Below are 56,068 nucleotides of genomic sequence, written 5' to 3'. Positions count from 1 at the left end.
TCCACTCGAAGCCGGCGACCGCGGCCAGGAACGGCCGGGCGCTGAGATCGGTGAGCGAGAAACGGCCGGCAAGTTCGGGCACCTGCTGCGAGCCGTCGAGCACCAGGAGGCCGTTGCCCTGCCCGCCATAGAGCGACATTTCGGCCAGTTCCGCCGACAGCCGCCCGCCTTCCAGCGTCAGCTCCAGCCGGCTCGGCCCGATCTCCAGCTTGTCGCGCACGATCTGCTTGGCCGACAGCGACAGCTGCGCATCGACGGCGCGCAGGCCCGTGAGATCGATCGGCACCCGGCTCCACGAGCCGCGTTCCGCCCCCGGCACGCGCGCCTCGCTGCGTCCGTCATTGGCCCGGTCGGTCTCCACCACGTAAGGATCGAGGCCCAGCCGGTCGAGCTCCAGCCGCGCCGTCACCTTGGGCCTTGCGCCAAGGCGCAATTCGCCCTCGCCGCGTCCGGTCGTGTCGTCGAGGCGGATTTCCGCCCCGGTGAAGCGCACCGCGTCCTCGCCCGCCGCCAGCCGGCCGGAGAAGGAGAAGGGTCCGAGCCCGCCGCCCTCGGCCAGCGGCACGCCGAGCCAGCTCGCCAGCGCCCGCAGGTTCTGCGTTTCCAGCACGACGGCACCGTCGACCGCGCCGGCCGGCGACACGCTGCCGTCATAGCCGACCTCGACCCGAGAGCCGGCAACCCTCAGCCGCAAGGGCGTCGGCATGCCGGCCATCGCCAGCGCCGGCGTCGCCGAACCCTTGATGCGGAAGGAATCGCCGCGCCATTTCAATCCGCCGCTCACCGAGACGGGGGCATCCAGCCCCGCAAAGTCGATGGCGACCGCCAGATCCTCGATCCGCCGCGCCGACGCGTCGTCGCCGATGGGCGAAGGCACCGGCAGGCCGGAAATCCCGCCGCCGGCCAGCGACAGGCGGCCCGAGGCGTCGAGCGATCCCATCAGGGTCGCCGCATCCGCGCCGCGCGCCGAAAAGCGCAGCGAGCCGCCCAGCGTTCCCTGCGCCTCCTCGCTGCGCCCGGCCAGCGACAGCAGCGTTTCCAGCCGCGCATCGGCCAGTTCGAGCTGGCCCGTCACCTGCGGCTCGCCCGCCAGCGCCACCGTGGCGCTGGAGCGCAGGCTCGCTCCGGCCAGCTGCGCTTCCAGTCCGTGGATTTCCACCGCGCGCTCGCCTGCCGTCACATCGCCCGTCACCCGGAAGGGGCCCGGCTCGCGCGGCAGGCTGCTGCCCAGCGCCGCCAACGTCGCGCCCAGTTCCTCGCCTTCCACGGCGATGCGCAGGCGGCTTGCCTGCTGCGGCGCCAGTTCGCCGGAGATCTTGGCGCTCGCCCCGGCGCCGCCCAGCGTCAGGTCGACCGCCGAGCTGCCGCCGCCGGCAAGGCGCATCGGCGCGTCCACCGTGCCGGCCAGCGTCACCGCGATGCCGCGATATCCGAGCCCGCCGTCCAGCGCCAGCGCCCCGGAAAGCGAGGGCAGGCTGAGCACCACATTGACATTGTCCGCCTCGTGGCGCGTGCCGTCGCGGCGGTCGGAATAGATCAGGCGGCCATTGGTGATTTCCAGCCGGTCGACGCCGATGCGCGCCAGCGCCATGCCGTCAGCGGCAACGCTCGCCGCCGTGGCGCCGGTGTCGGTGCTTTCCGCCGGCACCCGCGCCTGGTCGCCCGCTTCGGCCGCAGGCTGGACCGGAGCCTCGCCGTTGCTGTCGGCGATCGCCTGCGTCGCCGCGCTCCAGCGGTCGGCCGGGAAGCCGGCTGCCGCCACATCCGTGCTGTCGTTGGTTGCCACGGCCGCGCCTGTCGACAGGCCGGCGGTCCAGTTGGGTCGGCCGTTCTCGTCGATTTCCACGCTGACCACCGGCGCGTCGAGCCGCAGATGCGTCAGGCGGATGTCGCCGCCGAACAGCCCGCTCCAGGCAAGGCCGAAATCCACGGTTTCGGCGCGCAGGATCTCGCCCGCCTCGCCGGCCGAGACGCCGACATTTTCCGCGCTCATCCGGAATCCGGGCAGCAGCGACAGCCCGACCGGCCCGTCCAGGCGCAGCCGCCAGCCGGTCCGCTCCTCGATCTGACTGATCAGCTCGGCGCGGATCGCGTCCTTCGGCAGGAGCAGCGGCACCACGAAGGCAGCCGCCATGAGGAGGAAGAGCAGGCTGGCAAGGCCCGCGAGTGCGCGTTTCAAACCGTGTCTCCAGAAGGACGAATCAGCGCCAGTCTACGCCAAAGCTTGTCGACAGGATGGCGCGGGACGGGTCTTTGCGATACCCGGCCACATGTTCTTTCCGCACAGCAGCATAGACAAGCGCGCCCGGATTGCGGATGCTGCCGCGGTTGCGGACGGCACCGGAGGGGATATGTTTTCAGCGTTGAAGCGGTTCTTGCGCACCGCGGTCACGGGCGAGAGCGGCGAACTGACCTTCGCCGAGGACGACCACCGCCTCGCGGCGGCGGCCTTGCTCGTGCACATCATTTCCGTCGACGGCGTGGTCGACGACGTGGAACGGGCGGCGCTGACCGAGGTCCTGCGGGCCAATTACAAGCTGACGCCCGAGATGACCGAGGACCTGATCCGCGAGGCGACGCGCCGCGACAACGAGGCGGTCGATCTCTACGGCTTCACCTCGGTGCTCAAGCGCAGCCTGGAGCTGGAAGAGCGGCTCAAGGTCATCGAGATGATGTGGGAGCTCGTCTATGCGGACGGCACCGTTCACGAATTCGAGGACAACACGATCTGGCGCGTCGCCGAGCTGCTCGGCATTTCCTCGCGCGACCGGCTGGCCCTGCGCCGCAAGGTCGCCGGCGAGGCGTCGACCGGCCCCGCCGATCCCGCGGACGATGCCTGACCGTAGCAGCCTCTCGACGTCGTATCGCCTTGCAATATAATCTGGTGCCATGATCCTGGATCCAAAAGAGCTCGCCGACAGGCCCAAGGTTCTCATCGTCCTGCATCAGGAAACCTCGACGCCCGGCCGCGTCGGGCAGGAACTGGTGCGCCGGGGCTTTGCCCTCGACATCCGCCGGCCGCGCTTCGGCGAGTTGCTGCCCGAGACGCTGGAACACCATGCCGGCGTGGTCGTGTTCGGCGGCCCGATGAGCGCCAACGACACCGATGCCTTCATTGCCCGCGAGACCGACTGGCTCGACGTGCCGCTGCGCGAGGAAAAGCCGTTCCTCGGCATCTGCCTCGGCGCGCAGATGCTGGCGCGCAATCTCGGCGCGCGCGTCTACGGCCATGACGACGGTCTGGTCGAGATCGGCTATTACGACCTTGCGCCGACCGATGTCGGCCGCGAGCTGATGCCGAAATGGCCCGGCAAGGTCTATCAGTGGCACCGCGAGGGCTTCGACCTGCCGCGCGGCGCCGAGCTGCTGGCCACCGGCGAGACCTATCCCAACCAGGCGATCCGCGTCGGCCCCTGCGCCTATGGCATCCAGTTCCATCCCGAGCTGACCTACCAGATGATGGTCCGCTGGACGACGCGCGGCGCCCCGCGCATGGAGCTGCCCGGCGCCCGCGACCGGCGCGACCATTTCGCCGGACGCTTCGCCTTCGACCCGGCGGTGAAGGCCTGGCTCGACGCGTTCCTCGACCGCTGGATCGGCCGCGCCGACCTTGCCGCCTCCGCCGCTGCGGTGGCAGCCGAGTAGCGCGCAAGCCGTCCCCTTCTCGCGACCCTTTCGCGTTTCTCGCTGGAGCGCCTTCCGATGTGCGGAATTGCCGGCATCTATGCCCCTCTCGGCTCGCCCGCCCTCGAGCCTTCCGCGCTTGCCGCCATGGGCGAGGCGATCCGCCATCGCGGTCCCGACGCCGGCGACATCTGGCGCGACGTCGAGGCCGGCATCGGCCTCGTCCATCGCCGCCTTGCGATCATCGACCTCAGCCCCGCCGGCGTGCAGCCGATGCATTCGCCCTGCGGGCGCTACGTCGTCTCCTACAATGGCGAGATCTACAATTACCTCGAGTTGCGCCGCGAGCTGGAGGAGGCCGGCCTTGCCCCCGAATGGCGCGGCCATTCCGACACCGAGGTGCTCCTCGCCGGCATCCGCGCCTGGGGCATGGCCGAGACCCTGACGCGCACCGCCGGCATGTTCGCCATCGCCCTGTGGGACCGGGAGCGCCGGGTGCTGTCGCTCGCCCGCGACCGTTTCGGCGAAAAGCCTCTGCATGTCGGCCTGTTCGGCGGCGAGATCGCCTTCGCCTCCGAGATCAAGGCGCTGCGCACCCACCCCGCATGGACCGGCGAGATCGACCGCCAGGCCATCGCCCTGTGCCTGCGCCACGGCTACATCCCCGCCCCGCGCACCGCCTTCACCCAGGCGGTGAAGATCGCACCGGGCACCATCGTCGAGATCGACGAGGGCGCGCTCACCCCCGAGACCTGGCGCGTCACCCCCTGGTGGGACACGCTGGAAGAGGCCCGCATCGCCCGCCGCAACCGCTTTACGGGCAGCGACCAGGAGGCCGTCGACCAACTCGACGAGCTGCTGCGCGGCTCCGTCGCCCGGCAGATGATCTCCGACGTGCCGCTCGGCGCCTTCCTGTCGGGCGGCATCGATTCCTCCACCATCGCCGCGATGATGCAGTCGCTGAGCGCCGTGCCGATCGAGACCTTCTCCCTCGGCTTCCACGACAAGGCGACCAACGAGGCGGAGTTCGCCCGCGCCGTCGCGGGTCACCTCGGCACCCGCCACAACGAGATCTTCCTCTCCGGCGAGGAGGCGCGCGACCTGGTCGACGAGATGCCGGACGTCTACGACGAGCCCTTCACCGACCAGTCGCAGCTGCCGACCTACATGGTCGCCCGCTTCGCCCGCACGCGCGTCACCGTCAGCCTGTCGGGCGATGCTGCCGACGAATTGTTTGCCGGCTACGGACGGTATCATTCCATCGACCGGCAATGGCAGGGCACCTTGTCCGCGCGCATCGGCCGCGCCGCCCGCCGCGCCTATGTCTCGGCCCAGCTTGCCGGCATCGTCGCCCCGGCCGAGCGGCTCGGCCTGTCGCGGATCGGGCGCAAGAGCCCGGCCGGCCTGCGCCTGCGGCTGGAGGAGAAGCTCGCCAGCCTCACCGCCCGCTCGGCGGTCGCCGCCTATGAGCGCAAGTTCACGCTGATGGACACCGCCCACCGGCTGGTGCCGGGCAGTGCGCGCGAGACCCATCCGCTCGCCGATACGGTGGCGAAGGAAACCGGCTGGAGCGTGCTGGAACAGGCGAGCCTGCTCGACCTCGTCCACTACCTGCCCGACGACATCCTGGTGAAGGTCGACCGCGCCGCCATGGCGCATGCGCTGGAAACCCGCGTGCCCTTCCTCGATCCGGCCGTCGTGCGCTTTGCCCTCGCCCTGCCCGACCGGGTGCGGCTGATGGGCGGCCAGCGCAAGGGCGTGGTCAAGCAGGTGCTCGACCGCTACGTCCCCGCCTCCCTGTGGGACCGGCCCAAGCGCGGCTTCGGCATTCCCTGCGCCGACTGGCTCAAGGGCCCGCTGCGCCCGCTCGCCGAGGACATGTTCTCATCCGCGCAGATCGCCCGCCTCGGCCTGCTGGACGAGGAGCTTGTGCGCCTGTTCTGGGACGACTTCCTGGCCGGCGACCGCCGCCGCGCCAACATGGTCTGGGCGATGTTCGTGGTGCAGCTCACCCTCTCGCGCCACACGCGCTGAAGGAGCGCGACAACACGCCGGCGGGAAACACGCACTCCGCTGTCGTCCCGAACGGCTCGCGTGAGGCCCGGCGCTGCCGCGAGTCTCGCTCGCCCGTCCTCGCACGACCCTCGCGGTTCGTCATCCCGGGCAAGCGCAGCGCGACCCGGGACCGGCGAGCCGAGGGCCTTTCGGCAACGCTCCCGACCGACACCACCACCGTGCCTCCCCGGTCCCGGATCGTCGGCCTTCGGCCTCGTCCGGGATGACGCACGGAGAGGGTGGAGCGACAGACACCTGCTGAGGGCACCAATGGTTCCCGGTTCGCGCGTGCGCGCGTCCGGGATGACCTCCGTGGAGGAGGCACGACCTCGCATCCCCTCTGCCGTCACCCCGGGCAAGGCGCAGCCGCGACCCGGGGCCCATTCATTCCCAGAGCGGCAGCGAGGGCACGCCGACGCGCCAATGCTCAGCCTGTCATCCCGGTTTCGGCACAGCCGAAGACCGGGATCCAGTAGCCCCGAGCGGTTCGCGTGAGGCCCCGGCGTTGCCGCCGGACCGCCGGTGGCTGCTGCTCTCGCGCAAACATCCAGCCCGGCGGATACTGGATACCTGCCTTCGCAGGTATGACAGGCGAGAGTAGGGTCAGCGCCTTCCACCTCGCGCCCGCTGAGGGCACCAATGGTTCCCGGATCTTCGGCCTTCGGCCTCGTCCGGGATGACCTCCGGGGAGGAGGCACGACCTCGCATCCCCTCAATCGTCACCCCGGGCAAGCGCAAGCGCGACCCGGGGGCCATTCGTTTCCAGAGCGGCAGCGAGGGCACGCCGACGCGCGCCAATGCTCAGCCTGTCATCCCGGTTTCGGCACAGCCGAAGACCGGGATCCAGTAGCCCCGAACGGCTCAGACCGAGCCTCGGCGCTGCCGCGAGTGCCCCTCGCCCGTCCTAGCCCCCTCAGGCGAGGCGGCCGAACAGCCGCAGCCGGCTGACGCCGCCGTCGGGATGGATGTTGAGGCGCACATGGGTGACCGGGCCGAGCGGCTTCACAGCCTCCTTGCCGATGTCGTGGATCGCGTCGGCGGAAAGTTTCGTGCGCCCGACCAGTTCCTCCCAGAACATCGACGACGTGACGATGGCCCGGTCGAGATCGCCGGTCATGCCGGCAAGATCGGCTGCCTGCATCGAGCAGCTTTCCGGGAAATTGCCCTTGTAGAAGGCCGTGTCGACGCTGGCCCACTCGATGATACCGCGCGCGCCCAGCTCGACGATGATCCAGTCGTGCCCCGGCTCGCGGCGCCGGCGGGTCTCCCACCCATCGCCCATGTTGAGCCCGCGCCCCGGCGCCAGCATCCGGTGATAGGCGCCGTAATGCGCGTCGGAGAAGGCGACGATGCGCGCCCCGTTCAGCGCCGAGGCAAGGTCCAGCTCCGCCGATCCCGTCGCCTGCCGGTCGAGCTCCGGGCGGCCATAGACGCGAAGGCGCGCAACGCCGCCATCGGGATGGATGTGCAGCCGCACATGGGTCCACACGCCGGCATCGAGACAAGCGAAATAGTGATGGGCGCTCGGCCCCAGCGGCGACATCGGCAGCAGCTCGGTCCACTCGGTCGCAGCGTCCGGATCGCCGGCACAGGCAGCTGCCTCGATGCGGCAGGCCGGCGGGTAGTTTCCGGTGAAATGCGAGGTGTCGACGTCGAAGCCGGTGATGCGGCCGCGCACGGCCAGGCGCACCACCGCAATGTCGTGGCCCGGCCCCCGGCGGCGGCGCGATTCCCAGCCGTCCATCCACTTGCCGTTGTCGTCGTAGCGATCCGGATAGAATACCGCCGCATCGTCCGCGAGCATCCGCGAGACCTCGGCGAAGAAGTCGTCGGTGACCGACACCGCTGCGGCACCGAGGCCGGCGGAGGCGAGGTTGATGTCCTTGCGGGCGAAATCCGGACGGCTGTCCGGCTGATGAGACGTCATGACAGGATCCTTCAGGCTAAGGCACACAAACAGCGCGCCGAAAAGGGCGACAGAAACCGGGCTCAGCCGGCAACAAGGTCCTTCAGGCGCAAAAGGGCGATCCGCTCCACCTGGGCGCAGGCGGTCGAAAACTCGGCCCGCCGGTCGTTGGCGATACGGGCCTCGAAATTCTCCAGGATCTCGGCCTTGCTGCGGCCCTTCACCGCCAGGATGAAGGGAAAGCCGAAGCGGGAGGTATAGGTCTCGTTGAGAGCGGTGAAGCGGGCGCGCTCCTCATCGGTTAGCGCGTCGAGCCCGGCGGAGGCCTGCTCGCCGGCGGACTCCGCCGTCAGGCGCTTGGCCGCCGCCAGCTTGCCGGCAAGATCGGGATGCGCCCGCAACACGCCGAGCCGCTCGTCCTCGCTCGCCGCGCGGAACTCCGCAACCAGCCGCGCATGCAGCCCCTCCGCCGTGTCGGCATCGGGTCCGAGCCCTTTCGCCAAGGCCCGCTCGGCGATCCACGGCGAATGTTCGAAGACCCCGCCGAACCGGGCAAGAAAGGCGGTGTGGTCCATCACTGAGGGACGCGTCGCGGAAGACGGATCGGAATGCTCGCTTGCGGTCACGGATGGGTCTCCGAAGGGGTTCGTCTATTGGTAATGCAAAACAATGACCCTCTCTTTCAAATTTTTCTTGAAAGAGATGTCCGTTCCGCACCGGCTTGCGGACCTGCGCGAAACGCTCCCAGAAGCGCCCTGCGCTTGTCCCCGTTTGCGCGAAGGTGATCGGGATTTGCGACGGATTTTGCGCAGCTTTCTCGAAATCTCGCAAAATCCTCGTCAAGTTCGCGCAAAATCCGCCGATCTCCGCATGATTTTCAACCGGATTCCGGTTCTTTCCGGGGCGAACGGGGATAGATTCTGCCCCGCTTTACCCTCTTCCCGGCAGAACAGCGGCCCGCGCAGCGGATTTGTGCCCGCACCGCCCCCGACCCGGCATGCAGCCAATCCCCCCTCAGTCCCCTCCTCAGTTTCCGGCAAGGGCGGCATCGACCGCCGCCTTGCAGCGCGCGGTCACGAAGTCGATGAACAGGCGGATCTTCGGGTCCTGGTAGCGCTTGTGCGGGTAAAGGCAGGCGAGTTGCACGGGCAGCGGCGGCGTCGCCCGGCAGACCTCGACCAACCGCCCGGCCCGCAGGTGATGCGCCACCTCGAACAGCGGCTTGTTGACGATGCCGCAGCCGGAAAGCGCCCAGTCGGTCAGCACGTCGCCGTCGTCCGATTCGAACGGCCCCGACACCTCGTACCGCTCCGGCCCGCCCGGCTCCTTGAGCGTCCAGTTGAATTCGCTGGTGCCGGGAAAGCGCAGCAGCAGGCAGGAATGGCGGCCGCGCACCAGCTCCTCGCCGCTCTCCGGCGTGCCGTGGGCGGCCAGATATTCGGGCGCGGCGCACAGCACCCGCGCGCAGTCGACGACGGGGCGCATCTTCAGGGCCGAATCGGCCGGCTGACCCAGCACGAAGGCGATATCCAGCCCCTCGCCCAGCACGTCGACCTTGCGGTCGGACAGGCGCAGCCGCACGTCGATATCCGGATATTCCGCCTTGAACGCCGGGATCAGCGGCGCCACCAGCCGCCGCCCGAGGCCGAGCGGGGCGGCCACGAAGATCGAGCCGCGCGGATGGCGGGCGACATCGGCCACCGCCGCCTCCGCCTCCTCGATGGCATCAAGGATCTTCACCGCGCCCTTGTAGAAGATCGACCCGTGCTCGGTCGGCGTCAGCTTGCGCGTCGTGCGGTTGAACAGGCGCACGCCCAGGTGCTTTTCCAGCATCGCCGATGCGGCTGGAGACCACCGCCGGCGAGACCCGCTGGTCGCGCGCCGCCGCCGACATCGAACCGAGGTCGACAGCCCGCACGAAAACCCGGAGATTGTTCACGTAGGACATGGACGGCTCTTATCATTTTCAAGAAATTCTTGATAGTGATCGAAGCGCCTCGCGACTTTTTTGCAAATGACGGATCTGTCAATCTCGCGCGAAATCCGGCAGCGCGGCCCGCGGACGGTTGGCACGTTTCGTGATTGGACTTTGCGCCGGGCGGGCGCGGACCCGTCGGGCGTCCGCCGCACCTTGAGTGCCCCAAGGAGGGAGAGAGTGATGGAAGTGGCTATCGCCTGGGACTGGCTGGCCTTCGCCTTGCGCTGGCTGCATGTGGTGACGGCCATCGCCTGGATCGGCTCGTCCTTCTACTTCATCGCCCTCGATCTGGGCTTGCGCAAGGCGCCCGACCTGCCCGCCGGCGCCCATGGCGAGGAATGGCAGGTCCATGGCGGCGGCTTCTACCATATCCGCAAGTATCTGGTGGCACCCGCCACCCTTCCCGAGCACCTGACCTGGTTCAAGTGGGAGAGCTACGCCACCTGGCTTTCGGGCTTCGCGCTGATGTGCGTCGTCTACTATGCCGGCGCCGATCTCTACATGATCGACCCGTCCGTCATGGAGCTGTCGCGGCTGGGCGCCATTGCGCTGTCCATCGCTTCCATCGCCTTCGGCTGGATCGTCTACGACCTCCTGTGCCGCTCGCCGCTGGGGCGCAGCACCACCGGGCTGATGCTGCTGCTCTACGTGGTGCTGGTCGCCATGGCCTGGGGCTACACCCAGGTCTTCACGGGCCGCGCCGCCTTCCTCCATCTGGGCGCCTTCACCGCGACCATCATGTCGGCCAACGTCTTCATGATCATCATCCCCAACCAGAAGAAGGTGGTCGCCGCACTTCTGGCCGGGAAGACGCCGGACCCTTCGCTCGGGGCCCAGGCCAAGCAGCGCTCGCTGCACAACAATTACCTCACTCTCCCCGTCGTCTTTTTGATGCTGTCCAATCATTATCCCCTGGCCTTCGCGACGCAGTACAATTGGGCGATCGCCTCGCTGGTTTTCCTGATGGGCGTCACGATCCGGCACTTCTTCAACAGCACCCACGCCCGCAAGGATGCGCCGTGGTGGACCTGGTTCGTCACCGCCGCTCTCTTCCTCGCCGTCGTGTGGCTGTCGACCCTGCGTCCCGGCGAGGAAGCGAGCGAAACCGCGCAGAGCTATCGCCGGCTGCCGCCGCAGATCGCCCGCTTCGTCAATGACGAGCATTTCGAGGCGGCCCGCGACACGGTGCTGACGCGTTGCTCGATGTGCCATGCGGCCGAGCCGCTGTGGGAGGGAATGGCGGCGGCGCCCAAGGGCGTGCGGCTGGAAAGCGACGCGGAGATCGCCGAGCACGCCCGCGAGATCTACCTGCAGGCCGGCATCACCCACGCCATGCCGCCGGCCAACGTGACCTATATCGAGCCGGACGAGCGCGCCGTTCTCGCCGCCTGGTATCGCAGCGCCACCCGCTGACCGGCCGCCTGCCGGCTGTGCACTTGCCCGAAAGACGAGCAATCTGTCCCCGCCCGGTGGATTGCCGGCCCGTTTCGTATTAAGAAGATCCCATCATCAACAGGGATCCGCTCTGGCCGAAACGTCATCGACGTTCTTCGGCGCACCGACGTATTTTTCATACGGAATATCGCGATGCGCGGGTCCCGAACCTGACGGGAGGGACGACAGCACGATGACGGTTCTGACAGAGGCCGAGGAAATCTCGGACATCGCCTTCGGCTACATGGGATCGAAGGCGCTGTTCGCCGCGCTCCACTTCGGGGTCTTCACCGAGCTGGACGAAGGCCCGGCCTCCGCCGACGATCTCGCCCCCAGGATCGGCCTGCCGCGAGAACGCTGCCGCACCCTGATGACCGCCCTCACCTCGCTCGGACTGACCGAGATCCGGGACGGGCGCTACGCCAATTCCCCCGCCGCCGAGCGGTTCCTGGTCAAGGGCGCCCGCTACGACTTCGGCGACTACCTGCGCCTTCAGGTCGGCCAGCAGATGTACCCGTTGATGGACCAGATCGAGCCCGCACTGGCCGGCGAACTGCCGGAGGAGGCAACCGCCTCCTATGACGACTGGTTCTCCGACCCGGAGGAAGCCCGCCTGTATTCCGAGAGCCAGCATGCCGGCTCGCTCGGCCCGGCGCGCGGCCTTGCCAAGCGGGTCGACCTTTCGGCGGCGCGCAGCCTGCTCGATATCGGCGGAGGCACCGGCGCCTTTGCCATCACCCTGTGCAAGGCCTTCCCGCAATTGTCCGCAACGCTCGTCGAGTTTCCCAATGTCGCGGATATCGGCGAAGGCTTCGTCGCCCGCGCGGGCCTTTCAGAGCGCATCACCTATCGGCGCGGAAACGCACTGGACGCCGACTGGCCGACGGGACAGGACGCGGTGCTGATGTCCTATCTCCTGTCCGGCGTGCCGGATCATGCTCATGAGGATCTGTTCGCCCGTGCCTTCGCGCATCTGGCGCCGGGCGGCCAGCTGATGATCCACGACTTCGTCGTCGATGCCGACCGCAAGGGCCCGCGCAACACCGCCCTGTGGCAGTTGCAGCACACCGCCTTCACGCCCGAAGCCCGCTCGATCGCCGACGACTGGCTGGCCAAGCGCCTTGCCGCCGCCGGCTTCACCGATGTCTCGGTCGAGCCGCTCATCCCCGGCATGACCAAGCTGGCACTGGGGCGGCGCCCCTGACCTGACCCGCTCAGCTCCGGCGCCACCCCAAGGGCGATGCAAGCCTGCAACAGGGTGGCGCAAGCCGGTCACATTGCCGCGAAATCGCTTCGCGGTAACGGATCCGTCAGTTAAACCGGAGTATAGAAGACTAGATACAGACCGATTTCCGGAGCCGGCTGGACCGTCATGCGCAAGAACACCTTCCTTTCCGCCCTCACCGCCACCGCCCTTGTGGCCGGTGCGAGCCTCGCTGCTCCGGCAGCCCTTGCCCAGGACGGCATGGCAGCGCCGCAGGACATGCCCCTGCCCTCCCGGCAGTACGTCATCGACCTCGGCGTCGGCGCGCTTGTCTCGCCGAAATACGAAGGCGCGGACAAGATGATGGTCTCGCCGCTGCCGATCATCTCGGTCGGCCGGTTCTACGTGCCGGGCCTCGGCCAGGTCAGTGACGGCGAGAAGACCACCCGCGGCGTCTTCTTCTTCCCCTCGTTCAACTTCGTGGGCGAGCGCAAGGCCTCCGACAGCGCCAAGCTGACCGGTACCAACAAGGTCGACTGGGCGCTGGAACTCGGCCTCGGCGCCGGCTTCCGCTACGACTGGTTCAGCGCCTTCGTCGAGCTGCGCCAGGGCATCAACGGCCACACGGGTCAGGTCGGCCAGATCGGTGCCGACATCATCCTGAACCCGATGGAACGGCTGGAAATCGCCTTCGGCCCGCGTGCCGACTTCGCCAGCGGCGACTACATGAGCACCTATTTCGGCGTCACCCCCGCCGAGGCGGCCGCCTCGCTGGGCAACCTGACCGCCTACAAGGCCAGCGGCGGCTTCAAGTCGGTCGGCCTGTCGGGGCGCGCCAGCTATGCGGTCACGGACCAGACCGCACTGCACCTGCAGGCCGGCTGGGACCACTATGTGGGCGATGCTCGCAACAGCCCGATCGTCCGCCGTGGCAACCAGAACAATTTCACCATCGGCACCGGCGTCACCTACCGCTTCTCCTTCGATCTGTTCTGATCCCTGCCCCGGTCGCAAGGACAGGCCGGCGGCATCGACATGACAGGCGAGCAGCGCATTCCCGTGCGGATCGACGACGAGGAGGACCTCGCCGCCGGTCTCGGTCAACTTCTGGCCATTGCGCCCGATCTCGGCCGCCTTGCCGCGGCCGGCGATCCCCTGCCGCTGCGCCGCCATCCCGCGACCTTTGCCGAGCTTGCCCGCATCGTCACCGCACAGCAGGTGTCTCTGGCGAGCGCCGCCGCGATCTACGGTCGGCTTGAAACGCTGATTTCCCCCTTCGACGCGCCGACCGTCCTGCGCCTGAGCGACGACGAGCTCGGCCAGGCAGGTCTGTCGCGCGCCAAGATCGCCGCTTTCCGGGCGGTGGCGCAGGCCGTCGACGACGGCCTCGACCTTGCGGACCTGACGCGCCTGCCGGCGGAGGACGCCCGCACCCGCCTCGTCTCCTTGCGCGGCATCGGCCCATGGACGGCGGATGTATTTCTGCTGTTCTGCGCCGGGCACCCGGATGTGTTTCCCGCGGGCGATGTCGCCCTGCAGGAAGCCCTGCGCGACGCCCTTGCGCTGGATGTGCGGCCGAGCCCGCGCGAGGCGGAACGGCTGGCCCGGCGCTGGTCGCCCTGGCGCGGTGTCGCGGCGCGGCTTCTATGGGCGCATTATCGCCGCCTCACCGGGCGCGGGACCGGCCTCCCGGTCTGATCAAACCGAACCGGGCTTGCCCGCCCTGCCGTCGTCGGCGGCCTCTGTCTTGCCCAGCGCGGCGCGCGCCGCCTCCCGGTGCTCCTCGCGCATATGGCTGCCGATCAGGGCCAGCACGCCGAGCAGGATACTGGCATCGTCCGTGAAACCGATGCCGAGAATGGCGTCGGGAATGATGTCGAAGGGCATGACGAAATAGGCAAGGCCGGCGAAGATCGTACCGCGCACGCGCACGGGCGTTGCCGGATCGACGGCGCAATAATAGGCGGCGATCACATCCTCCATGAAGGGGATCTGCCGCGCCGCCTTGCGCGCCACCTTGAAGAGGCGCGCGCCGACCCGCTCCTCGCGGCCCTTCTCGGGGCCGAGGATTTCCGGATCGATGCCGAGATCGTCGTAACTTGCCGCCATGCCTGCCGTCTCCTTGCCGGACCTTGCGAAGATCCCGCGGACAGCCCCCGGGCGGGCCGAAATGACCCGCTTTCTACCCCATATCTGGGCCGAAACGGCCCGCGCCCGCCCCTTATGTGGGGCGGGCGCGGTGGATTTTCAAAGAGGCGGGCGAAGGGGCCTGGGGCAGGCGCCCTTTGCAAACCGTCAGTGACGGAAGTGACGCATGCCGGTGAAGACCATGGCGAGCCCGGCCTCGTCGGCCGCCGCGATCACTTCCGCATCGCGCATCGAGCCGCCCGGCTGGATCACCGCCGTGGCGCCGGCGGCAGCCGCCGCCAGAAGGCCGTCTGCGAAGGGGAAGAAGGCATCGGACGCCACGACCGAGCCGATGGTGTTCGGCCGGGCGGCACCTGCCGCCTCCGCCGCGTCCTCGGCCTTGCGCGCGGCGATGCGGGCGCTGTCGATGCGGCTCATCTGGCCCGCACCGATGCCGGCGGTCGCGCCCTCGCGCACATAGACGATGGCGTTCGACTTGACGTGCTTGGCGACCCGGAAGGCGAACTTGAGGTCGGCCATTTCCTGCTCGGTCGGGGCGCGCTTCGTCACCACCTTGAGGTCGAGATCCTCGACCGTGCCGGTGTCGCGGTCCTGCACCAACAGGCCGCCGGCAACCGATTTGACGATACGTGCGCCGGCGCGCGGATCGGCGAGCCCACCGGTGATCAGCAGGCGCAGGTTCTTCTTCGCCGCCACGATCGCCAGCGCCTCGTCGCTGGCCTCCGGCGCGATGATCACCTCGGTGAAGATCTTGACGATCTCCTCGGCCGCGGCCGCGTCCAGCTTGCTGTTGAGCGCGACGATGCCGCCGAAGGCCGAGACCGGATCGCAGGCCAGCGCCTTCAGATAGGCGTCCTTGAGGCTCGCGCCCGTCGCCACGCCGCAGGGGTTGGCGTGCTTGATGATGGCGACCGCCGGCGACACGCCCGGATCGAACTCGCTGACCAGCTCGAACGCGGCATCGGTGTCGTTGATGTTGTTGTAGGACAGCTCCTTGCCCTGCACCTGGCGGGCGGTGGCAACGCCGAAGCGGCGCTCCGGCGTCAGGTAGAACGCCGCCTTCTGATGCGGGTTCTCGCCGTAGCGCATGACCGACGCGAGACGTCCGCCGAAGGCCACATGGGCCGGCGCGTCCTCGCCGATGGCGGCGGCGAACCAGTTGGAAACCGCCGCGTCATAGGCCGCGGTGCGGGCGAAGGCCTTCTGCGCCAGACGCTTGCGCAGCGCCAGCGGCACTTGCCCCTCGTGCTCGCCGAGCGCCTCGATCACCTCGGAATAGTCGGCCGGATCGCTGACCATCGTCACATAGGCGTGGTTCTTGGCCGCGGCGCGGGTCATTGCCGGGCCGCCGATGTCGATGTTCTCGATGGCGAGCGCGAAGTCGGCGCCGGAAGCGACCGTTTCCTCGAAGGGATAGAGATTGACGCAGACGAGGTCGATGCCGGTGATGCCGTGCTCCTTCATCGCCGCGGCGTGTTCGGCATCGTCGCGGATGGCGAGCAACCCGCCATGCACGGCCGGATGCAGCGTCTTGACGCGCCCGTCCATGATCTCGGGAAAGCCGGTGACCTCCGAAATGTCGAGCACCTTCAGCCCGGCGTCAGCCAGCGTCTTGCGCGTACCGCCGGTCGAGACCAGCTCGACGCCGAGCCCTGCAAGCGCGGTCGCGAACTCGATGAGGCCTGTCTTGTCGGAGACGGAGAGCAGGGCGCGCCTGACGGGAACGAGATCGGGAACGGGAATGCGTTTCGACACCACGGCCATTGCGGAGGGTCCTTCGGGTTTTCGGCGGGACAGTGATCTGCGTGCGCCTAGCACGAAGCGCGGAAAACCGGAAGCCGACGACGAAGAATTGGGTAAAAAATGCGCAGGGCGCGGCAGAACACCGCCCTAAAGGTCGAGTTCGCCGCTGCTCGCGTCGGAAACGCGCCGCCGCGTCGCCCGCCCGGCGGCAGTACGGCAGAACTGCCAGGCCGCCTCGCGGCGATGGACGAGCCGGCCGTACAGCACGATCTGCTCGCAGCGCCGGTGGCCGGACCTGTCGGAGAGATAGATCGATTCCTCGATGGCCATCTCGCAGCCCGGCGCCGTGAACTCCCACGCCTCGCCGTCCGGCGCCACCAGCAGGATGCCGGTGCCCGAGCGGATCGAGTTGGCCTTGATCGCCGGATGCAGGTGGAAGCGGATGGCGAACTCGTGGTCGCGCCCGGTGCGCGCGGTCGGGTGGAACCGGTCGATGCCGTCCAGCACGCTGCCGTCCTGCGACAGGGTGATGTCGCGCTCGTGGATCAGCCGCAGACTGTCCTGATAGCCGTTGTGGCTGGCGACGATGCGGGTGCCGGAAGGCCCCTCCTCGCGCTCCACCGGCACGCTGGTCGGCCCGGTGAGGATCGGCGCGCCGAGCCAGCCGCCGAAACGGGCTTCCGACAGGAAGCGGGCGGAGGACGTGTCGTCGATCGTCGCGGTGGAATGGGCGGCCGTTGCCCGCGAGACCGAGCGCCAGGCGCCGCGCTCGCTGTTGGACACCCCGCAATTGACGACGATGCGGTTGCGCCGCGACGACATCTCGAAGGACAGGCACCCGGCATGGGCGGTCAGGCTCAGCGCCGGCTCCGGCGGCACCCCCGTATCCATCAGCAGCAGGGTGTCGCCGCAGCTGACCCGTTGATAGCCCGAATGCGGGGCATTGCCCGGCGGGCCCCCGCGCGCATCGTCATAGGCAAGGATCGTCGCCACCAGATCCGCCGGCGTCGCGCCCATTCCGTTGAAATGCGCGAAGGTGCCGTCGCCGTGGCGGAAGAAGCGGATCATCGGCATCATCCGGTCGATCGCCTGCATCACCGTCGGCGAAGCAGGCATGCCCTGCACGGTCAGCGCCTGGCGCACCGGCAACAGGTCGACGAGGATATCCAGCAAGGCGGCCGGATTGCGCGAGATGTGGCCGCCATCGGCGAGGATCTGGCGGGCGAGTTCCTGGTCCAGCCGGCGCAGGCTCTGGCGCACGAAGCGGCCCTGGCCCGACATGGAGACGGTGGCCGCGGCAACGGCCATGGCCGCCTGCAGGCGCGGCACCCCGTCCGGCGTCTCGTTCATGGTGCGGCGCAGGTAGCGAACCTGCCGGGCGAGCGAGCGCAGGAAGCGGCGATAGAACTCGCGGTCGCAGCCCTCCAGGATCAACGGCGACTGCGACAGCCAGGCCAACACCCGGCGCGCCACCACCTGTTGCTCCCAGGCCGTGTCTTGCCAGTAGCCGCAGCTCCTTATCCAATCGTCGACCAGCGCCCGGGCGTTCTGCCGCGCCACCACGGTCTCCGCCGCCTTGAGGTGGCGCAGCCAGCCGAAGCCGTGCAGAGCGCGGGCCCAGTCGGCGGAAGGTGCGGGAACCTCGAAGGGGGACTGGCCGGATGTTTCGACCAACTGGCCGGCGAACAGGAAGCGCCCGGCATAGATGTCAGCGGCATTGGTGCCGTCGGCGGTGCGCAGATCCTGCGGGGCGATGATCAGGCGGGCGGGCGTGCTGGAGAACAGCCGCCAGCGGAACAGCGGCCCGCCATGCATCCATCTGAGCAGGGACTGCCAGGCGGCCTGCGCGAGGAGACGCCACACCCGTGCCCGTTCGGTCACCGACATTAGCGTCACCTGTGCCACCTTCCCTCCAGCCGCGCTGCCGTCGTGCCGAGCCCTTTCGCGAATCCGCTTCGCCTGCACATTTCAGTTTCCGGCAACAGGGTTAGCGATCCGTTACCGATTTCAGCACGATTCGAGGGATTCACAGCGCATGCAAGGTGTCTTGAGGGGGAGGATCAGCGACGAACGAGGCGGGCGGCGAAGAAGCCGTCCATGCCGCCGTTCTGGCTGGGTTCGCGCGGCAACGACACCGGCAGGGTCCGCAGATCGCCCTCGCCCGTCACCAGACCCGCAAAGCCCGTCTCCGCTTCCGTGATCGGCAGGCGCGCGAACTGGGGATTGGCGGCGAGGAACCGCGCGACGACAAGCTCTCCTTCCGCCGGCTCCAGCGAGCAGGTGCAATAGACGAGACGCCCACCGGGCTTGAGCCATCCGCTCACCCGCTCCAGCAGCAGCGCCTGCGTGGCGGCAAGGCTCGCCACGTCCTCGGCCCGCCGGTTCCAGGCGACCTCCGGATGGCGTCGGATCGTGCCGGTCGCCGAGCACGGCGCATCCAGCAGGATGGCGTCGAACGGTGCGGCGGGCTCGTAGTCGGCAAGATCGGCGGCCACCACCTCGGCGCTCAGGCTCAGCCTTGCAAGGTTCTGCGAGAGCCGCTCCAGGCGGCGGGCGGAAATGTCGATGGCGGTGACGTGGCCGCCGGCCGCGGCCAGCTGCGCGGTCTTGCCGCCGGGCGCCGCGCACAGGTCCGCAACCTGCAAGCCCGCGACATCGCCGAGCAGCCGCGCCGGGATCGCGGCGGCCGCGTCCTGGACCCACCAGGCGCCGGCGTCATACCCCTCCAGCGCCTCGATGCGCCCGCCCGGACGGGCGAGCCGCACCGTATTGCCGCCGATGGCCGTGCCGCCGAGCCGTTCGGCCCAGCCTTGCGGGTCATCCTTGACGGTGAGATCGAGATTGGGCTCCAGCAGGTGCATGCCGGCAAGGGCGAGCGCCGTGTCCTCGCCATAGGCCTTCTGCCAGCCGGCGAAGAGCCAGACCGGCGTGTTGCGCCAGGGCTGCGCGGTGGCAGCGAGCAGGTCCTCGCGCTCGGCCACCATTCGCCGCAGCACCGCGTTGACCAGGCCCTTGTAGCGCCGCGAGCGGTTGTCGGCACCCGCCAGCGCCACGGCGATGGCCACCGCAGCCCGGTCCGGCACTTCCATGAACAGCACTTGCGCGGCCGCGACATGCAGGATGTCGAGAACGAAGCCGGTCTTTTCCGGCACCGGGCGCTCGAGCAGCCTGTCCACAATGGCGGAGATCTGTCCGCGCCGGCGCAGCGCCGTGCCGAGCATCGCCCGCACCAGGGCCCGGTCGCGGGCGATCAGCGCGGAAAAACCGGGATGGCCGCCGCTCTCCTTGAGCTCGTCGTCGAGCGGCCGGCGACCGGTCACGACCCGCCCGAGGATTTCCACCGCGACGCGGCGGGCTGCCAGGCCCACCGTCGAATGGTCCGGCTGGTAGCGGGTGCGCACAGGGCTCCCGCCCTGCCCCTTGCGGGGTCGGGAGCTCTGCTTGCGGTTGTCGGTCTTGTCGCTCACCGGCTCGGATCGCCTCACGGGGCGGGTAGCGCGCGAAGCGCACGGCACCGCCGCATCAAAAGAAGGAGAGGCGGTATGCCCGCAAACGGCAGGCGATCACAACCCCTAAAGCACATGGGCCGGCGCATCGCGGACCGAATGCGGCCCGCCGGGCAGGCGGCCGGCGGCATCAGCCCCAGGGACCGCGACGGCCGGAGCTTCCCCCGTTGCCACCCTCGTCGCGGCGGCGCGAGCGCCCCCACGGACCCGGAGGATCGCTGCGCGAGGGACCCTCGCCGGCCGGGCCACGGCCCTGCGGAGCGCTGGATGCGTAGCCGGCCCCGCTGCTGCGGGAATAGCCGCCGCCCCCGCCGCCCATCGCCCCGGCCAGCTCCTGCAGCGCGCGAATGCGGTTCTCGGTGTTGGGGTGGGTGGAGAACAGATTGTCCATCCGCTCGCCCGACAGCGGGTTGATGATGAACATGTGCGCGGTCGCCGGGTTGCGCTCCGCGTCCGGATTGTGGACCCGCGCCGCGCCGCCGGCGATCTTTCCCAGCGCCGAGGCGAGCCAGATCGGGTTGCCGCAGATTTCCGCGCCCATGCGGTCGGCCGCATATTCGCGGGTGCGGCTGATCGCCATCTGCACCAGCATCGCCGCGAGCGGGGCGACGATCATCGCGATCAGCACGCCGATGAAGCCGAGCGGATTGTTGTTTTCCCGGTTGCCGCCGAAGAAGAAGGCGAAATTGGCCAGCATCGAGATCGCACCGGCAATCGTCGCCGTCATCGTCATGATCAGCGTGTCGCGGTTCTTCACATGGGCGAGCTCGTGCGCCATCACGCCGGCGACCTCTTCGGCCGACAGGCTTTCCAGCAGGCCGGTGGTGGCGGCAACCGCCGCATTCTGAGGATTGCGGCCCGTAGCGAAGGCGTTGGGTTGCGGATTGTTGATGAGGTAGACCTTCGGCATCGGCAGGTCGGCCCGCGCGGCCAGCTGCCGCACCATGTGGAACAGTTCCGGCGCCTGGCTCTCGTTGGCCTCCACCGCATGGTGCATGCGCAGCACCATCTTGTCGGAGTTCCAGTAGCTGAACAGGTTCATCGCCGCGGCGATGAGGAGCGCGATCATCATGCCGCCCTCGCCGCCGATCAGGAAGCCGACGCCCATGAACAGCGCCGTCATCGCGGCGAGGAGAAGTGCGGTGCGGAAGTAGTTCATCTCACCTGCCTGTGTCGTGGGGCCACTATGGCGACAGCTGCATCTTTGACCCTATATGTTGGCGGCAGCGCGATTTTCTGCAAGAGAGCAACGCGAGCCCACCGAAGGAAGACGGCCGAAAAGGCCGGCCCGGACCGGAGCACGACGACAATGACCGAGACCGAAGACACCGCCATGACCGCGCCCGACAACGCCGCAACCGAAGACGCAGCCCCGCAGCGCCGTTTCGAGGACCTGCCGCCGGCCGCCCAGCGGGCGCTTCTGGAAGCAGAGGCCCGCCGCCGCGAGATCGACGCCAAGGGCGAGGCCATGCCGCGCGAGATCGACGGCCGCGGCGGGCTGGAGCCGACCCGCTACGAAGACTGGGAAATCAAGGGACTGACCTGCGACTTCTGACGCCCGCCGGCGCCCAGACCCGTGCTACCCGCTCGCAAGGCGTGCGATCATGGCTTGGTTAATGAGGGATTTACCATCGGCGAATAGGCTTGGCGTCGCAGCCGGTCTTCCGTTCGCCGCGCCCTCCCGGGCCGCGGCACGGTCGGCCTGACGTCAACAGGCCGGGAGGTCCGCCGCAGGGCTGGCGGGATCCCGGTGAATGGTTCGAGCCGAATGTCTTCTGACGCCGCCCCCAAGGCCGCAAGGTCCGCTTCCCTGCCCTCCTCGAACCCGTTCGAGCGGCTGGCCGCGCTGATTGCCGATCTCGCACCGGGCATGGACCCGGTCGTGATGACCATCGGCGAGCCGCGCCATGCCGTGCCCGGCTTCGTCGCAGATGTCCTGGCCGGATCCATCGGCGACTTCAGCCGCTATCCGAACATTCGCGGCACCGATGCCTTCCGCGAATCGGTGGGACGCTGGCTCGACACCCGCTACGGCCTCGGCGGCACGCTGGACGTCGCCCGCGGCATCCTGCCGCTGAACGGCTCGCGCGAGGGCCTGACCTTCGCCGCACTCGGTGCCCGCGATTATCTCGCGAAAACCGGCGCCCGGCCGGCGGTGCTGATGCCCAATCCGTTCTACCAGACCTATGCCGCCGCGGCCCATGTCGCCGGCGCCGAGCTGGTCGCGCTCGATGCACGCGCAGAGACCGGCTTCCTGCCCGATCTCGATGCGCTGTCGCCCGAGCTGCTCGATCGCACCATCGCGTTCTACTATGCCTCGCCGGCCAACCCGCAGGGCGTCGCCGCGGACCTCGCCACCTGGCAACGGGTGATCGCGCTGGCCCGCCGCCACCGCTTCCTGGTGGTCGCCGACGAGTGCTATTCGGAAATCTACCGCGACGCCCCGCCCGCCGGCGTGCTGGAGGCCGCCCATGCCATGGGCGAGGGCTTCGCCAACGTGGTCAGCATCAACTCGCTGTCGAAGCGCTCGAACCTTGCCGGCCTGCGCGTCGGCCTTGCCGCCGGCGATCCGGACTTCCTGGAAGCCTGGGCCCGCTTCCGGGGCCTTGCCGCGCCGCAGGTCTCCATGCCGCTGCAGGCGGTGGCCGCCGCCGCCTTCGCGGACGAGGCGCATGTCGCCGAGAACCGGCGGCTCTACAACGCGAAATACGACGTGGCGCAGCGCCTGCTGGCGCCGCTGTTCGGCCCGGTCGTGCCGCAGGCCGGCTTCTTCCTGTGGCTCGACGTCGCCCGCTGGGGCGGCGGCATCGAGGTCACCAGGCGGCTTTGGGCCGAGGCCGGCGTCAAGGTGCTGCCGGGCGCCTATCTGGCGATGGACGGGGCTTCGGGCAATCCGGGCGCGGACTATATCCGCATTGCCCTCGTCGACGACGAGACGACCATCGAGCGGGCGCTGTCCCGCGTGGTCGCGGTACTGGGGGACTAGAGGATGCGTCGCGCCACTCCCGTGAGAAGCGGCCGGGCCGCAGCGCTCGGCCTCGAAGACACCGAGGCGCCGTTCAAGCGCTTCGTCAAACGCAACGTCATCGGCGCGGCCGGACTGGCGCTGATCGCCCTGTGCGCGGCGCTCGCCGCAGCGCTCGCCACCTGGTCGACGGGCGACCCGAGCCTCAGCCATGCCACCTCCGCGCCGGTGCGCAACGCGCTCGGCCAGCCCGGCGCGATCATCGCCGACATGTTCATGCAGGCGATCGGCCTCGCCTCGGCCGTGTTCCTCATCCCCGTGGTCCTGTGGGGCTGGCGGCTGGTCGCGGCCCGCGCCACCCGCATCGCCACCCGCCGCATCGTCTTCTGGGGCCTCGGCACCCTGCTCGCCGCCGGCGCGCTGGCCGCCCTTCCCGTTCCTTCCGGCTGGCCGCTGCCCACGGGCCTCGGCGGCTTCCTCGGCGATTTCGTCCATCGCCTTCCGGCCCTGCTGACCGGCGAACTGACCGACGGCATGGCGATGATCGTCGGCATGCTCGGCCTCGGCGTTCCGGCCGCGATCTGCATGCTGCGCGCCGCCGGCTGGCTCGGCCGCGATCCCGAGCCTGTGCTCGCGCCTCTGCCCGAACCCTCGCACCACGCCCGCTCGGTCGGCGCCGTTCCGAACCTCGACGAGGACGATGAGGATGACGACGCTGGCGAGGGCCGCTTCGGCGCGCTGATGGGTGCCGTCACCCATTGGGGCCTGGTGGCCCGCGCCAATGCCCGCCGCATGCTCGGTCGCCGCGGCGCCTCGCGCCGCGCGTCCGACCCGTATGACGATGCCTTCATCGACGAGGACGGCGAGGACTGGGACGAGGGACGCGGCGCCCGTGCGCAAGGTCCCGCGGAAGACGAGGACGAGGATCCGGTCGGCCGCCGCGGCGGGTTCTCTGCCCTGCGCCGCCGCCTCGCCAGCAAGCTTCTGCCCAGGGAAGACGACGGCCTCGACGCGTTCTACGACACCTCCGCTCCGGCAGAGCCCGCCTTTGCCGATGACTACGGCGACGACTATGCGGACGATGCGCGCGACCTCGACGAGGACTATGCCGAGGCCTCCGGCGCCACCATCGACGATCTGCCGGACCTCGACGAAGACGGCCCGCTCGACGAGCTGTCGACACCGCTGCCGCGCGCCATCGCCGGCCCGGTCAGCCGTGGCCCGGCCGCCCAGATCCCGAGCCGCGTCGTGCCGCCGGCCGGCCGGCCCAAGCCCGGCCGCCGCGCCACCGAGGAGGCGCAGCCCTCCTTCCTGCGCAACCCGTCCGTCTACGAGCTGCCGCCGCTGCACCTTCTGTCCGAACCGAAGGCCGCCGGCAAGCAGACGGCCGTCAACACCGACGCGCTGGAGCAGAACGCCCGCATCCTGGAAGGCGTGCTGGAGGATTTCGGGGTACGCGGCGAGATCATCGAGGTTCGCCCCGGCCCGGTCGTCACCCTGTATGAGCTGGAGCCGGCGCCCGGCATCAAGTCGAGCCGCGTCATCGGTCTTGCCGACGACATCGCCCGCTCGATGAGCGCCATCTCTGCCCGTGTCGCGGTGATCCCGGGCAAGAACGCCATCGGCATCGAGCTGCCCAACCAGCGCCGCGAGATGGTGTTCCTGCGCGAGCTGCTGGCCGCCAGCGACTACGAGAAGACCAAGGCCAAGCTGGCGCTGACGCTGGGCAAGACCATCGGCGGCGAGCCGGTGATCGCAGACCTTGCCCGCATGCCGCACCTGCTGGTTGCCGGCACCACCGGCTCGGGCAAGTCGGTCGCCATCAACACCATGATCCTGTCGCTGCTCTACCGGCTGGAGCCGGAGCAGTGCAAGCTGATCATGATCGATCCCAAGATGCTGGAACTGTCGATCTACGACGGCATTCCGCATCTTCTGACGCCGGTTGTCACCGACCCGAAAAAGGCCGTCGTCGCGCTCAAGTGGACCGTCCGCGAGATGGAAGAGCGCTACAAGAAGATGTCGAAGATGGGCGTGCGCAACATCGACGGCTACAACACCCGCGTCGCCCAGGCGATGGAGAAGGGCGAGGTCTTCACCCGCACGGTGCAGACCGGATTCGACCGCAACACCGGCGAGCCGATCTTCGAGAACGAGGAACTGCCGCTGGAGACGATGCCCTACATCGTCGTCATCGTCGACGAGATGGCCGACCTGATGATGGTCGCCGGCAAGGACATCGAGGGCGCGATCCAGCGCCTGGCACAGATGGCCCGTGCCGCCGGCATCCACCTGATCATGGCGACGCAGCGCCCGTCCGTGGACGTCATCACCGGCACGATCAAGGCCAACTTCCCGACCCGCATCTCCTTCCAGGTGACGTCGAAGATCGACAGCCGCACCATTCTCGGCGAACAGGGCGCGGAACAGCTGCTCGGCCAGGGCGACATGCTCTACATGGCCGGCGGCGGGCGCATCCAGCGCGTCCACGGTCCCTTCGTCTCCGACGAGGAGGTGGAGGACATCGTCAGCCACCTGAAGCGCCAGGGCACGCCGCAATATCTCGAGGCGGTGACCGAGGAGGACGAGGGCGGAGACAGCCCCTATGACGCGCTGGCCGGCGGAGGCGGCAGCGGCGACGACGAGGGCAACGACCTCTACGACAAGGCGGTGGCCGTGGTGCTGCGCGACAAGAAGGCCTCGACCTCCTATATCCAGAGGCGTCTGTCGATCGGTTACAACCGGGCCGCCTCGATCATCGAGCGGATGGAGCGCGAGGGGCTGGTGGGCGCAGCCAACCATGCCGGCAAGCGCGAGATCCTGGTGCAGAACGGGGTCGAGGGCGACTATTGACGGCGCGAAACGCGCAGACCGTGGCCCGTCGCAACTTTGCCACAGCTGCCTGCTAGCGCATCCTGACAATTGACGAGATGCGGCGCGCCCTTCCGCGAGCCGCCCGCCAGACCGAGCCGACGGAGCCGTATCGATGACCAGCATCGCCCGCCGCACCCTGCTTGCCCTTGCCGCCGCTGCCGCGGTCGGCCTTGCCAGCCTTGCGCCGGCCGGCGCCGCCGCACTGAGCTCGGAGCAGAAGACCAAGCTTGCCGAGGTGAATTCCTACTTCAACTCGGTGAAGACCATGCATGGCGACTTCATCCAGTTCGGCCCCAATGGCGAGCGGGCGGAAGGCAAGTTCTATCTCGCCCGCCCGGGCAAGATCCGCTTCTACTACAACCCGCCCTCCAAGGTGGACATCGTCGCCGACGGCAAGTCGGTCTCGGTCAAGGACCGCAAGCTTGCGACCCAGGACATCTGGCCGCTCAAGGAGACGCCGCTGCGCTTCCTGCTGGCGGAAAGGATCAACCTGGAGGCGGATGCGGAAGTCGCCAGCGTCTCGGTCGAGCCGGATCTCGTCACCGTGGTGCTCGCCGACAATTCCACCTTCGGCACCGGCAAGCTGACGCTGATCTTCGACGCCGCAACCACCGAGCTGAAGCAGTGGACGGTCACGGATGCGCAGGGCTACGACACGTCGGTGGCGATCTACAACACCTCGGTGAACGGGCCGACCAACCCGAAGCTCTTCACCATCGACTACAACGCCAACCTGATGCAGCGCCGCGGCAACTGACGCCAGGCGCTTGGCCCTTCCCCTTGGGCGCATCCCGCGTGAGCAAAGCCGAGGCGAGCGTGCGACGGCCGGTCTTCGTCGAGATTCTCGAGCGGCTCGCCGCTCAGCGCGGCGCGCGCATCGAGACCGAGCCGCTCTACGGCTATGCCGGGGCGGTGGTCGACGCGCGCGGCCGGCGGCACTTCTTCAAGGGCACCCATTTCGACATCAACCGGGCGGGCGCGGCAGCACTTGCCCGCGACAAGGACTATGCAGGCCGCTTCCTGGCCGGCGCGGGGCTCGCGACGCCCCGCGGCGTGCTGCTGCACGGGGCGCGCCGCACCGCCCAGCTCTCCCTCAAGAACCCCGCCGTCGCCGCCCGCCTGCCGGACCGTGCCACGGCCCACGCGTTCGCCCGTGAGGTCGGCTACCCCCTCTTCGCCAAGCCGAACGAAGGCTCCGAAGGCGACGGGGTGACCCGCGTCGGCGATGCCGCCGCCCTCGACCTTGCCCTCGACACGCTGCTGGCGCTGCACGACCGGGTGCTGGTGCAGCAGGCGGCCAGCGGCGAGGACCTGCGCGTCGTCGTGCTCGACGGACAGGTCAAGGCCGCCTTCGCCCGCCGCCCGCTGTCGGTCACCGGCGACGGTGCCAGCCCGCTTTCCGCGCTGATCGCCGCCCGGCTTGCCGAGTTCGCCAGCGACGGCAAGGGCGCCCGCATCGCCGCCGACGATCCCCGCATTCTCAGCGAGCTCGCCGCCTCGGGCCTCGGCCTTGAAAGCGTCCCGGCAAGGGGCGCGACGATCGCGCTGCTCGCCAACGCGAACCTCTCCACCGGCGGCAGCGCCAGCGACATCACCGACACGCTCTCCCCTGCCGCGACTGACGCCGCGATCCGCGCCGCCGCTGCGCTCGGCCTGCGCTTTGCCGGCGTCGACCTGCTCGTCGATCCCGGCGCGCCGCCGGTGGTGCTGGAGGTCAACGCCGCCCCCGGCCTTGCCTATTTCCATCGCATGGGCGCGCAGGCTGCCGCCCGCGTGGAGGCGATCTACGCCGACCTGCTGGACGCGCTGCTGGCATCCTGAAGGCCGGCGCGGCGACGCCCGGCCCCCTCCCCTTCCTCCGAAAGCAAAAGGGCCGGCGAATGCCGGCCCTTTCTTTTCGGATCTGCGCTCGTGCGGATTATCCCGCGACGAGGTTGCGCAGCACGTAGTGCAGGATGCCGCCGGCGCGGACATATTCCAGCTCGTCGACCGTATCGATGCGGCACAGCACTTCGATGGTCTTGGTCGTGCCGTCGGCGAACTCGACCAGGATGTCGACCATCTGGCGCGGCTTGAGATCGGCAACGCCCTTGATCGTCACCTTCTCGGTGCCGGTGATGCCGTGCGACTGCCAGCTCTCGCCGTCCTTGAAGGTGAAGGGCAGCACGCCCATGCCGACCAGGTTCGAGCGGTGGATACGCTCGAAGGACTGGGCGATCACGGCGCGAACGCCGAGCAGGCGGGTGCCCTTGGCGGCCCAGTCACGCGACGAGCCGGTGCCGTATTCCTTGCCGGCGAAGATGACGAGCGGCGTGCCCGCCTCCTTGTAGTCCATCGCCGCGTCGTAGATCCACTTCTGCTCGCCGTCCTTCATGGTGACGCCGCCTTCGACGCCCGGCACCATCTGGTTCTTGATGCGGATGTTGGCGAAGGTGCCGCGCATCATCACATGGTGGTTGCCGCGACGGGCGCCGTAGGAGTTGAAGTCCTTCTTGGCGACCTGGTGCTCGAGCAGATAGACGCCGGCCGGCGCCTCCGCCTTGATCGAGCCGGCCGGCGAGATGTGGTCGGTGGTGATGGAGTCGAGGAACAGGCCCAGGACCGCGGCGCTCTCGATATCCTCGAGCGGCTTCGGCTCCATGGTCATGTCTTCGAAATAGGGCGGGTTGGCCACGTAGGTCGAGTTCATCGGCCACTTGTAGGTCATGCCGCCTTCGACCTTGATCCCCTGCCAGTGCTCGTCGCCCTTGAAGACGTCCGAATAGCGCTCGCGGAACATCTCCTCGGTGATCGAGGAGCGGATCAGGTCGGTGATCTCCTGGTTGGTCGGCCAGATGTCCTTCAGGTAGACCGGGTTGCCGTCCTGGTCCTCGCCGAGCGGATCTTCGGCGACGTTGATGTCCATCGAACCGGCAATCGCATAGGCGACGACCAGCGGCGGCGAGGCGAGGTAGTTCGCCCGCACGTCCGGATTGACGCGGCCCTCGAAGTTGCGGTTGCCCGACAGCACCGAACAGACCACCAGGTCGTTCTCGTTGACCGCCTCGGAAATCGCCGGGTCCAGCGGACCGGAGTTGCCGATACAGGTGGTGCAGCCATAGCCGGCTAGGTTGAAGCCCAGCGCGTCAAGGTCGGCCTGCACGCCGGCCTTCTTCAGGTAGTCGGTGACCACCTGCGAGCCGGGAGCCAGCGAGGTCTTCACCCACGGCTTGACCTTCAGGCCCTTCTTCAGCGCGTTGCGGGCGACGAGACCGGCGCCGATCAGCACCGACGGGTTCGAGGTGTTGGTGCAAGAGGTGATCGCGGCGATCACCACGTCGCCGTCGGCCAGGCCGTGCGACTTGCCGTTCACGGAGTAGCGCTGGCGGGCCGTGCCGGTGACGCCGGTGGCGCCTTCATCGACAAAGCGCGATTCGCCGGCCGAACCGGGAAGCGTGGAGGGGTCCTTGCCGCCGCCCTTGATCTCGCGCAGCGCGACGGCGAACTTCTCGGCCGCCTCGTCGAGCGCGACGCGGTCCTGCGGACGCTTCGGGCCGGCGAGCGAGGGCACGACGGTGGAGATGTCGAGCTCGAGCGTGTCGGTGAAGACCGGCTCCGCCGTGTCGGAAGTGCGGAACATGCCCTGCGCCTTGGCATAGGCCTCGACCAGCGCGACGCGCTCGGCATCGCGGCCCGTCGAACGCAGGTATTCCAGCGTGTCCTCGTCCACCGGGAAGAAGCCGCAGGTCGCGCCGTATTCCGGCGCCATGTTGGCGATGGTCGCAGCGTCCTCGAGGCTCAGGTTGTCGAGGCCCGGGCCGTAGAACTCCACGAACTTGCCGACCACGCCCTTCTTGCGCAGCATCTCGACGACGCGCAGCACCAGGTCGGTGGCGGTGATTCCCTCGCTGAGTTTGCCGGTCAGCTTGAAGCCGATGACCTCGGGGATCAGCATGGAGATCGGCTGGCCGAGCATGGCCGCCTCGGCCTCGATGCCGCCGACGCCCCAGCCCAGCACGGCCATGCCGTTGACCATCGTCGTGTGGCTGTCGGTGCCCACCAGCGTGTCCGGATAGGCCAGCGTCTCGCCGTCCTCGTCCTTGGTCCACACGGTCTGGCCCAGATACTCCAGGTTGACCTGGTGGCAGATGCCGGTTCCCGGCGGCACGGCGCGGAAGTTGTCGAAGGCCGACTGGCCCCAGCGCAGGAACTCGTAGCGCTCGCCGTTGCGCTGGTACTCCAGCTCGACGTTCTTGGTGAAGGCGTCCTGGGTGCCGAAATAGTCGATCATCACCGAGTGGTCGATGACCAGGTCGACCGGGACCTGCGGGTTGACCTTCTTCGGGTCGCCGCCGAGCTTCACGGCCGCATCGCGCATGGCGGCCAGATCCACCACGGCCGGAACGCCGGTGAAGTCCTGCATCAGGACGCGCGCCGGGCGGTAGGAGATCTCATGCTCGGAGGTGCGGGTCACCAGCCACTTGGCGACGGCGCGGATGTCGTCCGCGGTCACCGTGCGGTTGTCCTCGAAGCGCAGGAGATTCTCCAGCACGACCTTCAGCGAATAGGGGAGCCTGGACACGCCCTCCAGACCGTTCTTCTCCGCCTCGGGGAGGGAGAAATAGGTGTAGGTCTTGTCTCCGACCTGGAGCGTCTTCCTGGCCTTGAAACTGTCGAGTGATTTGGTCACGCTGGCGGTCCCCTTGTTGTCCTCGGGCGGATGCGGCCCCATGGCTGCCTGTCACCCGACGAATGCGCTCCCCCGGCGGAAAGCGTCGTCTTGGGATACGCCGCCGGCCGGGTTTGCCGTCTCGCGTCGGCGGACACTGGAGCGTGTCCGCGTGCGGGTTGGCGCCCGTATAGCGAATTTCCGCGCGCGGGGCCAGCGGTTAGCAGCGCCATTCCTCTCGTCAATATGGGGGAGTCCCGGCGCGCCGGACGCCCCGGGCAGCGACGCATTGCCGCTTGATCGCCGCCGGCCTGCATGCCATGCCTCGTCCTGCCGGACGGACGCGCCGTCCGGGCGCGAAAAACCGCCGCTGCCGGCCATCCCTTGGTCGGCGCCTGCAGCAGATCCGGGGCCGATGCGTCTTCTTGCCGAACAGCTTGCCTGCGACCGCGGAGGCCGCAGGGTCTTCGCCGGCCTGTCGCTCGCGATCTCCAGCGGCGAGGCCATGGTCGTCACCGGACCGAACGGCGTCGGCAAGTCCAGCCTGCTGCGCGTCCTGGCCGGCCTGGTGCCGCCGAGCGAGGGCGCGATCCGCGTCGAGGGCGGCGAGGCGGAGGCCGAGCCTTTCGAGCACTGCCACTATGCCGGCCATCTCGACGCGGTGAAGCCGGCCCTGTCCGTCATCGAGAACCTTGCCTTCTGGCGCGATTTCCTTGCCGGCCTGCCCGCCCTCGGCGGGCTCCGACCGCGCAGCGCGCACGAGGCGCTGGACCTGCTCGGCATCGGCCATGCGGCAGAGCTTCCCGCCGCCTACCTGTCCGCCGGCCAGCGGCGCCGGCTGGCGCTCGCCCGGCTTCTCGCCATTCCCCGCCCCGTCTGGCTGCTCGACGAGCCGACCGCCGCGCTCGATGCCGCCTCCGAGGAGCTGCTCTGCGAGCTGATGCGCGATCACGTCGCCGCCGGCGGCATCGTCATCGCCGCGACCCACCAGCCGCTCGGCCTCGACGGGCTGCTGAAGCTGCATCTCGAGGCGCCCGATCCGCTCGAGACGGAGATGCCGGCATGAGCAGGACAGACGACCGTCCGCGCGGCTGGGCCGCGGCCCTGTTTTCCCGCGAGCTGCGGCTGTCGCTGCGCTCGGGCGGCGGTGCGCTGATCGGCGTGCTGTTCTTCCTGGCCGTGGTCACGGTCATCCCCTTCGGCGTCGGCCCTGATCTCAACCTGCTCGCCCGCATCGGCCCGGCCGTGCTGTGGATCGGCGCCCTGCTCGCCACCCTGCTCGGCCTCGACCGCCTGTTCCAGGCCGACCGCGACGACGGCTCGCTCGACCTCGTGCTGATGGCGGGGCGTCCGCTGGAGGTCGTCGTGCTCATCAAGTGCCTTGCCCACTGGGTCGGCACCTGCCTGCCGCTGGTGGCCGCGGCCCCGCTGCTGGCAATCTTCCTCAATCTGGAGCCGCTGGCCATCGGCGCGGTGACGCTGACGCTGGCCGTCGGCACGCCGGCGCTCACGCTGATCGGCGCGGTCGGCGCGGCACTCACCGTCAGCCTGCGCCGCGGCGGGCTGCTGCTGGCCGTCCTCGTGGTGCCGTTCTCGATTCCCGTGCTCATTTTCGGGGTCAGCGCGGCCGGCGCCGCCGTCACCGAGCCCGCCCCGTTCCTGGCGCCGTTTCTCTATCTGTGCGCGGTGACGCTGATCACCGCCGTGATCGGCCCCTTTGCCGCTGCGGCAGGACTGCGCTTCTCGGCCGACTGACGGGAACGTGAACGTGTCGCATTCTCCCTGATTGAAAGCGGGCGCCGGCGACATTAGAAAAGGTCCATGGGATTGATGGACCTTGCCAACCCGACGCGCTTCATGTCGTTCTCCGGCCGGCTTCTGCCGTGGCTGGGGGCCGCTTGCGCGCTCGCCTTCGCCGCCGGGCTCTACCTGACCTTCTTCGTCGCGCCCGACGACTACCAGCAGGGTGCCACGGTCAAGATCATGTTCCTGCATGTGCCCGCCGCGTGGCTGGCCATGATGTGCTACTCGATCATGGCGATCTCATCGCTCGGAACCCTGGTGTGGAAGCATCCGCTCGCCGACGTCTCGGCGCGCGCCGCCGCCCCCATCGGGGCCGCCTTCACCTTCCTGTCGCTGGTCACCGGCTCGCTCTGGGGCAAGCCGATGTGGGGCACGTACTGGGTCTGGGACGCGCGGCTGACCTCGGTCCTCGTGCTCTTCGTCATGTATCTGGGGCTGATCGCCCTGTGGCGGACGATGGAAGACCCGATCCGCGCCGGCAAGGCAGCCGCCGTCCTCACGCTGGTGGGCGCGGTCAACCTGCCGATCATCAAGTTCTCCGTCGACTGGTGGAACACGCTGCACCAGCCGGCCAGCGTGATGCGCCTCGACGGCCCGACCATCCATCCGACGATCCTCTGGCCGCTGCTCACCATGGCGCTCGCCTTCACCCTGCTGTTCCTCGTCATGCACCTGATGGCGATGCGCAACGAGATCCTGCGCCGCCGCCTGCGCACGCTGCAGCTGGGCGCAGCCAGCACCCGCGTCGCCGCCGCACGACCACAGGCCGCCGAATGACCGAGCTTCTCGACCTTGGCCCCCACGCGGGCTTCATCCTGACCTGCTACGCGATCACTGCGGCGACCATCGTCGGCCTGTTCGTCTGGCTCGCGGCCGACCGCGCCAGCCTGACCGCCTCGCTGGCAAAGCTCGAGGCGGACGGCGTGCGCCGCCGCTCGGCCGCCTCTTCGTCCGGAGAGCGCTGATGAGCACCGAGACCGGGACCGCCCCTGGATCCGGCGGACGGCCGGACGGCACCGCCCCGCGCCGCATCCCGCTTCTGGCCCTGCTGCCGCTTGTCGTCTTCGGCCTGCTCGCCGTGCTCTTCCTGGTTCAGCTGGTCAGCGGCAAGGACACGTCCAAGGTTCCCTCCGCGCTGATCGACAAGCCGGCGCCGGAATTCTCGCTGCCGCCGGTTCCCGGGCTGATCGACCGCGGCACGCCCGTTCCCGGCGTGTCCCGCGCCGATCTTCTCGGCAAGGTCAGCGTCGTCAACATCTTCGCCTCCTGGTGCGTTCCCTGCCGCCAGGAACACCCGCTGCTGGAAGAGCTCGCCCGCTCCGGCAAGGCGCAGATGATCGGCATCAACTACAAGGACAAGGCGGAGAACGCCCGCCGTTTCCTCGGCACGCTCGGCAATCCTTACGCGCTTGTCGGCGCCGACGAGAACGGCCGCGCGGCCATCGAGTGGGGCGTCTACGGTGTGCCCGAGACCTTCATCGTCGATGCCACCGGCACCATCCGCTTCAAGTTTATCGGCCCGCTGTCGCCGGAAAGCTACCGCGACGTCTTTCTCCCGCAGCTGGAAAAGGTGCTGGCGAGCACCGGCGAGTGACCCGCACACCGCCGTTCCCGATTGCGTGATTTCAAGCCCTCGTGAGTGGCCTTCGCCCGCGGCGCGACCTAATGTCGGGCCACTCAGGTCGCGGCGTCCGTCGCGGCGCCACATCACAGGAATGGTCAGATCCCCCGATGCGGGCACCGGCACATCTCATTCTGTCCGTCTTTCTGTCGCTGGCCGCGGCGCTCCCTGCCGCACAGGCGGGCGAGCAGCGCGCCGTCGTCGAGCTGTTCACCAGTCAGGGCTGCTCCTCCTGTCCGCCGGCCGACAAGCTGATGGGCGATCTCGCCCGCCGGGGCGATCTCGTCACCCTCACCTATCCCGTCGACTACTGGGACTATCTCGGCTGGCGCGACACGCTCGCCTCGCCGGACTACAGCGCCCGACAGCGCGCCTATGCCGAAGCGCGCGGGGACCGCGCGGTCTACACGCCGCAGATCATCGTCAACGGCAACGGCCATGTGGTCGGCAGCGACCGCGGCGCGATCCAGGCCGAGCTGGACAAGCAGAAGCCGCTGCCGGTCACCGTCGACCTGGAGATGGCGGGCGATCTGCTGAAGGTGCGTGTCGACGGCACGCTTCCCGCCTCTGCGAAGATGGCGACCATCTACTTCGTCTTCGTCTCCCGCCCGATCGAGGTGGAAATCGAACGCGGCGAGAACAGCGGCCGCAACATCGTCTACCACCATGTGGTGCGCGGCATCCGCGCCGTCGGCATGTGGGAGGGCGGCCCGGCCACCTACCGCCTGCCGGCCAGCGAAATGCGCAAGATGAAGGCCGGCCACTGCGCCGTTCTGGTGCAGGTCGAGCCGGGCGGCCGGCCGGGCATGATCCTCGGCGCGGCCATGCAGTGAAAGCTACCGACGGGTTTGTCTTGAGGGCAAAAAAGGGTTAGGGCTTTGCCCGCAACCGGGGTCCCGGTGTCCCGGATCACTTGCGAGGCTGCCCTCCCATGACCCTTCGACTGCGAGTCGCGCTCGCCAGCATCTTCGTCGGCATCGCCGTCCTCGCGCTGAAATACCTGGCCTATCGGTGGACCGGGTCGGTCGCACTGTATTCCGACGCACTGGAATCGATCGTCAACGTCGCCTCCGCGATCGCGGCGTTCCTCGCCGTGTGGTTCGCGGCCAAGCCCGCCGACAGCAATCACCCCTACGGCCACCACAAGGCCGAATACATGGCCGCGGTCCTGGTCGGCGTGCTCATCGTGCTGGCGGCCCTGTCCATCGGTCACGAGGCCTGGACGAACTATCTCGATCCGCAGCCGGTCGACTTCACGCCGGAGGGCCTGGGGGTCAACGCGCTCGCCACCGTGCTCAACGGCATCTGGGCCACCGTCCTGGTGCGCATCGGCCGCGGCCACCGCTCCATGGCGCTGGTCGCCGACGGCAAGCATCTCTACACCGACGTCTTCTCCTCGCTCGGCGTGCTGGCCGGCGTCATCCTGGTCATGCTGACCGGCATCCGGGAGCTCGATTCGCTGCTGGCCGGTCTCGTCGCGCTCAACATCCTGTGGTCGGGCTGGGGCTTGATGAAGGAATCGCTCGGCGGGCTGATGGACGAGGCGGTCGCCCCGGCGCTGCAGGACCGCATCCGCGACGTCATCTCCACCTCGGCGGACGGCGCCATCGAGGCCCATGACCTGCGCACCCGCTCGGCCGGCCATGTCGTCTTCGTGGATTTCCATCTGGTCGTGCCGGCCGACATGACGGTCGAGCGCGCCCACGATATCTGCGACCGCATCGAGGCGGCGATCTCCAAGGAGGTGCCGGGCGCACGCACCACGATCCATGTCGAACCCGAGCACAAGGCCAAGCATACCGGCATCGTGGTGATCTGAAGATTCTCGCTCCGGCACGGCGGCCGGATCAGCCCGCGCGCTCCGAGATCGCCCGGTCGAGGGCGGAGAACAGCGCCGCCGGCAGCACCGGCTTTTCCAGCAGCAGATCGAAACCGGCGAGGTCCTCGCGCTCGCGCGCCGAAAGGGTCGCGGCGGTGATGCCCAGCACCGGCAGCTGGCCCCTGCCCGAGCCTTCCTTCGCGCGGATTTCCGCCAGCGTCTCGATCCCGTCCATACCGGGCATGTTGATGTCCAGCAGCACCGCGTCGACCGGCTCGCGCTCCAGCAGCTCCAGCGCCTCGCGCCCGCCGCTCGCCAGCAGCGTGTCGCAGCCGAAGGCGCCCAGCATCGCCTCCATCATCTTGCGGTTCGCCTCGTTGTCGTCGACGACCAGCAACCGCCGGCGCACCAGGCAGCGGATGTTCGGCGCCTCGCGCCAGTTGCGGGCGCCGCCGCTCGCCGCCCGCGCACGCGCGCCCTCGAAGGGACGCAGCGGCAGGCGCAGCGAAAACCGGCTTCCCGCCGGCGAGCTTTCGGCCAGTTCCAGCCGTCCGCCCTGCGCGACCGCCAGCCGGCTGGCGCTCCACAGTCCGAGCCCGCTGCCGCTCGCCGTGTCGCGGGCAAGCTCCCCGCGCCGCCTGGCGCGAAACAGCAGCGGCCGCTCCTCGTCCGGGATGCCGATGCCGGTATCGGCAAGGCTCAGCTCCAGCGTGCAGGCGCCCCCCTCGTCCCCATCGCCGGAGACGCGGGCGGTGAGCGCCAGCCCGCCCTCGGCAGTGTATTTCAGCGCATTGTCGTAGAGCACGGACAGGATGCGGCGCAGCGCCAGCGGGTCGGCCACCCGGTAGCCGGACAGCGCGGCGGCGATGTCGCGCCGCTCGGCAAGGCCGCGCACCCGCGCCTCGGCCGAGAACAACTCGCACACGGACAGGATATCGGTGGCCGCGTCGCAGGCGTCCCCGCTGTCCGGCGCCTCGCCGGCGAGCCCCTGGGTCGTCATCGACAGCAGGGCATCTATCGCCATTTCCAGGGTCCGGAGCGCCGAGGCCTGTCGCTGGGTGGTCGGATCTGCGCCGATCATCTCGGCCGCCGTGCGCATCGCCGCCAGCGGCGTGCGCAGGTCGTGCAGCAGCACCGCCACCCGGTCGACGGAAGCAGCCTCCTTGTCGCCGGCATCGGATGCCGGCCCGGTTGCCGACCCGCCTGTAAGCGCCTCGCCCTGCGGTGCGACCGTTCCGACCATGATGCCGAATCTCCTCGCGTCCCCTTGTCTGCCATGGTGCCCGACCTGCCGGGCAAATCAAGCAGACATGACGGACATGCTTGACTGCGACTTGTCGGCGCATCCCGGGCATGCGAAAGAGCGATCATGGTCGACCAGATCCTCTCCATTGTTCTTCCCGTCTTCGCGCTGATCGGTATCGGCTACGCCGCCGCCCGTTTTGGCGTCCTCGATGCGAAGGTCGGCGACGCTCTCGGCCAGTTCATCTACGTGATCGCCATTCCCGTGCTGATCTTCCGCACGCTGGCGACCAGCTCGCTCGGCGGCGTCTCCCCCTGGGGGTTCTGGATCTCCTATTTCACCGGTGTCGCCGTCGTCTGGACCCTCGGCACGGTGATCGTCCGCCACATATTCGGGCGCGAGGCGCGCGCCGGGGTGATCGCCGGCATCAGCGCCGGCTTTGCCAACACGGTTCTCGTCGGCATTCCCCTGATCACCGCGATCTACGGCGAGGAGGGGCTGGTGCCGCTCTTCGTGCTGATTTCGATCCACCTGCCGGTGCTGACCATCGTCTGCGCCGTCCTGATGGAGCGGGCCGCCGTGATCGACGGCACCCAGGAGGCCAAGCCCCTGGGCGAGCTGCTGCTCGGCATCGCCCGCAACCTCGCCACCAACCCGATCGTCATCGGCATCGTCGCCGGCGGCATCTGGCGCGTGACCGGCCTGCCGATCGAAGGCGTCCTCGCCGACGTGCTTTCGCGCATCGCCGGATCGGCGATCCCGGTTGCCCTGTTCTCGCTCGGCATGAGCATCGTCGCCTACGGCATCCGCGGCAATGTCGGTCCCGGCCTGCTGCTCAGCGTGCTGAAGATCGGCGTCATGCCGGCGGTGGTCTATCTGATGGCGGCGCATGTGGTGCACCTGCCGCCCCTGTGGGTCTCGGTGGCGACCCTCACCGCCGCCTGCCCGACCGGCATCAACGCCTTCCTCTTCGCCAACCGCTACGGCACCGGCCACGCCATGTCGGCGAACTCGATCACCATGACGACCGGTCTTGCCGTCGTCTCCACCGTGCTGTGGATGGCGTTCCTCGGGCTTTGAAGCTGCACTCCCGTCAGGCGCCGCCCGGCGCCAGCCCGACCAGCCGCCGGATCGTGTCGGGCGTTGCTCCCTTGGCCCGCAGCTCGGCCAGCGCAGTATCGCCTTGCGACTTCGACAGCTTGCGACCGTCCTCGCCCAGCACCAGCCGGTGGTGGCGATAGAGCGGCTCGGGCAGGCCGAGCAGCACCTGCAGCAGCCGGTGCACCGCCGTTGCCTCATAGAGGTCGCGCCCGCGCACCACATGGGTGATGCCCTGCAGCGCATCGTCGACCACAACGGACAGGTGATAGCTCGTCGGCGTGTCCTTGCGCGCCAGCACCACATCGCCCCAGCGCGCGGGATCGGCGGCAATGCACTCCGGCGCCTGCCGCCCCTCGTCGTCGGGCAGCTCCTGCCAGGACAGCGGAGCGGCGAGAAGCGCCTTGCAGCGGGCAAGCGCCGCCGCCATGTCGAGCCGCAGCGCGAACGGCGCCCCTTGCGCCTCGCGCGCCGCGATCTCCTCAGGCCCCAGCACCGCCTCGTCGCCGGGATAGAGCGGCGCCCCGTCCGGGTCGCACGGCCAGGGCGCGCCGCGCGTCTCTGCCAGCTGCGCCACCGCGCGCGCGATCTCGCCGCGGGTCAGGAATGCCTTGCGCACCAGCCCCATGGCGGACAGGCGGTCGAGAGCCGCCGCATACTCGGGAAAATGCTCGGATTGCCGGCGCACCGGCTGCTCCCAGTCGAGCCCCAGCCAGGCCAGATCCTCCAGCACCCCGGCCTCGAGCTCCGGCGTGCAGCGGGTCCGGTCGATGTCCTCGATGCGGATCAGCAGCCGCCCGCCGAGCGCCTTCGCCATGCCCGCGTTGAGCAGCGCGGACAGGGCATGACCCAGATGCAGGCGGCCGTTCGGCGAGGGGGCGAAGCGGAGGACAGGTCGGCTCATGACGTGATCTTGTTGGCGATCCCCGCCGCCGCGTCAATCTTCCAGCGAAGGCGAAAGACCGGCCCGCCTCAGCGCTCCTGGTCGTCCATGTCGCTGCAGGTCTTCAGCGTGATGCCGTCGGGCAGCCTGGTCGTCGCATCGCCGCAGGCTCCGACCATACGCGCCCCATCGAGGCCGCTGGCCCCCGAAAGGTCGGCCCCCACCAGCCGCGTGCGGCGCATCAACGCCCCGTCGAGCCGGGCGCCCGACAGGTTCGCGCCGGTCAGGTCGGCACTGGAGAAATGCGCGCCGGACAGGTCCGCATCGCTGAAGTCGGCCCCGACCGCGCTCACCCGGTCGAAATCGGCATTGGGCAGCCGCGCGCCGACGAATTTCGCCGACATCAGGTTGGCGCGCTCCAGGTTGACGCCCTCCATCTTCGCCTTGCTGAAATCGGCGCCCGAGGCCACCACACGGATGAGCAGCGCCTGGCGCAGGTCCGCGCCCTGAAGTCCGGCGCCCACCAGGTTGGTTTCGATCATGTCGGCATTGCGCAGGTCCGCCCCTGCAAGGCTGGCCTCGGTCAGCACGGCCTTTTCCAGATCGACGCCGCGCATCGACCCCTTCGACAGGTCCGCGCCGGTCAGGTCCGTGCGCTCCAACTCGGTGCGGCGCAGGTCCGCCCCCTTCAGGTTGGCCCCGACGAGCGAGGCCTCCTTGAGGTCGGTTTCGCGCAGGTTCGCGCCTTCCAGCCTCGCCTTTTCCAGCTTGAGCCCGCGCAGCTCGGCCAGCCGCAGGTCGCAGCCGGCGCATTCGCCGCTGCGCTTCAGGCGCTCCACATCGCTTTCGGCAAGCGCCGGTCCCGTCCCCGCTAGAAGAGCGAGCACGACCAAGGCCGCAGCGCGGACCCGTTCCGGCCGCCCATGCGCAAAACTGGCAGCGAATATCGTCATCTCGAACCTCTCCCGTCGGCCCGGCGCCTCTTCCCTTGCTGAACAGTTAGGGCGCGGGAGCGGGCAATTTAAGGGCGCGGCGGCGCAACAGGCCGAGAATTCGCCTCCCCGCCCGAACGGACCTTGCGGCATTGTGGAAAAACGCTGTTAATACCCTGTGGAAAATGCGGATGCGCAGCAAGGAGGAGCTGCGATACGCCCCGGCAAACGACGGCCGGACGAACACGGGGGGAGACATGAACCATCCTGGTCACGCACCGGCTTTCCGCCGCCTGCGGCAGCTGCTGGCGGCATTGTCCTGCGCGCTCGTGCTGCTCGTTGCAGCCGGCGTGGAGAGCCCGGCACACGCGGCCGGCCTCATCGCCCGCATCGATCTGTCCGACCAGCGCATGCGCGTCTACAGGAACGGCCGGCAGATCCACGACTGGCCGGTTTCCACCGCCCGGCGGGGCTACCGGACGCCCGTCGGCACGTTCCGGCCCGGGCGCATGCATAAGCGCTACTTCTCGCGCAAGTATCACGGCTCGCCGATGCCCCATTCGGTGTTCTTTCTCGGCGGCTATGCCATCCACGGCACCAACGACATCCGCAATCTCGGCCGTCCCGCCTCGCATGGCTGCGTGCGGCTGCATCCAGACAATGCCCGCCGCCTGTTCTCCCTGATCCGCGATGGCGGCAAACAGAATGCGCGAATCGTCATCACCCGGTAACCTTTACCGGCGATGGCCGGCCCGGCCGGTTGCGCAAGCGACTGGAAATGGGGAATAATCACCGGACGTAGCAGCCGAGGGGTGCGCCTTGCGCAGCTTTCGGCAGTCGTCATCCGGTCTATGCAGCACTTGCAGGCCGGATGGGATGCTGGCGGGACGAAGGAAGACAGCGGGGTCGCATTTGCCGCCTTCCCTCGTCCGCCAATCGCTGACGACGCACAACCTGACTATCAGCGTGCCAATGATGGAGCAAAACCCTTGCCAAATCGTTGGCACGCTGATTTTCACAGATGTGGTGCGCACCCCTTCCAAAACCGCAAGATGCTGAGGCCGTTAACCGGTCTCTAACCGCCCCTGCGACGCAATCTGCAAGGCGAAGCGCGAAAGCCGGTTAAGGTGCGTTAACGAAGCCCTCGAAACCGCCTGCCGGGCAGCGAATCGCATGCCGGAAAACGAATCACTTCGCCGGTGATGGTCACAGGAACTCGGCGCGCAGGTCGACGCTCGAGCGCTTGCCGACGGCCTCGTAATTCTCCTCGGCCCAGTCCTGCGCCGCCGCGCGGCCGATGTCGCGCAGATGGGTGAGGAAGCGCCATTCGGCATTGACCTTGGAGGAGGCCTGCAGCGGGTTCAGCTCGGTTGCCGAGATCCGGTGCATGTGGACCTTCTGATAGTGCCCGGCCTCCAGCTTGCCGTCCTCGATCAGCCGGGTGACGAACTCGATGGCACGCATTTCGCGCAAGAGCGTCGAGTTGAAGGTGATCTCGTTGAGCCGGTTCAGGATCTCGCGCGCCGTGCGCGGCGTCTCCTTGCGCTCCACCGGGTTGATCTGCACCAGCACCGTGTCGCTGCTTCCGGTCGTGCCGAACAGCGGGAACAGCGGCGGATTGCCCATGTAGCCGCCGTCCCAATAGGGCACGCCGTCGATCTCCACCGCCTGGAACACATGCGGCAGGCAGGCCGAGGCCATCACCGCATCGAGCGTGATCTCCCCGTCGGAAAACACCTTGATCTTGCCCGACTGCACGTTGGTGGCGCTGATGAAGATCTTCAGCCGGTCGCAGGCGCGCACCGCCTCGAAATCGACCGTGGCCTCCACCACGTCGCGCAGCGGGTTGATGTTGAGCGGATTGAACTCGTAAGGCGAGGCGAAGCGCGAGGCGATGTCGAAGGCCAGATAGCTCGGCGACATGTCGAGGCTCCACTGCCCCATGATGATGTCGATGGGCGAGCGCCGCAGCGGGCTCAGCCAGGCCTGATCGCTGACCGCCTTCCAGAACCTCTCCAGCGCCTCGCGCGCCCCGTCCTCGCCGCCCTTGTGGAAGCCGTCGGCCAGCACCACCGCGTTCATCGCCCCGGCCGAGGTGCCGCTGATGCCCTCGACGGTGAAGCGGCGGCTCTCCAGCATCCAGTCGAGCACGCCCCAGGTGAAGGCGCCATGCGCCCCCCCGCCCTGCAGGGCAAGGTTGATCGGCTTGGGAGCTTTGCTCATGGCGCGCCTCGGGCTGTCGTGGGGTGTGAGAAGGACGGCACCGCCCGGCACACGGGCCGGGCGATCGGGATCGGTCGTTGTGGCTGGCCGCCGTTACTGTGCGACCCAGCCGCCGTCCATCTGCAGCATGGTGCCGGTGATCGAGGCCGCCTGATCGCCGGCCAGGTAGAGCGCCAGCGAGGCCACCTGGTCGACCGTGACGAACTCCTTGGTCGGCTGGGCGGCCAGCAGGACGTCGCGCTTGACCTGTTCCTCGGTCATGCCACGCGCCTTCATCGTGTCGGGGATCTGGCGCTCGACCAGCGGCGTCCAGACATAGCCCGGGCAGATCGCATTGACGGTGATGCCGCACTGGGCGACTTCCAGCGCGATGGTCTTGGTGAAGCCGGCGATGCCGTGCTTGGCCGCCACATAGGCGCTCTTGAACGGCGAGGCGACCAGCGCATGCGCCGAGCCGGTGTTGATGATGCGGCCCCAGCCCCGCGCCTTCATGCCCGGTACGGCGGCACGCGTCGTGTGGAAGGCGGAGGACAGGTTGATCGCGATGATCGCGTCCCACTTCTCGATGGGGAATTCCTCGACCGGCGAAACGTGCTGGATGCCGGCATTGTTGACGAGAATGTCGACCGACCCGAACGCCTCTTCGGTCTCCGCCACCATCGCGGCGATCTCATCCGGCTTGGTCATGTCGGCGGCCGAATAGCGGCACTTGACGCCGAACTCGCTCTCGATGCCGGCGCGTTCCTTCTCGATCGCCTCGGCCTCGCCGAACCCGTTGATCATCACATTGGCGCCGTTCGCCGCATAGATGCGGGCGATGGCAAGCCCGATGCCCGAGGTCGAGCCGGTGACGAGGGCTGTCTTGTTGGTGAGCATGCGAAGGGATCTCCTGTCCTGGCGGACGCTGGAAACGGTCCGAAAATCGGTGCCGCCTGCGCCGGACCGGCGCGGCAAGACCGCCGTTCGAGGCGGCCCGCCACATAGAACATGAGATCGCGCTGCGCTGCAACAAGGGGCGGCGGGCCGCCCGGGTCACCCTGTCGCAGGCCGTTCGCGTCAGTCGGCCGGAGGTGCCGCCGGCGGAGGCATGTCGCGTTCGCGCAGGATGTAGTAGCCGCCGGACAGGATGCCGATCTGCAGCGCGGTCATGGCGATCTGCAGCGCCAGCGACAGGATCAGCACGGCGATCGCGCCGAACACAGCTCCCTCGCCCATCGTCTTGGCCACAACCGACAGGACCATCTCCACGGCGCCGACACACAGGCCGGCGCCGACGGCAGCCAGCGCCATCGGCAGGCCCAGCCCCTCGCTGCGGGCGAAGGCCTCGGCAACGCCCAGCGGCTCGTCCAGCGCCGTTGCCGGCAGGATGAGGAACAGTCGCATCAGGGCCGGCAGGACGAATACGACCACAACGGCGATGGCGATGAAGAGGCTGGTCATGCCGTTCACCATCACTCTCACCAGGGTCACGAATATGAGCAGCGGCACCGCCGCGATCAGAGAAACCAGCAGCGTCTTGCCGAGATAAGCGATCTCGCGCCGGCCGAAGCTGAGGTTCACCGGGCCGGGCCGCTCGCCCAGCAGCAGATTGCGGTGCCAGGCGACGGCGATGGAGGCGTAGGAGCACACCCACACGCCCATGACCACCAGCACGACCACCTTGGAATTGGCAGCGAGCAGCATCCCGAGCACGCCGAGCACGGCGACCAGCGCATACCAGGCCCAGACGATCCGCAGGAACCCGTCGAAATCGGAAAACAATGCCTTGAACGCACCGGTGAACAGCCGGGCGGTTGTCCTTGCAAACATGGAGCCCCCTTCAAAAGACCTTCCACTTCTGCGACAGGCGGGAGCCCCAGGCAAGCCGTGATCGTGCTGCGGATGCGAAGGAATGCAGGGAATGTGCGGCCTCAATCCCGGTGGGAGCGGCTCTCGATGACCGAACGCACCGCCTTGCGGGCCTTGTCGCGGCCGGCCTCGGCCCGTCGTTCGGCCGCCCGCTCCGCTTCGGTGATCTTGAGGCCCACCCTCTCCACGAAGCGCTCGCGCGTCAGGGCATAGGCGGTGGCATGCAGCGAGGCGAACAGCCAGGTGACGATCACCATCACGCCCATCGGCACCAGCGCCGAGCGCAGCTCCGCGGCAAGGCCCGTGGCCGGCACGAACGCTTCGCCGACCAGCCAGACCAGGCCGACCCACAGCCCCGAGACCAGGGCGGCCAGCAGCGCCACGGCCAGGGCTGCGAGAACCAGCGCCCAGCCGATGCCGGCGGTCAGGCGCCAGGAGTCTCCCAGCGACATGCGGTCGTCGAGCGCGGCCGCCGGCAGCACCAGCGACAGACGCTGCACCAGCATCACCGTCAGGAACGGGCTGGCCACCAGCAGGGTGAAGCCGGCCGGCGCGATCACCGGCAGCAACAGCCCCGCGACCAGCAGCATCGGAACGAAGAAGACGCCGGACAGCACACCGAGCAGCAGCAGCTTCCAGGCGACCCGCAGGTTGCGCGCGCCGAAAGCGAGAGGAAACGCCCGCTCGCCCAGCAGGATGCGCCGCAGATAGGCAACGGCGATGGAAAAGCCGGTGGCGATGTTGGCGAGCCCCGCCAGGATGCGCAGCGCCCGTTCGCGCTCGTCGCCAGCCGCCGCGCCGGCCAGCGGCTCCATCATGTAGGAGCCGGTGGAAAAGCCCGTCGCCGGCATCAACTGACCGCTGATTGCGAGGTTCAGCACCAGCAGCAACAGCATGTAGCCCCAGCCGGCGGCGAACAGCGTTCCGAACCGGTCGCGGGCAAGATCGAGGGTCCGGCTGAGAACGACGAGCAGCATGGTCGGGCTCCCTGCCCCTTTTTAAAAATTGGCGCCCTTGAGATGCGACCTCGCACCGCCCGCGTCAAGCAGGCGCGGGCGGTGCGCTCTGCTGCGGCCTTGCGAAAGCACGTGGCGCGCCCTATTCAATCGGCGGTATCCTTGCAAGGCGGGGGCGCAGGCCTTCCGCAAGATCGGGACGATCGGCGACATGCAGAGCAACAGCCCCATCCGCGAAACGCAGGCCGGACCGGCCGCACGGCGCGTCTCGGTCCCGGTGAAGGTCGGCTCGGTCACCGTCGGCGGCGGCGCCCCGGTCGTCGTCCAGTCGATGACCAACACCGACACCGCCGATATCGACGCCACGGTCGCCCAGGTCTCCGCCCTGGCGCGGGCCGGCTCGGAAATCGTGCGCATCACTGTCGACCGCGACGAGAGCGCCGCCGCCGTGCCGCGCATCCGCGAGCGGCTGGAGCGGATCGGCGTCCATGTGCCGCTGGTCGGCGACTTTCACTATATCGGCCACAAGCTGCTGAACGACCATCCGGCCTGTGCCGAGGCGCTGGAGAAGTACCGCATCAATCCCGGCAATGTCGGCTTTCGCGACAAGCGCGACCGGCAGTTCTCCGAGATCATCGAGATCGCGCTGAAGCACGACAAGCCGGTGCGCATCGGCGTCAACTGGGGCTCGCTCGACCAGGAGCTGCTGACCCACCTGATGGACGAGAACGCCGCCAGCCCCGCGCCCGTCTCCGCCGCCGCGGTGATGCGCGAGGCGATCGTGCGCTCGGGGCTTCTGTCCGCCGCCCGGGCCGAGGAGCTCGGCATGGGCCGCGACAAGATCATCCTGTCGGCCAAGGTCAGCCAGGTGCAGGACCTCATTGCCGTCTATGCGGATCTCGCCGCGCGCTGCGACTACGCCCTGCATCTCGGCCTCACCGAGGCCGGCATGGGCACCAAGGGCATCGTCGCCTCGGCCGCCTCCATGGGCATCCTGCTGCAGCAGGGCATTGGCGACACGATCCGCGTGTCGCTGACGCCGGAGCCCGGCGGCGACCGCACCCGCGAGGTGCAGGTGGCGCAGGAACTGCTGCAGGTGATGGGCTTCCGCGCCTTCATCCCCGTGGTTGCCGCCTGCCCGGGGTGCGGCCGCACCACCTCCACCGTGTTCCAGGAGCTGGCCCGCGACATCCAGGACGACATCCGCCGCTCCATGCCGGTGTGGCGCGAGAAATATCCCGGCGTCGAGGCGCTCAACGTCGCGGTGATGGGCTGCATCGTCAACGGACCGGGCGAGAGCAAGTTCGCCGATATCGGCATCTCCCTGCCCGGCACCGGCGAGGCGCCCTCCGCCCCCGTCTTCGTCGACGGCAAGAAGGTCGCGACCCTGCGCGGGGCCGGCATTGCCGAGGAGTTCAAGGCGATGGTCGACGAATACATCCGCAACCGCTTCGGCGGCGAACGGTCCGCCGCCGAATGAGCACGCTCATGCCCGCCGCGGCTGACGCGCGCGACGTCCTCGTCGTCAATTCCCAGGTGGTGCGCGGCTCCGTCGGCGGCCGCGTCACGCTCTTCGCGCTGGAGCGGCTCGGTCACCGGGTGTGGTTCCTGCCCACCATTCTCCTGCCCTGGAACCCCGACGAAGGGCGCGGCCACCGCCACGTGCAGGACGACGAGGGCTTTGCCGCACTCGCCGACAACCTGATCAAGAGCGATACGCTGTCGCGCATCGGCGCGGTCGTCTCCGGCTATCTCGGCAGCCCCTCGCAGGCCTCCGCCGTCGCCCGCCTCGTTGCGGCGGTGCGCAAGGCCAACCCGCGCGCGCTCTATCTCTGCGACCCGATCAGCGGCGACGACGGCGATCTCTACGTGCCGCCGGAAACCGCCGCCGCCGTGCGCGACACGCTGCTGCCGCTCGCCGATGTGGCAACGCCCAATCTCTTCGAGCTGCAATGGATGAGCGGCCGCCGGATCGAGAGCGAGGCCGACACCATCGCCGCCGCCCGCGCGCTCGGGCCGCAGCGCGTGCTGGTCACCTCAGCCCCCGCCATGCGCCGCAACTCGACCTGCAACCTGCTGGTGACGCCGCGAGCCACCATCGCCGCCGAGCACGGGCTGGTGCCCAACGCGCCGCACGGCACGGGCGACCTGATGGCTGCCACCTTCACCGCCGGCCTGATGGCCGGGCTCGACGACGAAACGGTTCTGAAGCGGTCCGCAGCCACCGTGTTCGAGATGGTCGCCCGCTCGGTCAAGCGCCATTCCCGCGACCTGCTGCTCGCCGACGAGCAGTCTTCGCTCATCAATCCGATGGCGCTCGTGTCCTGCCGGCGCGTGCTCGACGCGCCGCTGCGCGCCTGAGCGGCCGGGAAGCGAAGCCCATGCTGCGGGTCGCCGGCATAGACGGCTGCCGCTCGGGGTGGATCGCGGTCCTGCGCGACCACGCGGCGCCGGATGCTCCGCCCCGCCATACGCTGCTGCAGCTCCGCGCCTTCGGTGAGCTTCTCGCCGATCCCGGCATTTCCGTCCTTGCCGTCGACATGCCCATCGGCCTGCCGGATCGCGCGGGCCTTGGCGGACGCGGGCCGGAGCGCTGCGTGCGCCCGCTGCTCGGTGAGCGCCAGTCCTCGGTCTTTTCCGTACCCTCGCGCGCCGCCGTGTTCTGCCAGGACTACGGCGAGGCCTGCGCCGCCGCGCTCGCCACTTCCGAGCCGCCGCGCAAGGTCTCCCGCCAGGCCTTCCACCTCTTCCCGAAGATCCGCGAGATCGACGCGCTGATGACCCCGGCGCTGGAGGCGCGCGTCTTCGAGGTCCACCCTGAGCTCGCCTTCTGGCGGCTCAACGGCGAACGGGCGATGAGCCTGCCGAAAAAGGTGAAAAGCGCGGCCAGCATGCCGGGCCTCGACGAGCGCATCGCCCTTTTGTGCCGCTACGGCTACGACGAGGCGTTCCTGCGCCAGCGCCCGCCCTCCGGGGCCGGCCGCGACGATCTGATCGACGCCTGCGTCAATGCGGTGATCGCCGAGCGCATCGCGCAAGGACAGGCGGCATCCTTCCCGCCCGCGCCGGAGCGCGACGCGAGAGGCCTGCGGATGGCGATCTGGGCGTAAGCAATTCCAGGACCAGAAATGCTCCGGAAATTCCGGAGACCGGGAAACGTTCGGATCAGGGCTTGGCCGGAGGCACCGGCGCATTCGGGTCAGGCGTGCCGTCGGCCGCCTGTGCCTCCTGCGAACCGCCGCCAGAGAACAGCCGGCTGAAGAACCCGCCGGACGATTTCTGCTCGGTCGGAGCGAAAGCCGTCTGCTGCGTGGCCGCATCGGTCGTCGCCGTGGGGGCGGCATCTGCCGTGGCCGTTGCGGGCGCATCCGCAGGTGCCGCATTGGTCGCGGCCACCGCGACGGGCTGGCTGGTACCGGCGGCAGGGGTCGCCTCGACCGGCGCGGCTTCCGCCGTCTCGCCGGCCTTGTCCGCCTCGCTGTTGCCGAAGAGCGCGGCGATCTGCGCGCGGCGGCGCTCCGAGCGCTCCTCCGCCTCGGCGATCTCGATGATCTTCTGGTCGTCCGTGCGCTGCTTCTTGGCGACCGCCACCTCGATGGCGTCCGGCACGTCGTATTCGGGGCACTTGGCGGTGGCACGGAAGGGCACGCCCTCAACCAACGGCACGGCGTCGAACACGTAGCGCTTCTCGCAAACGTCGATCTTCGGCGGCTGCTTGGTGACCTCGAAATGGTCGTAGCCGCTCTTCAGCATGCGCCAGAACTCGTAATGCTCCGACTTGCGGTGCTTGGCCAGGTTCTCCGCCGTCATGCGGAAGGGGAAGGCCTGCACCTGGAACGAGCGCTGGCCGCCCTTGAAGCTCTCCCGCGCCAGCGCGTAGATGTCCTGCACCTGCTGGTCGGTCATCGCGTAGCACCCGCGCGAGGAGCATGCGCCATGCACCATCAGGTGCGTTCCGGTGCGGTTGTGCGACCGGTCGAACTTGTTGGGATAGCCGAGGTTGAACGCCAGGTGATAGCTGGAGTTCGGGTTCATCAATGCCGGCGTGATCTCGTAGAAGCCTTCCGGCGCCTGGCGGTCGCCTTCCTTGATCTTCGGGCCCAGTTCGCCGGACCACTTGCAGATCTCGAAGGTTTCCAGCAGCGCATAGCGACCCGACCGCGTCTGCTTCCAGACCTCCAGGGTCGATTCTTCCTTGAAGATGCGCAGCATGATCGGGCTCGTCATCGACATGTCGAGGCCCGGCAGCTTCTGCCGGATGCTGGCGCTGATCTCGCGCAGGTGCTTGGGACCGGCGGTGATCATCTCGTCGGCCTGACAACCGGCGAGCGCGCCGGCCAGCGCCAGCGCCACAAGCGTCCTGCGGGTGTTTGTGCGAAGTCGCGCGATCCCCTGCACCATCATGCCTGTCTGCCCGAAACCTGGCCGAACCGTCGGCCGAAACCATATCCGAAACTGCGTTCGAAATCACGCCCGTGCGAACCCGTGCGCCCGCCGGCCACGGCGCCAGTATTGGTGCGCGCGCCCTGCAAGGCCAGTCACTTGGGAGTTACCCCGCCAGCGGCCTGTCCGCGGCTGCGGCCGGGAACACACCGGTTCCTGCGGCCCCTCCCTGCGGACGGTCCTCGCACTGCTTGCGCCTTGCTGACGCAAGATTCTGGCGTTTTGGCGGCAAAAGCGCGGGCCTGGCGCCCGCAGGCCTTACAGCGACCGGCCGATGGCCAGGAACTTGTCGCGGCGATGGGCGCGGATTTCCTCGCCGCTCATGCCGTCGAAACGGGCCAGCGCCTTGTCGATCACCGCGCCCGCGCGGTCGATGACGATGGCCTTGGCCCGGTGCGCGCCACCCAGCGGCTCCTCGACAATCTCGTCGATCACCTTGAGCTGGATCAGGTCCTGCGCGGTGATCTTCATGTTGGTGGCCGCATCCTGGGCCCTGGCGCTGTCGCGCCACAGGATCGAGGCGCCGGCCTCCGGCGAGATCACGCTGTAGATCGCGTGTTCCAGCATGGCGACATGGTTGGCCGTGGCAATCGCGATGGCGCCGCCCGAACCGCCTTCGCCGATGATCAGGGCAAGGTTCGCCGTGCCCAGGCCCAGGCACGCATCGGTCGAGCGGGCGATGGCCTCGGCCTGGCCGCGCTCTTCGGCGCCGATGCCCGGATAGGCGCCGGCAGTGTCGACGAAGGAGACCACCGGCAGGCCGAACCGCTCGGCCATGTGCATGATGCGCACCGACTTGCGGTAGCCCTCGGGCCGCGCCATGCCGAAATTGTGCTTGAGCCGCGCCTGGGTGTCGGCGCCCTTCTCCTGGCCCAGGATCGCCACCGAGCGGCCGCGGAAACGGCCGATGCCGGCGATGATCGCCGCATCCTCGGCATAGCCGCGATCGCCGGCCAGCGGCGTGAAGTCCTCGATCAGCCCGGTGATGTAGTCGGCCGCGTGCGGACGGTCCGGATGGCGCGCCACCAGGGTCTTCTGCCAGGGCGTCAGCCGCGAATAGAGGTCGCGCAGCGTCTGCTCGGCCTTCTTCTCCAGCCGCTCGATCTCGCCCGATATCTCGACCGCCTCGCCCGAACCCGCGACCGACCGCAACTCATGGACCTTGCCCTGCAGGTCGGCGACGGGTTTTTCGAACTCGAGGAAGCTGTGCATCGGTTTACCGGTCCAGAAAGTCTGCGGCGCGGCCTCATGCCGCCGCCGGGTCATTTGCGGCGCGACACTGGCGAGGGAGGCTGCCCCTGTCAAGTTGCCCACCGCGTCGACATGGCGTGCGCGGGGCGAAAATGCAAGCGCCGGCGGGAACGATCCGCGCCGGCGCTTGCGAAAACCGGGATGTGTCCTGTGGTTTTTTCGCCCTAGCGGGCGGCCTGGTCCTGCCCGGACTTGAAGTCGAGCTGGCGCGGCTCCACCACCAGAGTGCCGCTGTTGGTGCCCATCTCGATGCGATAGGGCACGAAGACCCGGCCGGAGCCGAGCGGAGCCAGCCAGGCTTCCATGCGGCGGTTCTCGGCCATGTACTTCACCGACTTGGTCGAGGGACGATGGCCGGCGACCGGGATCCAGCGTGCCGAGCACACCACCACCTTGCCGTCGTAGCCCTTGCCCGAGACTTCGCGGATTTCCTTGAAACCGAGCTGGATGTCGAAGCGCGTCCAGCCGTCGAAGACCGGGATGCGGCGCTCGCAGACCGAGGCGTCCGGCTGGCCCTTGGCCGCCTTGACCGGCATCAGGATGGCGCTCAGCGGGTCGACCACGTTGCGCGTGTGCTTCTTGGTGACCTCGATCCGCTCCGGGTTCGGCTTGAACTTCGGCGTCACGCGCATCGAGCGCACCTTGCCCGAGCCCTGCGCCAGATCGACGAAGAAGTCGCGGTCGGCCGCGCGCGAAGCCATCTTGTAGCTCGACGGCACCACCTTCTTGCCGGACACCCAGCCGGAGGCCTCCGCTCCGCCCTTGCCGGCGGAAAACAGCGTGCCGATGCCGGCCGGCTCCATGCCGACCTTGGCCGAATAGGCATTGGCCTGCACCACCAGCGACAGCGAGCCGCGGGCGATCTTGAAGCCCGCGACGGAGATATCGTAGACGCCGCCGAGCCGCGCGGTCTCGGCGCTTGCCGGGCCGGCGGCCAACGGCGCGACCAGGAGGGCAGCGGCGGCAAGGCCGGCGGGAAGCAGGCGGCGGATCTGGGCCCCGGAAGACGGCTGGGGCCTTGCAGACGAAAGGGAGAGCCTGGACATCGGAACCTCACACACCGCGCGGCCACGGCCGGCAGGACAACACACTCGACTTCGGCTTCGCTCCGGCGCCTTTGATCCCGCAGCCCGCTTGGGCGTCCGCGGAACCTGTCACCGCCTCCCGCCCGTGCCTTTCAGCCCGTCCCGCACCTGGCGTCCGTCGGCCGGACACGCCGTGTCGAAGAGATGGGCCGAAGCCGGATGGTTAAGCGAAAGACCGTCCCCGCGCGGTCCGGCCTGGTGCCGGTCGGTTCCCGCGGGACGGCGAACCGTTCACGCATGCATTTTCAGCCAGCACGGTAACCGCATGGTTAACGGACTGCAAATGTCCTGCATCGACCTGCGCACGCAAGGCGCTCCGCGTTGCGCCCGCGCCACGCTTGCGCTATCGGGGGGCTGCGCCATCGACGGGCCGACGCGCAAGGCGCCCCGCCCTGCCGCTTTCGCGCGATTTCGCGTGCAAGACGCCTTGACGGCGCGTCGCGCGCCCCGTATAGCAGGCCGACTTTTCGACCATTGCCGGACAATGGGCGCCGGGCCGTGCGGGTCCGCGAACGCCCCGGCAATCTCCAGCAGGGGCATCCGCCCCGTCTTGAAACGATCGGGGCTTGCTCCGAGAAGAAAGAAAAAGGTGTCCCATGGCACGCCGTTGCGAACTCACCGGCAAGGACGTGATGACCGGTAACAACGTCAGCCACGCCAACAACAAGTCGCGCCGCCGGTTCCTGCCGAACCTGTGCAACGTGTCGCTGATTTCCGACGCGCTGGGCGAGACCTACAAGCTGCGCATCTCTGCGCATGCGCTGCGCTCGGTCGAGCATCGCGGCGGCCTCGATGCCTTCCTTCTGAAGGCTGCCGAGAGCGACCTGTCGCCGAAGGCCCGCATCCTGCGCACCGAGATCAAGCGTCGCCTGGCCGCTTCGGCCGCCGCTGCGGCCTGATACGCGCCCAGGTCAGCGTCTGTCCGGCAGGCTCGCCCGCCGGACCTGATGCGACCATCGACGAACGAGCTTGCAGGAGGCGCCATGGCGCCTCTTTTCGCGTTTCCGGCATCGGCCGGGGCCGCTTCGTACCCGGCCGGCATGCGGCCGAAGGTCAGGACCCATCGACATGACGCAGACCCGCTTCGCACCGGCATCCTTCACCCTCGCGCAGGCCGTTCCCGCGGTCCTTGCCATGGCGGTCGTCGTCGTCGCCTCCAATATCCTGGTCCAGTATCCGCTGGACGCGACGCTGGGCGGACTGAACCTTGCCGACCTGCTGACCTGGGGCGCCTTCACCTATCCGGCCGCCTTCCTCGTCACCGACCTCACCAACCGCCGCTTCGGCCCGAGCGCCGCACGCAAGGTCGTGCTGGTCGGCTTCGCGCTGGCCGTGCTGCTGTCGATCTGGCTCGCGACCCCGCGCATCGCGGTCGCCTCCGGCTCGGCCTTCCTGATGGCCCACCTGCTCGACATCGCCGTCTTCGACCGGCTGCGCCGCTTCACCTGGTGGCTGGCGCCGGCCGTCTCCTCGACGCTGGCCTCGATCCTCGACACGGTGCTGTTCTTCGGTCTCGCCTTCTCCCTCGCTGCGACCCCGCTGCTCGGCTATGGCGACGAGTTCGCGACCTCCGCCGCTCCGTTCCTCGGCGTGTTTTCGCTGGAGCTGCCGCGCTGGCTGTCCTGGGCCGCCGGCGATTTCACGGTGAAGCTGCTGGTCGCCGCCGCCCTGCTCGTGCCCTACCGGCTGATGCTCGCGGTTCTGATCCCGGCCCCGGCCGGCGGAAACGCCAACCGCGCCTGATCCAGTCCAGTTCAGACAAACAAAAAGCGCGCCCTCCGGCGCGCTTTTTCGTTTTCGGGGTAGTGTTCAGGACGCTCTTTCGGAACAGCCCCCTCTCAGGATGTCATCCCGGTCAAGCGCAGCGCAGAACCGGGACCCATTGGCACCCTCGCAGGCGTGAGGCGAACAGGCCTCTCCTGCCGTCTTCCCGGGCAAGGCGTAGCCGCGACCCGGGACCGGAGATCCGCCAACCTGTCGTCAGCGCCCCCGGATCCGCCAAATCCTCCAAGATCCCGTCGCTCAAAGCGCCGGCGCGGGCAGCCCCCGGCGGGCGCAGGCCGCCTGCACTGTGTTCGCCAGCAGGCAGGCGATGGTCATCGGCCCGACGCCGCCCGGCACCGGGGTGATCGCCCCTGCGACCTCGACCGCCTCGTCGAAGGCGACGTCGCCGACGAGCCGCGTTTTGCCCTCGCCGCGCTCGGGCGCCGGCACCCGGTTGATGCCGACATCGATCACCGTCGCTCCCGGCTTCACCCAGTCGCCGCGCACCATCTGCGGCCGGCCGACGGCCGCGACCAGAATGTCGGCGCGCCGGCACAGTTCGGCGATGTCGCGCGTGCGCGAATGCGCCATGGTCACCGTGCAGTTGGCGTTCTGCAGCAGCAGGGCCACCGGCTTTCCGACCAGGATCGAACGGCCGAGCACCACCGCGTCGAGGCCGGAGAGATCCCCGCCATGCGCCTCGCTCGCCAGCATCACGCAGCCCTTCGGCGTGCACGGCACCAGGCCCGGCCGGCCGAGCACGATCCGCCCGGCATTGGTCGGGTGCAGCCCGTCGACATCCTTGGCCGGGTCGATGGCCAGCACCACCTTGTCCGTGTCGATCTGCTCCGGTAGCGGCATCTGTACCAGGATACCGTCGACCTCCGGGTCCGCGTTGAGCCGCCCCACCAGGTCGAGCAGCTCCGCCTCCGGCGTGTCCGCCGGCAGCCGGTGTTCGATCGAGCGCATGCCGCATTCCTCGGTCTGGCGCACCTTGTTGGAGACATAGACCTGGCTCGCCGGATCCTCGCCGACCAGCACCACCGCAAGGCCGGGCGTCACGCCGTGGCCCGCCTTCAGCGCGGACACCGCCTCGCGCACGTCGCCGCGCAGGCGCGCCGCCCGCGCCTTGCCGTCGATCAGCTTTGCAGTCATGGAACCTCCGGAAGACACCGTCAAAGTTGGGCAAAGTCGAGTTACTTTAGCTGCCCGCCGCCGGCGATGTCGGCAAGACGAGCGGCAATTGCATGCGCATCCGCGTCATCGCGGGCGCCAAGGACAAACGTCTTGAGCCGGGCCGTCGCCCCGGCGGTCAGCCGCACATCGCGCTTCGCAAGGCCGAGTTCCGCAGCGAGAACGGCAGCGACGGCCGCATTGGCCGCCCCCTTGTCGGCGACCGCCCGCACCCGCACGCAGAGCACGGCGCGCCCGTCTGACAGGCGCGTCACCCCGTCGATGCCGTCGCGCGCGGCGCGCGGCGTTGCCCGCACCGCAAGGCGCACCCCGTCCCGCGCCACGCTCCAGGCCGTGTCGGCGTCACCGGTCATCGCGGCAGCGGGGCGGCGCGTCGTCAGAAGACGTTGGGATAGACGTAGTAGGCCAGCACCCGCTGCAGCAGGAAGATGCCGAGCAGCAGAATGATCGGCGACAGGTCGAGCCCGCCCATCGACGGCACATAGCGGCGGATCGGCCGCAGCAAGGGTTCGGTCAGGTTGTAGAGCACCTGCCCGATCATCGCGACGAACTGGTTGCGCGAGTTGATCACGTTGAAGGCATAGAGCCAGGAGAAGATCGCGCTGGCGATGATCACCCACGTATACAGATTGAGGATGAGGAAGATCACGTCGAGGATGGCACGCATGGACGGCGGGTCTCCGGCTTGGACCGACGGGGGCTTTTACCGACGGGGGTGATTTCCCCTCATGTAGCCGCCACGCGCGCCCGCCGCAAGACTCCTCGGGGCCGCGCGCCGGGCGGCGCGCACGGCTTGTCTACAGGCTGTCCATGCGCGCCGGGGAAATGCTTGACAGGGACACCCGCCCTCTCCTAAATGCCGCTCACGCTCGAAGAGCGGGGCCGTAGCTCAGATGGGAGAGCGCTGCAATCGCACTGCAGAGGTCAGGGGTTCGATTCCCCTCGGCTCCACCAATTTCCCCCGACCACTTCATATCACCAGCAGAACGCCCGGATCGCGGTCGTTCGCGAAGGCTCGCAGGCCGGTCTTCCGGATGCGGCCGCAGTCCGTCGCTGCGGTTGCGCGCTTGCACTCCCTCGCGCAGCCGATCCCTAAAATTGTAGCGATCCGGTTCAGCTGGTGTTCATCTGGCCTCTCCTACAGGGAGGCGACAGGATGATACCCGATGCCGCATCTCGACTTCATGACCCTCTACATTCTGGTGTTTCTCAACTCGCTCGCGGTAACCGCGGTGTGGGCGGGATTCGCCTGGATGTACCGCCCGTACCCGGCGGCCCGCTACTGGCTCGCCGGGACGCTAATGACCCTGCTGGGCGGCCTCGTGCTGGCGACGCAGGGCAACGCGGGGGCGCTGGTGCCCGCCGTCCTGGGCAACACCATCGTCATTTTCGGCTTCATGCAATTCTGGATCGGCTTGCGGCGCTTTGCCGGCAAGCCCGGCGGACAGACCGTTGCCGTCGCCTTCTCGCTGCTCGCCGCAGCAGCGATGATCGCCCTGCACGACAGTGACCGCGGCCGCGCCATCGTCTATGCCTCCGGCCAGTCCGTTGTGATGCTGACCTGCCTCTTCCAGCTGCTGCGTCGCCGCATCTCCGGCATCGGCACGGTGATTGCGGCCGTCGCCTTCACGGTGGCGCTCACCGGCCAGTTCCTCGTCGTCGCCTCGAACGGCGCGGTCCTCGCCGGCGCGCTGGACTACAAGGTCTATTACGCGCTCGCCTCCTACGCCCTGCTCTGCACGGTCTTCAGCGCCACCGTGTGGAACCTCGGCTTTGCCCTGATGGCCGTCGACAGTCTTCACCGGCAGCTGAGAGGCCTT

At 68.8% G+C, this 56,068-nt stretch carries 48 protein-coding genes, 1 tRNA gene and 2 pseudogenes (2 of these 51 cut by a window edge); 28 read left to right on the top strand and 23 right to left on the bottom strand.

Annotated elements, in window-relative coordinates; all coding sequences use genetic code 11:
• Positions 1–2,179, bottom strand: the 5' portion of a protein-coding gene (locus ACVJ6E_RS17960; protein ID WP_120270135.1) for an AsmA family protein. Its footprint begins 851 nt before the window's first position; 2,179 of the gene's 3,030 nt are visible here — the first part of the coding sequence; it begins with the start codon at positions 2,177–2,179; the stop codon falls past the left edge of the window.
• A 172-nt stretch (positions 2,180–2,351) separates the two neighbouring features.
• Between ACVJ6E_RS17960 and ACVJ6E_RS17955 the strand changes: the two genes are divergently transcribed.
• The 3 genes from ACVJ6E_RS17955 to asnB are packed head-to-tail and all read left to right on the top strand — an operon-like array spanning position 2,352 to position 5,658.
• Positions 2,352–2,840 (top strand): tellurite resistance TerB family protein, encoded by a 489-nt coding sequence (locus ACVJ6E_RS17955; protein ID WP_120270236.1) that lies wholly within the window; start codon positions 2,352–2,354, stop codon positions 2,838–2,840.
• Positions 2,841–2,889: 49 nt separating this feature from the next.
• A complete protein-coding gene (locus tag ACVJ6E_RS17950; protein ID WP_120270134.1) occupies positions 2,890–3,645 on the top strand; it encodes a glutamine amidotransferase in 756 nt (251 codons plus the stop codon).
• A gap of 57 nt (positions 3,646–3,702) precedes the next feature.
• The gene (gene asnB / locus ACVJ6E_RS17945; RefSeq protein ID WP_120270133.1) at positions 3,703–5,658 is read left to right on the top strand and encodes an asparagine synthase (glutamine-hydrolyzing); all 1,956 of its coding nucleotides are present in this window, start codon (positions 3,703–3,705) and stop codon (positions 5,656–5,658) included.
• 934 nt (positions 5,659–6,592) lie between these two features.
• Here the strand turns inward: asnB and alc are convergent.
• The 3 genes and pseudogenes from alc to ACVJ6E_RS17930 form a co-directional block, all read right to left on the bottom strand.
• The gene (gene alc, locus ACVJ6E_RS17940; protein WP_120270132.1) at positions 6,593–7,606 is read right to left on the bottom strand and encodes an allantoicase; all 1,014 of its coding nucleotides are present in this window, start codon (positions 7,604–7,606) and stop codon (positions 6,593–6,595) included.
• A 62-nt stretch (positions 7,607–7,668) separates the two neighbouring features.
• Positions 7,669–8,199, bottom strand: a pseudogene (gene uraD, locus ACVJ6E_RS17935) (2-oxo-4-hydroxy-4-carboxy-5-ureidoimidazoline decarboxylase); the annotation flags it as partial.
• A gap of 412 nt (positions 8,200–8,611) precedes the next feature.
• Positions 8,612–9,533, bottom strand: a pseudogene (locus ACVJ6E_RS17930) (LysR family transcriptional regulator).
• A 207-nt stretch (positions 9,534–9,740) separates the two neighbouring features.
• On the opposite strand from ACVJ6E_RS17930, the gene ACVJ6E_RS17925 reads away from it, so the two are divergent.
• From ACVJ6E_RS17925 to ACVJ6E_RS17910, 4 genes are all read left to right on the top strand, one after another.
• Positions 9,741–10,976 (top strand): urate hydroxylase PuuD, encoded by a 1,236-nt coding sequence (locus ACVJ6E_RS17925; protein ID WP_120270130.1) that lies wholly within the window; start codon positions 9,741–9,743, stop codon positions 10,974–10,976.
• A gap of 214 nt (positions 10,977–11,190) precedes the next feature.
• On the top strand, positions 11,191–12,201 hold the full coding sequence (locus ACVJ6E_RS17920) for a methyltransferase (RefSeq protein WP_120270129.1): 1,011 nt from the start codon (positions 11,191–11,193) through the stop codon (positions 12,199–12,201).
• Between the two features lie 168 nt (positions 12,202–12,369).
• Positions 12,370–13,197 (top strand): MipA/OmpV family protein, encoded by an 828-nt coding sequence (locus ACVJ6E_RS17915; protein ID WP_120270128.1) that lies wholly within the window; start codon positions 12,370–12,372, stop codon positions 13,195–13,197.
• A 39-nt stretch (positions 13,198–13,236) separates the two neighbouring features.
• Complete coding sequence (locus ACVJ6E_RS17910; RefSeq protein WP_120270127.1) at positions 13,237–13,899, top strand: DNA glycosylase family protein; 663 nt, start codon at positions 13,237–13,239, stop codon at positions 13,897–13,899.
• On the opposite strand, the gene ACVJ6E_RS17905 is transcribed toward ACVJ6E_RS17910, so the two are convergent.
• From ACVJ6E_RS17905 to htpX, 5 genes are all read right to left on the bottom strand, one after another.
• On the bottom strand, positions 13,900–14,310 hold the full coding sequence (locus tag ACVJ6E_RS17905) for a YkvA family protein (protein ID WP_120270126.1): 411 nt from the start codon (positions 14,308–14,310) through the stop codon (positions 13,900–13,902).
• 186 nt (positions 14,311–14,496) lie between these two features.
• Positions 14,497–16,113, bottom strand: a complete 1,617-nt coding sequence (gene purH, locus ACVJ6E_RS17900; protein ID WP_120270125.1) for a bifunctional phosphoribosylaminoimidazolecarboxamide formyltransferase/IMP cyclohydrolase — start codon at positions 16,111–16,113, stop codon at positions 14,497–14,499.
• A 126-nt stretch (positions 16,114–16,239) separates the two neighbouring features.
• Positions 16,240–17,997, bottom strand: coding sequence for a heparinase II/III family protein (locus ACVJ6E_RS17895; RefSeq protein WP_491676498.1), 1,758 nt, complete (start codon positions 17,995–17,997; stop codon positions 16,240–16,242).
• Positions 17,998–18,152: 155 nt separating this feature from the next.
• Complete coding sequence (locus ACVJ6E_RS17890) at positions 18,153–19,559, bottom strand: RsmB/NOP family class I SAM-dependent RNA methyltransferase (protein ID WP_491676497.1); 1,407 nt, start codon at positions 19,557–19,559, stop codon at positions 18,153–18,155.
• A gap of 169 nt (positions 19,560–19,728) precedes the next feature.
• Positions 19,729–20,757, bottom strand: a complete 1,029-nt coding sequence (gene htpX, locus ACVJ6E_RS17885; RefSeq protein ID WP_120270123.1) for a zinc metalloprotease HtpX — start codon at positions 20,755–20,757, stop codon at positions 19,729–19,731.
• A gap of 174 nt (positions 20,758–20,931) precedes the next feature.
• Between htpX and ACVJ6E_RS17880 the strand changes: the two genes are divergently transcribed.
• The 5 genes from ACVJ6E_RS17880 to ACVJ6E_RS17860 all read left to right on the top strand — a co-directional run bounded on the left by ACVJ6E_RS17880 (position 20,932) and on the right by ACVJ6E_RS17860 (position 27,258).
• Positions 20,932–21,153 carry a DUF1674 domain-containing protein gene (locus ACVJ6E_RS17880; protein ID WP_120270234.1) on the top strand — a complete coding sequence of 74 codons (222 nt, stop codon included), beginning with the start codon at positions 20,932–20,934 and terminating at the stop codon, positions 21,151–21,153.
• Positions 21,154–21,366: 213 nt separating this feature from the next.
• On the top strand, positions 21,367–22,584 hold the full coding sequence (locus tag ACVJ6E_RS17875) for an aminotransferase class I/II-fold pyridoxal phosphate-dependent enzyme (protein ID WP_120270122.1): 1,218 nt from the start codon (positions 21,367–21,369) through the stop codon (positions 22,582–22,584).
• Between the two features lie 3 nt (positions 22,585–22,587).
• Complete coding sequence (locus ACVJ6E_RS17870; RefSeq protein WP_120270121.1) at positions 22,588–25,416, top strand: DNA translocase FtsK; 2,829 nt, start codon at positions 22,588–22,590, stop codon at positions 25,414–25,416.
• 133 nt (positions 25,417–25,549) lie between these two features.
• Positions 25,550–26,194, top strand: a complete 645-nt coding sequence (locus ACVJ6E_RS17865; protein WP_120270120.1) for an outer-membrane lipoprotein carrier protein LolA — start codon at positions 25,550–25,552, stop codon at positions 26,192–26,194.
• A 38-nt stretch (positions 26,195–26,232) separates the two neighbouring features.
• A complete protein-coding gene (locus ACVJ6E_RS17860; RefSeq protein WP_120270233.1) occupies positions 26,233–27,258 on the top strand; it encodes an ATP-dependent carboxylate-amine ligase in 1,026 nt (341 codons plus the stop codon).
• A 97-nt stretch (positions 27,259–27,355) separates the two neighbouring features.
• Here ACVJ6E_RS17860 and acnA read toward each other — a convergent pair whose 3' ends face one another.
• Entirely contained in the window at positions 27,356–30,106 is a 2,751-nt protein-coding gene (acnA, locus tag ACVJ6E_RS17855) for an aconitate hydratase AcnA (protein ID WP_120270232.1), read from the bottom strand.
• A 394-nt stretch (positions 30,107–30,500) separates the two neighbouring features.
• On the opposite strand from acnA, the gene ccmA reads away from it, so the two are divergent.
• The 7 genes from ccmA to ACVJ6E_RS17820 all read left to right on the top strand — a co-directional run bounded on the left by ccmA (position 30,501) and on the right by ACVJ6E_RS17820 (position 35,328).
• A complete protein-coding gene (ccmA, locus tag ACVJ6E_RS17850; protein ID WP_120270119.1) occupies positions 30,501–31,151 on the top strand; it encodes a heme ABC exporter ATP-binding protein CcmA in 651 nt (216 codons plus the stop codon).
• Positions 31,148–31,840, top strand: coding sequence for a heme exporter protein CcmB (gene ccmB / locus ACVJ6E_RS17845; RefSeq protein ID WP_120270118.1), 693 nt, complete (start codon positions 31,148–31,150; stop codon positions 31,838–31,840). The genes ccmA and ccmB overlap by 4 nt, the downstream gene beginning before the upstream one ends.
• Before the next feature lie 66 nt (positions 31,841–31,906).
• Positions 31,907–32,665: a heme ABC transporter permease gene (locus ACVJ6E_RS17840; protein ID WP_120270117.1), complete on the top strand. Its 759-nt coding sequence runs from the start codon at positions 31,907–31,909 to the stop codon at positions 32,663–32,665.
• Positions 32,662–32,853: a heme exporter protein CcmD gene (gene ccmD / locus ACVJ6E_RS17835; protein WP_120270116.1), complete on the top strand. Its 192-nt coding sequence runs from the start codon at positions 32,662–32,664 to the stop codon at positions 32,851–32,853. Before ACVJ6E_RS17840 ends, ccmD begins: the two co-directional genes overlap by 4 nt.
• Positions 32,853–33,482: a DsbE family thiol:disulfide interchange protein gene (locus tag ACVJ6E_RS17830; protein WP_120270115.1), complete on the top strand. Its 630-nt coding sequence runs from the start codon at positions 32,853–32,855 to the stop codon at positions 33,480–33,482. The genes ccmD and ACVJ6E_RS17830 overlap by 1 nt, the downstream gene beginning before the upstream one ends.
• A gap of 137 nt (positions 33,483–33,619) precedes the next feature.
• Positions 33,620–34,342: a DUF1223 domain-containing protein gene (locus ACVJ6E_RS17825; protein WP_120270114.1), complete on the top strand. Its 723-nt coding sequence runs from the start codon at positions 33,620–33,622 to the stop codon at positions 34,340–34,342.
• Between the two features lie 98 nt (positions 34,343–34,440).
• Positions 34,441–35,328, top strand: coding sequence for a cation diffusion facilitator family transporter (locus tag ACVJ6E_RS17820; RefSeq protein ID WP_120270113.1), 888 nt, complete (start codon positions 34,441–34,443; stop codon positions 35,326–35,328).
• A 28-nt stretch (positions 35,329–35,356) separates the two neighbouring features.
• Here the strand turns inward: ACVJ6E_RS17820 and ACVJ6E_RS17815 are convergent, their stop codons facing one another.
• Entirely contained in the window at positions 35,357–36,571 is a 1,215-nt protein-coding gene (locus ACVJ6E_RS17815; protein WP_120270112.1) for a response regulator, read from the bottom strand.
• 126 nt (positions 36,572–36,697) lie between these two features.
• Here ACVJ6E_RS17815 and ACVJ6E_RS17810 point away from each other — a divergent pair, with 126 nt between their 5' ends.
• Positions 36,698–37,651, top strand: a complete 954-nt coding sequence (locus ACVJ6E_RS17810; RefSeq protein ID WP_120270111.1) for an AEC family transporter — start codon at positions 36,698–36,700, stop codon at positions 37,649–37,651.
• A gap of 13 nt (positions 37,652–37,664) precedes the next feature.
• On the opposite strand, the gene gluQRS is transcribed toward ACVJ6E_RS17810, so the two are convergent.
• Both gluQRS and ACVJ6E_RS17800 read right to left on the bottom strand, forming a co-directional pair.
• Entirely contained in the window at positions 37,665–38,573 is a 909-nt protein-coding gene (gene gluQRS / locus ACVJ6E_RS17805) for a tRNA glutamyl-Q(34) synthetase GluQRS (RefSeq protein ID WP_120270110.1), read from the bottom strand.
• A gap of 68 nt (positions 38,574–38,641) precedes the next feature.
• Positions 38,642–39,505 (bottom strand): pentapeptide repeat-containing protein, encoded by an 864-nt coding sequence (locus ACVJ6E_RS17800; protein ID WP_120270109.1) that lies wholly within the window; start codon positions 39,503–39,505, stop codon positions 38,642–38,644.
• A gap of 236 nt (positions 39,506–39,741) precedes the next feature.
• Between ACVJ6E_RS17800 and ACVJ6E_RS17795 the strand changes: the two genes are divergently transcribed.
• Positions 39,742–40,215, top strand: a complete 474-nt coding sequence (locus tag ACVJ6E_RS17795; protein WP_120270231.1) for a L,D-transpeptidase — start codon at positions 39,742–39,744, stop codon at positions 40,213–40,215.
• Between the two features lie 475 nt (positions 40,216–40,690).
• Here the strand turns inward: ACVJ6E_RS17795 and ACVJ6E_RS17790 are convergent, their stop codons facing one another.
• From ACVJ6E_RS17790 to ACVJ6E_RS17775, 4 genes are all read right to left on the bottom strand, one after another.
• Positions 40,691–41,707, bottom strand: coding sequence for a patatin-like phospholipase family protein (locus ACVJ6E_RS17790; RefSeq protein ID WP_120270108.1), 1,017 nt, complete (start codon positions 41,705–41,707; stop codon positions 40,691–40,693).
• Between the two features lie 93 nt (positions 41,708–41,800).
• Positions 41,801–42,583 (bottom strand): 3-hydroxybutyrate dehydrogenase, encoded by a 783-nt coding sequence (locus ACVJ6E_RS17785; protein WP_120270107.1) that lies wholly within the window; start codon positions 42,581–42,583, stop codon positions 41,801–41,803.
• 180 nt (positions 42,584–42,763) lie between these two features.
• Positions 42,764–43,516, bottom strand: coding sequence for a hypothetical protein (locus ACVJ6E_RS17780; protein WP_120270106.1), 753 nt, complete (start codon positions 43,514–43,516; stop codon positions 42,764–42,766).
• Between the two features lie 101 nt (positions 43,517–43,617).
• Entirely contained in the window at positions 43,618–44,532 is a 915-nt protein-coding gene (locus ACVJ6E_RS17775; RefSeq protein WP_120270105.1) for a 4-hydroxy-3-methylbut-2-en-1-yl diphosphate synthase, read from the bottom strand.
• A 190-nt stretch (positions 44,533–44,722) separates the two neighbouring features.
• On the opposite strand from ACVJ6E_RS17775, the gene ispG reads away from it, so the two are divergent.
• Genes ispG through ACVJ6E_RS17760 form a run of 3 tightly spaced genes read left to right on the top strand, consistent with a single transcriptional unit; the run spans position 44,723 to position 47,621 of the window.
• Positions 44,723–45,991, top strand: a complete 1,269-nt coding sequence (ispG, locus tag ACVJ6E_RS17770) for a flavodoxin-dependent (E)-4-hydroxy-3-methylbut-2-enyl-diphosphate synthase (RefSeq protein WP_120270104.1) — start codon at positions 44,723–44,725, stop codon at positions 45,989–45,991.
• 8 nt (positions 45,992–45,999) lie between these two features.
• Entirely contained in the window at positions 46,000–46,872 is an 873-nt protein-coding gene (gene pdxY / locus ACVJ6E_RS17765; protein WP_245165141.1) for a pyridoxal kinase, read from the top strand.
• A gap of 20 nt (positions 46,873–46,892) precedes the next feature.
• Positions 46,893–47,621, top strand: a complete 729-nt coding sequence (locus ACVJ6E_RS17760; RefSeq protein ID WP_120270102.1) for a DUF429 domain-containing protein — start codon at positions 46,893–46,895, stop codon at positions 47,619–47,621.
• A gap of 55 nt (positions 47,622–47,676) precedes the next feature.
• Here ACVJ6E_RS17760 and ACVJ6E_RS17755 read toward each other — a convergent pair whose 3' ends face one another.
• From ACVJ6E_RS17755 to ACVJ6E_RS17745, 3 genes are all read right to left on the bottom strand, one after another.
• Positions 47,677–48,915: a L,D-transpeptidase family protein gene (locus tag ACVJ6E_RS17755; RefSeq protein ID WP_199681414.1), complete on the bottom strand. Its 1,239-nt coding sequence runs from the start codon at positions 48,913–48,915 to the stop codon at positions 47,677–47,679.
• A 297-nt stretch (positions 48,916–49,212) separates the two neighbouring features.
• The gene (locus ACVJ6E_RS17750) at positions 49,213–50,166 is read right to left on the bottom strand and encodes an acetyl-CoA carboxylase carboxyltransferase subunit alpha (protein WP_120270101.1); all 954 of its coding nucleotides are present in this window, start codon (positions 50,164–50,166) and stop codon (positions 49,213–49,215) included.
• A 203-nt stretch (positions 50,167–50,369) separates the two neighbouring features.
• Positions 50,370–51,251 carry a DUF3108 domain-containing protein gene (locus tag ACVJ6E_RS17745; protein ID WP_120270100.1) on the bottom strand — a complete coding sequence of 294 codons (882 nt, stop codon included), beginning with the start codon at positions 51,249–51,251 and terminating at the stop codon, positions 50,370–50,372.
• Between the two features lie 635 nt (positions 51,252–51,886).
• Here ACVJ6E_RS17745 and rpmB point away from each other — a divergent pair.
• On the top strand, positions 51,887–52,189 hold the full coding sequence (rpmB, locus tag ACVJ6E_RS17740; RefSeq protein WP_120270099.1) for a 50S ribosomal protein L28: 303 nt from the start codon (positions 51,887–51,889) through the stop codon (positions 52,187–52,189).
• 169 nt (positions 52,190–52,358) lie between these two features.
• Complete coding sequence (locus tag ACVJ6E_RS17735) at positions 52,359–53,033, top strand: VUT family protein (protein ID WP_120270098.1); 675 nt, start codon at positions 52,359–52,361, stop codon at positions 53,031–53,033.
• A gap of 279 nt (positions 53,034–53,312) precedes the next feature.
• Here the strand turns inward: ACVJ6E_RS17735 and folD are convergent, their stop codons facing one another.
• The 3 genes from folD to ACVJ6E_RS17720 are packed head-to-tail and all read right to left on the bottom strand — an operon-like array spanning position 53,313 to position 54,915.
• The gene (gene folD / locus ACVJ6E_RS17730) at positions 53,313–54,209 is read right to left on the bottom strand and encodes a bifunctional methylenetetrahydrofolate dehydrogenase/methenyltetrahydrofolate cyclohydrolase FolD (protein ID WP_120270097.1); all 897 of its coding nucleotides are present in this window, start codon (positions 54,207–54,209) and stop codon (positions 53,313–53,315) included.
• A gap of 41 nt (positions 54,210–54,250) precedes the next feature.
• Positions 54,251–54,601 carry a DUF167 family protein gene (locus ACVJ6E_RS17725; protein ID WP_120270096.1) on the bottom strand — a complete coding sequence of 117 codons (351 nt, stop codon included), beginning with the start codon at positions 54,599–54,601 and terminating at the stop codon, positions 54,251–54,253.
• Positions 54,602–54,624: 23 nt separating this feature from the next.
• Positions 54,625–54,915: a YggT family protein gene (locus ACVJ6E_RS17720; RefSeq protein ID WP_120270095.1), complete on the bottom strand. Its 291-nt coding sequence runs from the start codon at positions 54,913–54,915 to the stop codon at positions 54,625–54,627.
• Between the two features lie 211 nt (positions 54,916–55,126).
• Here ACVJ6E_RS17720 and ACVJ6E_RS17715 point away from each other — a divergent pair.
• Both ACVJ6E_RS17715 and ACVJ6E_RS17710 read left to right on the top strand, forming a co-directional pair.
• Positions 55,127–55,202: transfer RNA gene (locus ACVJ6E_RS17715), tRNA-Ala, on the top strand.
• Between the two features lie 212 nt (positions 55,203–55,414).
• On the top strand, positions 55,415–56,068 hold the 5' portion of the coding sequence (locus tag ACVJ6E_RS17710) for a GGDEF domain-containing protein (protein WP_120270094.1). It continues 519 nt past the right edge of the window; the window shows 654 of its 1,173 coding nt (coding positions 1–654); its start codon is at positions 55,415–55,417; the stop codon falls past the right edge of the window.

The sequence above is a fragment of the Stappia sp. G46H5W genome, assembly GCF_058448995.1.
The sequence above is the reverse complement of the archived record's forward strand: the minus strand, read 5'-3'. Positions and strand labels throughout refer to the sequence as shown.

Bases quoted from the DNA above. Each gene is read 5' to 3' on its own strand.
- ACVJ6E_RS17875 (WP_120270122.1), top strand. From the start codon at position 21,367: ATGTCTTCTGACGCCGCCCCCAAGGCCGCAAGGTCCGCTTCCCTGCCC.
- pdxY (WP_245165141.1), top strand. From the start codon at position 46,000: ATGCCCGCCGCGGCTGACGCGCGCGACGTCCTCGTCGTCAATTCCCAG.
- gluQRS (WP_120270110.1), bottom strand. From the start codon at position 38,573: ATGAGCCGACCTGTCCTCCGCTTCGCCCCCTCGCCGAACGGCCGCCTG.
- ACVJ6E_RS17915 (WP_120270128.1), top strand. From the start codon at position 12,370: ATGCGCAAGAACACCTTCCTTTCCGCCCTCACCGCCACCGCCCTTGTG.
- rpmB (WP_120270099.1), top strand. From the start codon at position 51,887: ATGGCACGCCGTTGCGAACTCACCGGCAAGGACGTGATGACCGGTAAC.
- ACVJ6E_RS17950 (WP_120270134.1), top strand. From the start codon at position 2,890: ATGATCCTGGATCCAAAAGAGCTCGCCGACAGGCCCAAGGTTCTCATC.
- ACVJ6E_RS17820 (WP_120270113.1), top strand. From the start codon at position 34,441: ATGACCCTTCGACTGCGAGTCGCGCTCGCCAGCATCTTCGTCGGCATC.
- ACVJ6E_RS17920 (WP_120270129.1), top strand. From the start codon at position 11,191: ATGACGGTTCTGACAGAGGCCGAGGAAATCTCGGACATCGCCTTCGGC.
- ACVJ6E_RS17775 (WP_120270105.1), bottom strand. From the start codon at position 44,532: ATGCTGCTCGTCGTTCTCAGCCGGACCCTCGATCTTGCCCGCGACCGG.
- ACVJ6E_RS17840 (WP_120270117.1), top strand. From the start codon at position 31,907: ATGGGATTGATGGACCTTGCCAACCCGACGCGCTTCATGTCGTTCTCC.
- ACVJ6E_RS17955 (WP_120270236.1), top strand. From the start codon at position 2,352: ATGTTTTCAGCGTTGAAGCGGTTCTTGCGCACCGCGGTCACGGGCGAG.
- ACVJ6E_RS17800 (WP_120270109.1), bottom strand. From the start codon at position 39,505: ATGACGATATTCGCTGCCAGTTTTGCGCATGGGCGGCCGGAACGGGTC.
- ACVJ6E_RS17880 (WP_120270234.1), top strand. From the start codon at position 20,932: ATGACCGCGCCCGACAACGCCGCAACCGAAGACGCAGCCCCGCAGCGC.
- ACVJ6E_RS17830 (WP_120270115.1), top strand. From the start codon at position 32,853: ATGAGCACCGAGACCGGGACCGCCCCTGGATCCGGCGGACGGCCGGAC.
- ispG (WP_120270104.1), top strand. From the start codon at position 44,723: ATGCAGAGCAACAGCCCCATCCGCGAAACGCAGGCCGGACCGGCCGCA.
- ACVJ6E_RS17745 (WP_120270100.1), bottom strand. From the start codon at position 51,251: ATGTCCAGGCTCTCCCTTTCGTCTGCAAGGCCCCAGCCGTCTTCCGGG.
- folD (WP_120270097.1), bottom strand. From the start codon at position 54,209: ATGACTGCAAAGCTGATCGACGGCAAGGCGCGGGCGGCGCGCCTGCGC.
- ACVJ6E_RS17910 (WP_120270127.1), top strand. From the start codon at position 13,237: ATGACAGGCGAGCAGCGCATTCCCGTGCGGATCGACGACGAGGAGGAC.
- ccmA (WP_120270119.1), top strand. From the start codon at position 30,501: ATGCGTCTTCTTGCCGAACAGCTTGCCTGCGACCGCGGAGGCCGCAGG.
- htpX (WP_120270123.1), bottom strand. From the start codon at position 20,757: ATGAACTACTTCCGCACCGCACTTCTCCTCGCCGCGATGACGGCGCTG.
- ACVJ6E_RS17725 (WP_120270096.1), bottom strand. From the start codon at position 54,601: ATGACCGGTGACGCCGACACGGCCTGGAGCGTGGCGCGGGACGGGGTG.
- ACVJ6E_RS17795 (WP_120270231.1), top strand. From the start codon at position 39,742: ATGAACCATCCTGGTCACGCACCGGCTTTCCGCCGCCTGCGGCAGCTG.
- ACVJ6E_RS17755 (WP_199681414.1), bottom strand. From the start codon at position 48,915: ATGATGGTGCAGGGGATCGCGCGACTTCGCACAAACACCCGCAGGACG.
- purH (WP_120270125.1), bottom strand. From the start codon at position 16,113: ATGGCCGTGGTGTCGAAACGCATTCCCGTTCCCGATCTCGTTCCCGTC.
- ACVJ6E_RS17790 (WP_120270108.1), bottom strand. From the start codon at position 41,707: ATGAGCAAAGCTCCCAAGCCGATCAACCTTGCCCTGCAGGGCGGGGGG.
- asnB (WP_120270133.1), top strand. From the start codon at position 3,703: ATGTGCGGAATTGCCGGCATCTATGCCCCTCTCGGCTCGCCCGCCCTC.
- ACVJ6E_RS17735 (WP_120270098.1), top strand. From the start codon at position 52,359: ATGACGCAGACCCGCTTCGCACCGGCATCCTTCACCCTCGCGCAGGCC.
- ACVJ6E_RS17870 (WP_120270121.1), top strand. From the start codon at position 22,588: ATGCGTCGCGCCACTCCCGTGAGAAGCGGCCGGGCCGCAGCGCTCGGC.
- ACVJ6E_RS17825 (WP_120270114.1), top strand. From the start codon at position 33,620: ATGCGGGCACCGGCACATCTCATTCTGTCCGTCTTTCTGTCGCTGGCC.
- ACVJ6E_RS17865 (WP_120270120.1), top strand. From the start codon at position 25,550: ATGACCAGCATCGCCCGCCGCACCCTGCTTGCCCTTGCCGCCGCTGCC.
- ACVJ6E_RS17780 (WP_120270106.1), bottom strand. From the start codon at position 43,516: ATGTTTGCAAGGACAACCGCCCGGCTGTTCACCGGTGCGTTCAAGGCA.
- ACVJ6E_RS17760 (WP_120270102.1), top strand. From the start codon at position 46,893: ATGCTGCGGGTCGCCGGCATAGACGGCTGCCGCTCGGGGTGGATCGCG.
- alc (WP_120270132.1), bottom strand. From the start codon at position 7,606: ATGACGTCTCATCAGCCGGACAGCCGTCCGGATTTCGCCCGCAAGGAC.
- ACVJ6E_RS17905 (WP_120270126.1), bottom strand. From the start codon at position 14,310: ATGGCGGCAAGTTACGACGATCTCGGCATCGATCCGGAAATCCTCGGC.
- ACVJ6E_RS17785 (WP_120270107.1), bottom strand. From the start codon at position 42,583: ATGCTCACCAACAAGACAGCCCTCGTCACCGGCTCGACCTCGGGCATC.
- ACVJ6E_RS17810 (WP_120270111.1), top strand. From the start codon at position 36,698: ATGGTCGACCAGATCCTCTCCATTGTTCTTCCCGTCTTCGCGCTGATC.
- ACVJ6E_RS17815 (WP_120270112.1), bottom strand. From the start codon at position 36,571: ATGGTCGGAACGGTCGCACCGCAGGGCGAGGCGCTTACAGGCGGGTCG.
- ACVJ6E_RS17750 (WP_120270101.1), bottom strand. From the start codon at position 50,166: ATGCACAGCTTCCTCGAGTTCGAAAAACCCGTCGCCGACCTGCAGGGC.
- ccmD (WP_120270116.1), top strand. From the start codon at position 32,662: ATGACCGAGCTTCTCGACCTTGGCCCCCACGCGGGCTTCATCCTGACC.
- ccmB (WP_120270118.1), top strand. From the start codon at position 31,148: ATGAGCAGGACAGACGACCGTCCGCGCGGCTGGGCCGCGGCCCTGTTT.
- ACVJ6E_RS17720 (WP_120270095.1), bottom strand. From the start codon at position 54,915: ATGCGTGCCATCCTCGACGTGATCTTCCTCATCCTCAATCTGTATACG.